This window comes from Bartonella sp. B10, from assembly GCF_053794435.1.
Window position 1 is genome coordinate 57,672 of record NZ_CP200030.1, and the last position, 57,671, is coordinate 115,342.

Genomic DNA, 57,671 nt, shown 5'->3' on the forward strand with positions numbered 1-57,671 from the left:
TTTGCAGTTGAAGCTATCGCTGTTAATCATTCGATTCCAGAATCTGTATCTTTAGCAATTACAACACCTTTAGGTACTGTCATTCATACTGGTGATTGGAAAATTGATCATGCACCTTCGCTTAAAGCTTTCACGGATGAAAAACGGTTTCGCGCTTTAGGAAATAAGGGTATTTTAGCATTACTTTGTGATTCTACTAATGCATGCCGAGATAGTACGCCATTATCGGAAGAAAAAATTCAAACAAATCTTTTTGAAATTATTTCGAAAGCTGAAGGACAAGTTATTATTGCAACTTTTGCATCTAATATTGGACGGATTCGTTCAATTACTCTTGCAGCTGAATCTGCTGGGCGAAAAGTTCTTATAGTTGGTCGCTCTCTTAAACGGAGTATTATGGTTGCACAAAATCTTGGTTATATGAGTGACTTAGCGCCATTTATTACAGAAGACGAATATGCTTCTATTCCGCGAAAAGATGTTGTTCTAATTGTAACTGGTAGTCAAGGCGAGCCACGTGCTACCTTAGCTAAACTTTCACGAAATGAAATAAAAAATATTTCACTCTCTGCAGGTGATGTCGTTATTTATTCTTCACGAAGTATTCCGGGAAATGAAAAAGCTATTATTGAGATGCAAAATCGTTTCATAGATTTAGGAATTCGAATAATTACGAACGAAGATGCTTTTGTTCATGTTTCAGGTCATCCTTATCGTTCAGAGCTTTTACAGATGTATGATTGGATAAAACCAGAGATACTTGTTCCTATTCATGGTGAAGCAATGCATCTTGCTGCTCAGGCGACTTTAGCACGTCAAGCTGGTATCAAAACTGTTGTTGAAATTAGAAATGGTAATATACTACGCCTTGCACCAGAACCAATAAAGGTTATTGATCATGCTCCAGTTGGTCGTCTTTATAAGGATGGTTGTCTTATTGGTAATGAAGATGAATTAGGAATTCGTGAGCGTCGCAAATTAAGTTATGCTGGTCACGTTGTTGTATCTCTTCATATGAATAGCAAAAAATATCTTTTTGATAACATTGGTTTAACTACACTTGGTTTACCTGAGAGGAGTAAAAAAGGTAAAATTTTAAAAGATATTCTTTTAGATGTTGTAGAAAATACTATTAATAATATTCCACATACTAAACGGAAAAATAACAAACTTATTCAGGAGGCAATACGGCGTGCAGTGAGAGCAGCTGTTAACGAGGTTTGGCAAAAAAAACCTGTTTGTACAGTTTTTCTGCACCAGTCAAAATAATAGTATTTTGACATTACGTTATTTCTTTTTACTTAAAGAAAGAAAATACTCTAATTATTTATATAAAATAAGTTTAATAAAAAAATATATAAATTTTAAACGATATGATCGTTATGTTTGCAAGAGATTAAAATGTAGCTATAGGTTAGCGTGTGATATGTTTTGTGTGGTTGGTTTGCTTAGGAGTTAATCAGTTCAATGCGTCTTTCTCAATATTTCCTTCCTATTTTAAAAGAGAATCCTAAAGAAGCAGAAATTATTTCCCATCGTCTTATGTTGCGAGCAAGTATGATTCGACAACAAACATCAGGAATTTATTCTTGGCTTCCGTTGGGTAAAAAAGTGCTTGATAAAGTTTGTAAGATTATTCGTGAAGAGCAAGAACGAGCTGGAGCTATAGAAATATTGATGCCTACAATTCAATCTTCTGATCTTTGGCGTGAAAGTAGTCGTTATGATGATTATGGTTTGGAAATGTTACGTATTAAAGATCGTCAAGAGCGTGATTTGCTTTATGGTCCAACTAATGAAGAAATGATCACAGATATTTTCCGTTCATATGTTCGTTCTTATAAAGATTTGCCACTTAATTTATATCAGATTCAGTGGAAATTTCGTGATGAAATTCGTCCACGTTTTGGTGTAATGCGTTCACGTGAATTTTTAATGAAGGATGCTTATTCTTTTGATTTTGATTATGAAAGTGCAAAAACATCTTATAATCGTATGTTTGTTGCTTATTTACGTACTTTTTCTCGCATTGGCTTAAAAGCAATTCCTATGCGTGCTGATACAGGGCCTATAGGAGGTGAGCTTAGTCATGAATTTATTATTTTGGCTGAAACAGGTGAAAGTACCATATTCTGTGATAAACAATTTCTTGAACTCACTGTTCCTCATAGTTCAATTGATTTTACTGATAAGAATGTGTTAGCTGATATCGTAAAACAATGGACATCTCTTTATGCCGCAACAGAGGAAATGCACGATGAAAAAGAGTGGACTATTGTTTCTAACAGTAATCGCCTTTCAGCTCGTGGTATTGAAGTAGGACATATTTTTCATTTTGGTACGAAATATTCTGCCCCTATGGGAGCAAAAATTATGGGGCAAGATGGAAAAGAGCATCTTGTATCTATGGGATCTTATGGCATTGGACCTTCGCGTCTTGTTGCCGCGGTTATTGAAGCTTCTCATGATCAAAATGGAATTATTTGGCCAAAATCGATAGCTCCATTTGATTTTGGTATTATCAATATGAAACCGAACGATGAAAAATGCACAAGTATTTGTGAAACTCTTTATCAAAGATTAAAATATGCCGGCTTTGACCCATTGTTAGATGACAAAAATGAACGTCCTGGATCAAAATTTGCAATAATGGATTTAATAGGTTTGCCTACACAAATAATTGTTGGTTCTAAGAGTATTACACAAGATGAAATCGAAATCAAAGATCGAAAAACGGGTACCAAAGAAATACTAACACTTGAAGCTGCAATCAACAAATTCTCTGTAACTCAATAGGCAATATAATATTATGAATAATTTGAGAAGTAAATGGTTTTTATCTTATGAATGGATAATCGCTTTTCGTTATATGATTCCTAATAAAAAACACATAGTTGCATCTGTTATTTCGATCATTTCTTTAATTGGAATTATGTTGGGGGTCTTTGCTCTTGTTGTGGTTATGGCGGTGATGAATGGCTTTCGAACAGAGCTTCTCAATAGCATTCTTGGTATGAATGGTCACCTTATTGTTCAAACAATTAACTCTGGCTTTCCTAATTATAATACCATTATTTCTTCTTTAGAATCAATGAATGATGTGAAGTTTGCTCTGCCTGTTGTTGAAGGTCAAGCGCTTGTTCAAGGTGAATTTGAAGGAGGATCTGGTGCTTTAATTCGTGGTATGCGTAAACAAGATTTGAAAAAGCTTAAAATAGTATCTGAAAACATTAAATTAGGTACACTTGCTCAATTTGATAAAGAGGAAGGTGTTGCAATTGGAAGTGGTTTGGCAGCAAAATTAGGACTTACAGTTGGAAAATATCTTCGCATCATTACAGCAAATGGTGACGCAACTCCTTTTGGAGTTATGCCACGTGTTAAAGCGTATAAGGTGACTGCTATTTTTGAAGTTGGCATGTCAGAATATGATTCAATATTCGTTTTTATGCCTCTTCATGAGGCACAAATGTTTTTTAATTTAGGAGATAACGTTCCATCTTTAGAATTATTTCTTCATAATCCTGATATTGTTGACCAAGTAAAATTGGGAATAGAAAAGGCTATTAACCAAAAAGTTTCTTTAATTGATTGGCGTGCACGTAATCAGGCTTTTTTTTCAGCTTTACAAATTGAACGAAACGTTATGTTTGTTATTCTTTCTTTAATTATTCTTGTTGCCGCGTTGAATATCATTTCCGGATTGATCATGCTTGTAAAAGATAAGAGCTATGATATTGCAATTTTGCGTACGATGGGTGCACATCAAATTGAGGTTATGCGTATATTTATTACTACCGGTATGATGATTGGATTTATTGGAACAGTATTAGGTTTAATTTTAGGTATTATAGCTACCATAAATATCAATAGCATTCAGAGTTTTATATCTTGGTTATTTAATGTAGATGTTTTTAATCCTCAACTTTATTTTTTAACAAAGTTGCCTGCACAAATAGATTGGGAACAAACAGTTATGGTTGCTGTTATGGCTTTATTTTTATCATTCCTTGCTGCACTCATTCCAGCATGGCAAGCTGCTAAGCTCGATCCTATACAAGCTTTGAGGTATGGATAATGGCAGCTGTTTTGGAACTTGTTGAGATTGAGAAACATTTTTTTGATAATAATAATCCATTAATTATTTTAGATAAAGCGAATTTTATTCTTAATCACGGAGAACTTGTTGCTCTTGTTGCACCATCTGGTGCTGGAAAATCTACACTTCTTCATATTGCAGGGTTATTGGATAAACCAACATCTGGTGACGTACTATTGCGTGGAATTTCTTGCGCAAAGCGCTCTGATAGTGAGCGAACAGCTATCAGACGAAATGATATAGGTTTTGTCTATCAATTTCATCATTTGCTTCCAGAGTTTACTGCTTTGGAAAATGTCATGATACCTCAAATGATAGCAGGATTTAAAAAATCCATTGCAGAAGATCGTGCATTTAAATTGTTAACATATTTGCGTGTTTCTCATCGCGCCAAACATCGTCCATTGGAATTATCAGGTGGTGAACAGCAGCGTGTTGCAATTGCACGTGCAGTAGCAAACGGTCCTTCAATTCTTTTGGCTGATGAACCTACAGGAAATCTAGATCCTGTAACTTCAGCCTATGTATTTCAAGCTTTATCTGCTCTTGTTCGTCAATCTGGTCTTTCTGCTCTTGTTGCGACGCACAATTATAGTTTAGCTAAACAAATGCATCGTCGAATTACACTTAAAGAAAAAAAGATCATCGAACTTCCATAGAGGTTAGGTGAAGAATTTATTCCAAAATTGAATATAATGATTTATATCACTTATCACTTATCACTTATCAAGGAGATTTTTATGACAAATTTGGTCATTGACGAAAATCAGTTGGATGTACGTCGTCGTAGATTGATTTTTCGTGCATGGCACCGTGGTATTCGTGAAATGGATTTAATTTTAGGGCGCTATGTGGATACTCATATTGTTGGAATGAGTGATAAAGATGTTTCTGATCTTGAATATATTATGTCTTTTGATGATCACGATTTACTAATGTGGATTATGAAAAAAAAATCACCACCATCCGAAGTTTATGGTTCACTTTTTTGTGATGTTGTGAATCATTATGTCAGCATGAATTCAGATTGATCCTGATGCCAATATTAAAAAAAATTATTATTCCTAAAAATATTTCTGCTCATACGATTTTTTCTGGAGTTACTGATGGGTTTGAAGCCTTTTCTCTTGCTAAATTGAGTTCAGAAATTGCACAAGATAAACCACTTATATATGTTGTTCGTGATGGAACAAAAATTACTCATTTACAGCAAGTTTTAAGTTTTATTGAGCCAAGCTTACCTGTTATTCAATTTCCTGCGTGGGATTGTTTGCCTTATGACCGTGTGTCACCTAGTATTACTGTTATGGCACGCCGATTATCCGCCCTAGCACATATATCAAGTTTGCATAAAAATCCACGTACTGCAATTATATTAACGACAGCAAATGCAATTATGCAAAAATTACCTCCTCGTGAAATAATCGAAGCTCAGATTTTTCACGCATGTGCTGGCCAGCGTATTAATATGGAGCATTTAATTCAATCTTTAGAATCAAATAGTTTTGAGCGTGTTACAGTTGTTCGCGATGTTGGTGAATTCGCTGTAAGAGGAGGAATGATTGACATTTTTTCCCCTATGAATTCAGAACCTTTTCGTCTTGATTTTTTTGGGGATATCCTAGAAACTATTCGCATATTTAACCCAGAAACACAAAGAACAACAGGATCAAAAACTGAGTTTTTCTTACAACCAATGAGTGAAGTTGTTCTTAATCCTGAGGTAATTAGTCAATTTAAAAGCAATTATATCCATGCATTCGGCATATTACAAAAAAATAATATGCTCTATGAAGCAATTTCTCAGGGACGGCGTTTTACCGGAATGGAACATTGGTTGCCATTTTTTTATGAGAATCTTGGTACTTTTTTTGATCATTGTGGAGATTTACCTATAGTTTTTGAGCATCTCATAGAGGAGGTACTTATTGAGCGTTATCGTCTTATTGAAGATTATTACTATGCTCGCAAGGAGCGTGAAAATGATAATCCTATTTCTTACTATCCGGTAAAACCTAGTCTTCTTTATCTAACACCTGAGTATGTTTTAGAACATGCTAAACAATTTGGACATCGTATTGATTTTTCGCCTTTTCATATTCCATCAACCTGTGAAAAAACTGTTATTTACGCGAATGTTGTATCTGGATACGATTTTGTAAAGGAGCGTAATGCACAAGAAAAAAATGTTTTTTCCAGTGTAGTTAATCATATTGCTTCGTTGCGTGCTGCTGGTAAGAAGGTTCTTTTAGCTTGTTGGAGCGAAGGGTCTCTCAATCGTTTGTTGCAAGTTCTCGATGAGTACGGGCTAAAAAAGATAGATATCGCAAAATCATTGCAAAGTGTTAGAGCAACACCGCGTGATCGTATATTAGCAGCTGTTTTAATGATTGAACATGGTTTTGAGAGTGAAGATTTTGCTATTATAGCAGAACAAGATATCCTTGGGGATCGATTAGTAAGACCTTCGAGACGGCGTAAACACAATACAAATTTTATTTCTGAAATTTCTTCTTTAAATTCTGGTGATATCGTTGTGCATATCGATCATGGCATTGGGCAATTTGTTGGTCTTAAAACCATAGCGACAACTGGAATTTTACGGGATTGTCTTGAAATTAATTATGCTGGAGGTGATCGACTTTTTTTACCTGTTGAAAATATTGAACTTCTTTCACGTTATGGATCGGAAGAAACAGATGTAACGTTGGACAAATTAGGTGGTGTTGCTTGGCAGACACGCAAAGCGCGGCTCAAAAAACATTTATTGGAGATAGCTGGCCAGTTAATTCGTATAGCTGCAGAACGTTCTATGCGTTCTGCACCTATTTTGGTTCCATTGACTGGGCTATTTGATGAATTTGTTGCATGTTTTCCCTATGAAGAAACAGAAGACCAAATAGATACGATTAATGCTGTTTTAGAAGATTTAGCATCAGGAAAACCAATGGATCGCTTGATATGCGGCGATGTTGGTTTTGGAAAAACAGAAGTTGCTATTCGAAGTGCTTTTGTTGCAGCATTAAATGGCTACCAAGTTGCTGTTGTTGTGCCAACCACTTTGCTTTCACGGCAACATTACAAGACTTTTATTTCTCGTTTTCAAGGATTGCCAGTTAAAATAGGGCATGTTTCAAGGCTTGTGAAAAGTAAAGAGCTTGCGCAAATTAAAAATGGTATATCAGATGGTACAATTGATATTGTTATTGGAACACATGTGTTACTAAGTGGTGCAGTTAATTTTTCGCGGTTAGGACTTCTTATCGTAGATGAAGAGCAGCATTTTGGTGTAAAACAAAAAGAGCGATTAAAAGAACTTAAAAGTGATATTCATGTTCTGACACTTTCAGCAACACCCATACCAAGAACTTTAGGATTGGCGTTATCGGGAGTACGCGAACTTTCATTGATAACAACTCCACCCATTGATAGAATGGCTGTACGTACTTTTATTTTACCTTTTGATGCGCTTGTTATACGTGAGACTCTACTCCGAGAATATTATCGTGGTGGTCAGAGTTTTTATGTTTGTCCTCGTATTTCCGATCTTTCTTTTGTAGAAGAATATCTTAAAACACATGTTCCAGAACTCAAATTTGTTATAGCTCATGGACAAATGCCAGCTGGACAACTTGATGATATTATGAATGCGTTCTATGATGGAAAATATGATATCCTTCTATCAACAACTATCATTGAGTCTGGTCTTGATATTCCGACGGCTAATACACTAATTGTACATCGATCTGAGATGTTTGGCCTTTCCGCTCTCTATCAATTACGTGGCAGAGTAGGGCGTTCAAAACAGCGTGCTTACGCACTCTTTACATTTCCTTCTGGCAAAGTTTTAACTGCTACTGCTAATCGACGTCTTAAAGTATTACAATCTCTTGACACATTAGGAGCTGGTTTTCAGTTGGCAAGCCATGATATGGACATTCGTGGTTCAGGAAACTTTTTAGGTGAAGAACAATCAGGGCATATTAAAGAGGTTGGGTTTGAATTATATCAAAAAATGCTCGAAGAGGCTATTACTGAATTAAAAGGTGGTGAACAAAGTGATGATAAGCAATGGTCACCTCAAATTTCACTTGCAACAACAGCAATGATACCAGAAAATTTTGTGCCTGATTTATCTTTACGTATGGGGCTTTATCGTCGTTTAACAGAGCTTGATGATGTAGAACAAATTAATGAATTTGGCGCTGAGTTAGTTGATCGTTTTGGTTCTTTACCACTCGAAGTTCAACATCTTCTTAAAGTATTTCATATTAAAATATTATGTCGAAAAGCGCATGTGGAAAAATTGGATGCTGGCCCTAAAGGTATTGTTATACAATTTCGCAATAATTATTTTAAAAATAGTGTTGCTCTTGTTCAGTGGATTGAAAAACAAGGTTCAATGGCAAAAATTCGACAAGATCAAAGTATTATCTTCATCCGTAATTGGAATACAGTAGATGAAAGACTTGCTGGAGCAACAACTCTTATGACACAGCTTGTAAAAATGGCAAAACAATGTTCCATGTAAAAATTTTTTCTATTAATTTAAAATTTTATGATTTGTTTTGTTGAATTTTCTGAAGAAATATTCATAATTCACAATCGATATTAGTTTTTAGCTATTGTAGTGGTAGCGACTTTCTAACACTATGATAATTAATGTATACAACAAAGTTACAATGCGTAAGCGGCTTTGTAAAGTTTGGAATATGCTACGGCTTTATCTAAAGTATTATGAATAATTTAAAAAAGATTAATAACTATTTTTTCTTTTTAAAAATTTTGTTCATCTATTTTTATAATAATTATAGCAGTTATTGTAAATAAAAATATAATATGTAAAAAATTATACTTACTAAAGTATGAATAATTTTATAAAAAATAAATAACATAAATATAAAATATGTTTTTAAGTAACTAATTAATATTTTACAATTATTTACATAAAACTTATACTAATTTTACAAAATTTTACTAATATAAATACTTTATAGATGAATCTTTATAAATATTATGTGATAAAAAGAGATGATATGCATGGACATAAAAAAGTTTAATCAGCTGTTTATAGATTTTTTTTCTAAATTTGACTTTTCTTTTTGTATTGAAGTAAAAAGTATCAAATCAGTTATTTAGTTTAATATGTTTGGTTTAAATTATGTTTAACATTCATAGTATTATGGTTATTATCTAAAGCGTGTTGAAAGGATTAACTTAATCATGTTGTGTAAAAATGTCTATTCTGCTGTTTTAGTATTAGCTGGGGTTATCTCTATTTTTTTTGGAATTCAGGCTCCAGCAAACGCCAAAACTTTATCTCAAGGTTGGTACAAAGTTTGTAGTAAGCAGCACGATGTTGATATTTGTAATACAATGAATACCATTGTATCAAATACTGGACAAACTTTGACAGCTTTTAATTTAGTTGAAATAAAAGGCAAGCAAAATGAAAAACGTATAGGTATTCAGGTACCTACTGGTCGTTTTTTACCAGAAGGAGTTCATATTCAAATTGGAGATAATTTCTCTAAAAAAGTTCCTTACATCATATGTAATGGATCTAGTTGTATTGCTAATGACGCTTTAGATGAGAAGTTAGTTGCCGCCATGAAAAGTGGTTCAAAAATGGTTGTAACTACAATTAATTTCCGAGGTTCAGCTAACCCTATTGAATTTTCTCTTAATGGTTTCACATCTGCATACACAGGTCCTGGCATGGATGAGAAAGATTTTCAGCAGGAACAAATAAAATTACAGCAGGCTATTCAGTCAAAACAAAAAGACATTGAAGATCGCATGCGAGCTGAGCAAGAAAAAGCTAAACAAAATTAGCAGATATACAAAACAGAAAAAATGTTGAAAAACTTGTTCTAACAAAATCGCCACAAAATGTTTTGTGGCGATTTTGTTATACTTAATCTTTAGAACTAATTTTTCGTTTCCACCAACCAATACGCCTAGTTTTTGGGGTGTCATCAGGTGTTGATAATATGATTGTCGGTCTATTATCTGTATTCTCAACATTAATCGGAGTTTGTGCAAAAACTTTTTCTACCGTCAATTCTTGTTCTGATGTTTCCTTTATTTGTATAGATTCTTTAGAAAGTGATTTCTTGTTTGTTTTGCGTGTTGATTTTTCTTTCTTCGTAGAAATTTCTTTTTCTACATCATTAGTTGATTTATTCACTTTCTTCGTTTTATGTATTGAAATAATTGTAGATTTTTCATCAAGAAACCCTGACCCTTTTATGATTTGATCCTTTTCAAGAGTTGGCTCACTTTTTGTTGTTTTGGAAGATGGTATCTTACGTTTTTTGTCTTTATCAAATGCCTTAACTTCTACTACTTCATCTTGCTGTATGGTTGAGTGTTTTTTACTACTTTTTGATTCCATAAATTCAACAGATTTATTAGATGAAATACGATGTTGACGATGTTCTGCTTTTATTTCTGCCAAGGCTTGCTTTGCAAAATTACCTACTGGTTCTGCGTAAGGAATGCGAGATTGGTAAAAATTATTGCCTTGATAACGGCGATTACCGCGACGTCGTCTTTGGTGAGAATCATCGTCATTGGAGATATCATCTTTTTTACGGATATTTGTAAGAGAACTATTATTAGTAACATCACCTTGATGTTTTTTACGTTGATATCGTCGATTAATTTCAACAGATTTTGCATCATTATTAAATGCTTTTTCTATTAAGACTGTATCTTTGCTTTCTTCTTTACTATCGTCTTCAAGCAATAATGAAGGATGAGCTGTTACCTCTGCTATTGTTCCTTTAGAAATAATGAGATGTTGTGTTCCAATGCTGTCGTCTGCTTCAATACTAATATTGAGCTTAAAACGTTCTTCTAGATTAATAAGAATATTACGTTTGTGGTTTAATATATAAAGTGCTGTTGCTACGGATGTACGCACAATAATGTTATATTGTGGATTATGAAGAAGATATTCTTCAATTGAGCGCATGACATGTAAAGCGATTGATGATTCAGAGCGTATATTTCCTGTTCCAGCACAATGCGGACATGGTTGCATCGTACTTTCTAAAACCGATACACGAATACGTTGACGACTCATTTCCAGAAGCCCGAAATGTGAAATATGACCGACTTGAATGCGGGCACGATCACTTTTCAAGCAATCTTTCAATTTTTTTTCAACCATCTTAACATTACGATCTTCAAGCATATCAATAAAATCAATAACAATTAAGCCTGCTAAATCACGTAAGCGTAATTGACGAGCTATTTCTTCTGCAGCTTCAAGATTTGTTTGTAACGCTGTTTTTTCAACAGAATGTTCTTTTGTAGATCGGCCAGAATTTACATCAATAGCAACTAGTGCTTCTGTTTGATTAATAACAAGATAACCGCCAGATTTTAAAGAAACTTGCGGATTTAATATTTTATCAAGTTGAGTTTCGATATTGTTGCGTGCGAAAATAGGGGTAAGATCACGATAAGGTTGAACAACTTTTGCATGACTTGGCATAAGCATGCGCATGAAGTCCTTTGCTTCACGATATCCCTGATCACCAGACACAAGAATTTCATTAATGTTTTTATTATAAAGATCACGTATGGAACGCTTTATGAGGTTACTTTCTTCATGGACAAGACATGGTGCAGTTGATTTGAGTGTCAAAGTGCGAATAGTATCCCATAACCGTGTAAGATATTCGTAATCACGTTTAATTTCAGCTTTTGTTCTATTTGCTCCTGCTGTTCGCAAAATAACTCCCATACCTTTTGGTACTGATAATTCTTTTACAATTTCTTTAAGACGCTTTCGATCTTGTAAATTAGTAATTTTTCGCGAAATGCCACCACCTCTCGCAGTGTTAGGCATTAAAACAGAATAACGACCTGCTAAAGATAAATAAGTTGTAAGAGCTGCACCCTTATTACCACGTTCTTCCTTAATGACCTGTACCAACAAAATTTGACGTCGTTTAATTACTTCTTGAATTTTATAATGACGTACTTGTTTCCGCTGATAGTTTGGCAATTCTTCGCGTACATCTCCTATACCAACCATTTCGATATCATTATCAGAAGAATCAAAAATAAAATTTTCTTCTGCGTCATCAATTTTAATTGATTCGGATGTAGTATTGTTTGCAACATATGTTGCTATATTCCTTCTGCTCTCGTCTTTTTTTGTTTTTTGAGAGCGGTTTTTATTTTCATTTATTTCTTCGATTAAATCATCTGTCTGATTGTCTCCAATAGCTATTTTTTCTTCTTCTTCAAGAAGAGCAAGGCGGTCAGCAATAGGAATTTGGTAATAATCAGGATGAATTTCTGAAAATGTCAAAAAACCATGGCGGTTACCACCATATTCTACAAAAGCGGCCTGAAGTGATGGTTCTACATGCGTAATGCGTGCTAAATAAATGTTTCCTTTTAGCTGCTTTTTATGTTCCGATTCAAAATCAAGTTCTTCAATTTTATTGCCGTGAATAACAACAACACGTGTTTCCTCCGGATGGGAGGCATCGATAAGCATTTTGTTTGACATAAGTTAAAATCCTGAAGGAGATATGCATAACTTTATTCAGACGAATAATGTCATCATTCGTAAATATAAAGAGTCGTTTTCCGTAAAAGGGGAGTGTTAGCATCACAGAACGGGTCACTACTTGTAAAGATATTACTGCATTTACAGTATTTACAATTATTATTTCCACCTGTTCTGTATAATCCATATTTTGTAAATCTCTGATAAAACAATTTTGAAAACAGTTCGGAAATTCCGAATTAGTGAATCTTAAATAACGCAATCTCAGCTTTTATATATTAAAGACTTCCTACCCATAAAAAGCCCAAATGCGTAATGCGCGATAAACCTTCTAAAGACAAATTAATATGAATTACAGATAATTCAAGTCAATACTAGATGGCTACTATATCGGCCAAGAGTCATAAATGTTCTTTTATGTTGATATCATGTTTTTGGCAAGTAACAATGTAAATATGTGCTATTATAATGTGTTTCCATTTCTTTTTTTTGATTTTTTTACTGTTTGTGGTTTAAAAAATAAAAATTTATTAAAAAATATCGCGTAAGCTCTGTGTATTTCTTTTATACAATAGAACTTATAAATATAGAGTGTTATCATTTATGATAGGAAGATTTTATACTAAAAAGCCGAAAATAACATATTCTACTGTTATTTTTCGCTTTGTGTACTGCTTGTTATTTTTTTTGATATTTCAAACACATATACAAGCTGCAAATGCTTTAAAACTTATCAGTTTGCGAACCATAGGTGATGATGCACGCACTCGCATTCTTGCAGTTTTTGACTCTAAACCGAATATTCGTTTACAGATTTTAGATAATCCAGCACGTTTGATTATAAATTTACCAACAGTTCATTTTCCAGAGCAAAATGCACCTGTGAATAAGAAAAACACATTATCAAATATGCTATCAGATGTGCGTTATAGTTTTTCTGATATAAGAACATCTCGTATTATTTTGACAAGCAAAATCACTTTTACTGTTGAGAAAAGTACAGTACAAAAATTAGATAATGGTTTGTGGCAGCTGGTGATCGATATTACTCAAAGCACACAAAAAAAATTTGATGAAATCCTAAGAAATCAACAAAAATCCAATATAGATATAAAAAAACAACTGAATCCAGTACGTAATTTTCGTGTTGTTCTTGACCCTGGTCATGGTGGGATTGATGGTGGTGCACAAGGTGTTACTGGAATTTTAGAAAAAAATATAACTTTAGCCTTTGCGCGTGCATTACGAGATGAATTTAAAAATGACACCCATATCACTGTTTCTTTAACAAGAGATTCTGATACTTTCTTGAAATTACATGAAAGAATTAAAAAAGCACAAGAATTTGGTGCTGACCTTTTTATATCTATTCATGCAGATAGCATTGATATGCCTTTTATTCGCGGTGCTACAGTATACACTATATCCGATAAAGCATCTGATGAAATAGCCAAATCTTTAGCTGAAAGTGAAAATAAGGTTGATTTACTTGATGGATTACCTACGGAAGAATCGATTGAAGTTGCAGATATTTTAATAGATCTTACTCGGCGTGAGACGCATACGTTTTCAGTTAATTTTGCCAATCGTATCGTCTTGAATTTATCAAAGAATAATGTTAACCTGATGAAAAATCCTCATCGGTACGCTGATTTTCGAGTTTTAAAAGCTCAAGACATACCTTCTGTTTTGATAGAGATAGGGTATTTATCTAATAAAGAGGATGAAAAATTATTAAACAATCCCAGATGGAGAAAAAAAGTGGCTGCTTCTGTTGCTGATTCTGTTCGTCAATTTGCAGAATATAGGCTTAAGGTCATGCAACTTCTTTAAATACACAATAAAATATTAGCGCTGATTTTTGGTGTAACATTATAGATAATAATAAGGTGGTAGAGTATTTATTTTTGCTTTAATTTAGTGATAAAAAGCATTCCATTGAAAATGAGATAACGTCTTTTTCTGTAATCAATTCTGAAGAAAGTGATAACCGTTCTTATGATGATTGTTTTGAGATATCTTGTGGGTTTCTTTGTTTCTATCAGTCTTTTAGGAGCAATAATTGTAGTAGGAATGATGAGTAGTTATGCGAGTGCTATTCCTGATTATGAAGTTTTGTCTCTATATGAACCACCTGTGATGACTCGTGTTCATGCCTCTGATGGTAGTCTTATGGCAGAGTTTGCAACAAAACATCGTCTTTATTTACCGATTCAATCAATACCAAAGCTTCTTAAAGATGCTTTTATTTCAGCTGAGGACAAGAATTTTTATCATCATTTTGGTTTAGATCCTGAAGGACTTTCTAGAGCTTTGCTTAATAATATCCGTAATATCGGTTCTGGCAAACGTCCAGAGGGGGCATCAACCATAACACAGCAAGTTGCAAAAAATTTCCTTTTAAATTCAGATGCAACATTAGAACGAAAATTAAAGGAAGCAATCCTTGCCATGCGCATTGAGAAAACCTATTCAAAAGATCATATTCTTGAATTGTATCTTAACGAAATTTATCTTGGTCGTAGCACTTACGGTATTGCAGCTGCTGCTTTGAATTATTTTAATAAATCTGTCAATGAACTTACTTTAGAGGAGTGTGCTTATTTAGCTGCTCTCCCAAAAGGACCGGCGAATTATGATCCATTCAAAAATGAACAGCGTGCTGTTGGTAGGCGTAATTGGGTCATAGATCGAATGGTTGCAAATGGATATGTAACGCTTGAACAAGGTGAGAAAGCTAAAGCAAAACCTTTAGGTACAGTGATACGTGGCAACGACAATTACGTTTTTGCTGCCGATTATTTTACCGAAGAAGTACGACGCCGTTTAATGCGTCGTTATGGAGCTAAAACACTTTATGAAGGTGGACTTTCAATTCGTACAACGCTTGATCCACATTTGCAGTTCATTGCTCGGCGTGCCTTGCAAAATGGATTAATTAAGTTTGATCATTCGCAAGGATGGCGTGGACCTTATAAACATATCGATAAAAAAAATGATTGGGGGGTAGAGCTTGCGAATATTTCTGGATTAAATGATGTTCCTGAATGGCGTCTAGCAATTGTTCTTTCAGTTAATCCAAATAAAGTAGAAATTGGTTTGCAGCCAAGACGTGATACTTCAGGTTTGTTATCAAAAAAACGAGAAATTGCCATTTTATCTGATATTGATTCAAAGTGGGCATTAAATATTTTTAGCAAAAATAGTCATAAAAAAACTGTCCAAGATTTATCACATATTCTGAAAGTTGGAGATGTTATTTTTGTTGAAAAAGTATCAGATTCAAAAAATACTTATTGCTTGCAACAAATTCCTAAAGCAGAGGGAGCAATAGTTGCTATGGAACCTCATACAGGTCGTGTTCTTGCTATGGTAGGAGGATTTTCTTTTTCTGTATCTGAATTTAACCGTGCGACACAAGCTTATCGTCAACCTGGGTCTGCTTTCAAGCCCTTTGTGTATGCGGCAGCATTAGATAATGGATACACACCGGCATCAGTCGTCTTAGATGGTCCTGTTGAGATTCGTCAAACAAATGGTGAAATGTGGCAACCTAAAAATTATGGTGGTACATTTGCAGGACCTTCAACGTTGCGTTATGGTATCGAATACTCTCGTAATCTTATGACTGTGCGGCTTGCCAATGATATGGGAATGCCTCTTGTAGCAGAATATGCTGAACGTTTTGGTATTACAGATAAATTACAGCCTTATCTTCCTATGGCTTTAGGAGCTGGTGAAACAACAGTTTTACGGATGGTTACAGCTTATTCAGTTATTGCTAATGGCGGTCGCTCTATTAAACCTTCACTGATCGATCGAATTCAGGATCGTTATGGAAAAACTATCTATCGTCATGATGATCGTTTGTGTAAAAATTGCAATTTTGAGTCATGGGATAATCAAAGTGAGCCAATATTGATTGATGAGAGAGATCAAGTTCTTGATCCTATGACAGCTTATCAAATTACATCAATGATGGAAGGAGTTGTTCAGCGTGGTACAGCAGCACGTTTGCATGATCTTAATCGACACATTGCTGCAAAAACAGGTACAACCAATGATTCTAAAGATGTATGGTTTATGGGATTTACGCCCGATCTTGTTGTTGGTATTTTTATAGGTTATGATCAACCAGAACCTTTGGGATACAGTAGAACTGGGAGCTCATTAGCAGCTCCCATTTTTAGTGAGTTTATGAAAACTGCGCTAAAGGGCAAGCCTAATATACCATTTAAAATGCCAAAAGGTATGATTTTAATGCCAATTAATCGAAAAACAGGACTATTAGCTGAAGAAGGAGACAACGATGTCATTCTAGAAGCCTTTAAACCAGGAACTGGACCTGCCGATATATATAAGGTAATTGGCAGTACTACCTCTTTTCAAGAAGGTGTTCCTTTAACAACTACTTCCCCACAAGTTAATAAAGCGCTCGAAAGTGGTACTGGTGGACTATATTAGTTAATTTTTTATATAGTGGATGAACATCGGTAATATTTACTTATTTTTATAAACTCAGTAAAGGAAAAAGATTGTATGGTATTTTTATGATATAATACCGTACTGATAGTAAAGTTTTGGCATCATATTTAGACAAAATATAATAAAGATTAGGGTATTAGATTATGCGGGCAGAAATAGAAACATTAGTTAATGAAATCCAGCAGGGAATTAAATTGCTAAGGAGGCATCTTTGACTGGGATCAATCATTAAAACGTCTTGAATATCTTAATCAAAAAATAGAAGATCCAACACTTTGGGATAATACGCAACAAGCACAAGATATGATGCGTGAGCGTCAGTATCTTGAAGATTCAGTAAACAGCATTCAATCGTTTACAACAATTCTTGAAGAGTGCATTGAATTAATCGCTATGGGTGAAGAAGAAAGCGATGCGGAAATTATCGATGATGCAGAAAAAATAATAAGAGATCTCAAGGTTAAAATAGAAAAAAGGCAAATTGATGCCCTTCTTTCCGGAGAAGCAGACCAGAATGATGCTTATTTAGAGGTGCATGCTGGTGCAGGTGGTACAGAAAGCCAAGATTGGGCTTCTATGCTTTTGCGCATGTATACACGCTGGGCTGAACAGCATAAAATGAAGGTTGAAGTATTAGAAATTCATGATGGAGAAGAGGCTGGAATAAAATCGGCTACTATTCTTGTAAAAGGGCATAATGCTTATGGTTTACTAAAAACAGAATCGGGAGTTCATCGCTTGGTACGTATTTCACCATATGATTCAAATGCAAAGCGTCATACTTCTTTCGCAAGTGTTTGGGTTTATCCAGTTATTGATGACAATATTGAAGTTGATGTTTCAGAGTCAGATGTTCGTATTGATACATACCGTGCATCAGGAGCTGGAGGGCAACATGTTAATACAACAGATTCTGCAGTGCGTATTACGCATATAAAAACAGGTATAGTTGTTCAATGTCAAACAGAGCGTTCTCAACATAAGAATCGAGCAACTGCTTGGTCTATGTTGCGTGCACGACTGTATGAAGAAGAACTCAAAAAAAGAGAAGAAGAAACGAATGCCATTGAATCTTCTAAAACAGAAATTGGATGGGGGCATCAAATTAGATCTTATATTCTTCAGCCTTACCAGCTTGTTAAAGATTTACGTACAAATGTTGAAAACACCGATCCACAGTCCGTACTTAATGGCGATTTAAATGCGTTCATAGAAGCAGCACTTGCTCGACGTATTCACGGAAAAAAACAAAATCAATAGAAGAAGACACTTTGGGCTTCTTCATAAAGCAACTAATTAATTAAATTTATTATCTATTATGAAATTGCTGAACAGCAGCTATTAAAACCTTTTTGGCATGCCCAGATACGCTGACTTTGCGCCATTCTTCTACTATTTTTCCGGTTGAATCAATCAAAAAAGTGCTTCGTTCAACACCCATATATTTACGCCCATACATGCTTTTTTCAATCCAAACACCGTAATCTTCAAGCGTAGTTTTTTCCTCATCTGAAACAAGGATGATATCAAGTCCATGTTTCATCTTAAATTTGTTATGTTTTTTAACATTGTCTGGAGATACCCCAATAATGACAACTCCGATCTCATCGAATTCTGTCTTTAATTTTGTAAAATCAAGTGCCTCACTTGTACATCCACTGGTATCATCCTTGGGATAAAAATATAAAACAATTGGTTTTCCTTGAAAATCAGAAAGGCGTAACTTTCCTCCACCATCGCGCGGCAAATCAAAATCAGGAGCATAGTTTCCTTTCATCGATTTTATCATTATTTTACCTTTCCTTTTTGTATAAGTATTAAGATTCTAATATTAGAATACACAGAAAAAATAATTACCAAACTTTCTAGAAGATAGTTTTTTTGAAAAATTTTTATCTATTATATGAAGCTTGTCATATCATAAAAATTTAGAAAACTAAGTTAGTGAGAAAAACATAAAAGTTGAGCATACAACTCAAAAAACAACATAATGAGGTTAGGAAGTTATAGATAGACTATGTTGGCCTAATTAAAACATGCTGTTTTTTACCAAAAGAAAGTTTTACTACTCCTGCAGGACTGACATCGTCTTCAATAATAAGGCGCGTCTCATCCTCAACAATTTTATCATTCACACGTACACCTCCACCTTGAATATGTCGGCGTGCTTCACCATTGGATTTAGCTAGCTCTGCTTGTACTAAAAGAGTTAGTAATCCAACACCTGTTTTTAATTTTGTAGCGTTAATTTCAATAATTGGAAGATTCTCTCCAAGTGTTTTTTCTTCGAAGGTTTTACGAGCAGTTTCCGCAGCTGCATCCGCAATGTTGCGTCCATGCAACATCGCCGTAACTTCAGTTGCAAGAATTTTTTTTGCCTCATTAATTTCGGTGTTTTTTAATGCAGAAAGTTTAAAGATTTCATCCATTGGTAATGTGGTATAAAGCTTTAAAAATCGTATTACATCAGCATCTTCTGTATTGCGCCAATATTGCCAAAATTGGTAAGGTGAAAGCATATCTGCATTGAGCCACATAGCACCATTCAATGATTTACCCATTTTTGCACCAGAAGAAGTTGTAAGCAGGGGGGAGGTCAGTGCATATAATTGAGGAATTCCTAAGCGATGCCCTAATTCAATTCCATTGATAATATTGCCCCATTGATCGGAGCCACCCATCTGCATACGTAGCCCATAACGTTTGTAAAGTTCAACAAAATCATAAGCTTGCATGATCATATAATTAAATTCTAAAAATGATAAAGAATGTTCACGTTCAAGTCTAAGTTTAACGGAATCAAACGATAACATACGATTTACTGAAAAATATTTTCCTACATCACGCAAAAATTCTAAATAATTTAAGTCACACAACCATTCGGCATTATTCACTATATATGCGTCGGTTACTTTATCACCAAATGTTAAATAATTAGAAAATACTTCCTTAATACCAACGATATTTTTAGCAACAGCATCTTGTGTTAAAAGACATCGTGCTTCATCTTTGAAGGAAGGATCACCGATCAACCCTGTACCTCCACCTATTAAAACAATGGGTCGGTGACCGGTTTTTTGTAACCAATGAAGCATCATAATTTGTAGAAGGCTTCCAGCGTGTAGACTTGATGCTGTAGGATCAAAACCAATGTAAGAAGTTACAACTTCCTTTAAAAAAAGATTATCTAAATCTCTATCATCTGAAATCTGGTGGATAAAACCACGTTCGTTCATAATATGTAAAAAATCAGATTTAAAGGCAACCACAGATTTCATTTCCCGATCAATATTGCAATTGTTTGTATAACAGAGTATTAACTCTTCATCTGTAGCATGAATAACAGGTGGTTCACAAGAGAGTGAGAGATGACACGGGCGCTATTTTCAAAGAATAAGAATCTTTTATTTGTATGAGGGAGCAAATTTTTTATTCTTAAAACGCAGTAAATACTAGAGTGAACAAAGGTTATCACAAAGTAGTAAGCTTTCTTTTTGTTATAGGGGTATTTTTTACTCATCCTGTGATAAACTTTCAGCCTTTTCAGGTAAGTGTAAGCATTTCATGTGGAGAAGATAACAAACCATCTATAGTATGCTTATCCAGATATTGTGAACATTTTTCAATGAGTTCCTCATTACGCCCACTAAAAAAGTGATTTGCACCTTCCAATATTTCTTGTGTAATAGTTATGCCTTTTTGCGTTTTTAATTTATCTACGAGACCTTGAACATCTTTTAAGGGAGCGACTTTATCGCTATCGCCATGAATTATAAGACCGGAGGAAGGACAGGGGGCAAGAAATGAAAAATCATAAATATTAGGTTGAGGGGCAATAGATATAAAACTCTCAATTTCTGGTCGACGCATCAAAAGCTGCATTCCGATCCAAGCACCAAATGAATATCCTGCTACCCAACAGTTTTTAGAATCGGGATGTTGTGTTTGTACCCAATCCAGCGCAGCAGCAGCATCTGAAAGTTCTCCTATTCCGTAATCAAATTCTCCTTGGCTTCGACCTATCCCACGAAAATTGAATCGTAGTGTAGTAAAGCCACGTTGTTGAAACATATAAAATAGGTCATAGACAATTTTATTGTTCATTGTTCCACCAAACTTTGGATGAGGATGCAAAATAATCGCAATCGGTGCATTCTTCTGTTGCGAAGGCTGATAACGTCCTTCAAGACGACCTGCAGGACCACTAAAAATAATTTCTGGCATTAAACGCTCCTTCAATTCTTCCGTTGACCTTAATTCGCTTTTAGCATAAATTTTAGCCTTATAATTATTTTACTTTACTAATCATTAGATATTCTGTTTTTGGTGCGTTTTTCAAGAAAATTGCAAAATTTTTTAAAAATCAAGTTATAAGGTTAATGATTGGAATCTAAAATGGTTATAAAACGCCGGTATTTTGATCATAATGCAACAACACCTCTTACAAAAACAGCCAAAACAGCTTTACTAGAATCTTTAGAAATATTTGGTAATCCATCATCTGTTCACGCAGAAGGGCGAGCTGCGAAGGCTTTATTGCAAAAATCTCGTCGGCAAATTGCTCATAAACTTAATACTGATCCAAATAATGTTGTGTTTACATCTGGTGCCAGTGAAGCAGCTATGACTCTATTAACACCTTTTTATTACATGGGACGCTCTGAAGTGCGATTTTCTCATCTTTACATTGGTGCTAGTGAACATCCGTCTATTGCAAAAGGTGGACGTTTTTCTAAAGAGCTAATCAGTGTAGTGGCTGTTGATAAAGATGGTTTAATTCAGCAAGATAAATTAAAATCTTTATTAAGTTCTCATGATAAAATAAAAGGATTGCCTCTTGTTGCTATACAAGCTGCAAATGGTGAAACTGGTGTTATTCAACGGACAAAAGAAATAGCTGCTATTGTTCGGGATTTTGGAGGTATCCTTATCGTTGATTTGGTACAATATATCGATAAAAATTTTATTGATATCAATCAATTAGGGGGTGATTTTTTTATACTATCAGCTCATAAAATTGGTGGGCCTAAGGGAATTGGTGCTTTTGTTTCATGTGGTGGACTTCTCATGCCTTGTCCCTTGATTGTCGCAGGTGGACAAGAAAAGGGCTTACGTGGTGGAACAGAAGCTTTGCCGCTTATTGCTTCTTTTGGAGCAGCAATAACTGATTGCTTTACTCATGAAGAGATAGAACGGTTAATTTATTTACGTAATAGATTAGAAAATGGGTTAAAACAAATCAGCAATGATGTTGAGATTTTTGGCAAAGGTGCTCAACGTTTGCCAAATACAACTTACTTTTCTGTACGAGATATAAAAGCTGAAACTATGCAAATTAGTTTTGATTTAGCAGGATTTTCTGTATCAGCAGGCTCCGCTTGTTTTTCAGGAAAAGTAAAACAAAGCAAAGTATTAAAGGCAATGGGATATCATATCCCTAATGGTGCAATCCGTGTTTCAACAGGAAGAGATACAACATCTGATGATATTGATGATTTTTTATTAGTTTTTTCCAAAATCGTGAAAAAAGATAAAAAATAAAATCTATCATTAAAAGATTTAGAATAGCTTAATTGAAATTATCTTATTTTACCTATAACCTAAGGAACAAATTGCTTGCTTTTAATTTTATGAAGAAAAAATTTGATTACCGGTTCTTACATGCCGAGAAAAGTGGAGAAGACTGATGCCAGCAGTGCAGGAAACAATACGTCAGGTTCGTGAGATAGACGTGGATCAGTATAAATATGGTTTTGAAACCAACATTGAAGTGGAGAAAGCTCCAAAAGGCTTGAATGAAGATATTATTCGATTCATTTCTTCTAAAAAATGTGAACCTGAATGGATGTTGGCATGGCGTTTGCAAGCTTTTCACCGTTGGTCTACAATGGAAGAACCTCATTGGGCACGTCTTAAATATCCCCAAATTGATTTTCAAGAACTCTATTATTATGCTGCTCCTAAAAATTATACAGCACCAAAGTCTTTAGATGAAGTTGATCCTCAGTTGTTAGCAACATATGAAAAACTTGGTATTCCTCTTAGAGAGCAAGAAATTTTAGCAGGAGTAAAAAGGCAAACAGATACTTCTGTTCTCAATAATGATACTTATACTTCAGGGCGAGTAGCCATTGATGCAGTTTTTGATTCTGTTTCTGTTGTAACAACATTTAAAGAAGAATTAGCACGTGTTGGTGTTATTTTTTGTTCCATCTCAGAAGCAATTATTAAACATTCTGATCTTATTAAACAATATTTAGGAGCAGTTGTACCTGCTAGTGATAATTATTATGCAGCCCTTAATGCGGCAGTCTTTACGGATGGTTCATTTGTTTATGTTCCTAAAGGTGTTCGCTGTCCAATGGAGCTTTCAACCTATTTTAGAATTAATGAGCGTAATACAGGACAATTTGAGAGAACATTAATTATTGCAGATGAAGATTCTTACGTTTCTTATCTTGAAGGTTGTACTGCACCTCAACGTGATGAAAATCAACTTCACGCGGCTGTCGTTGAGCTAATCGCTTTAAAAAATGCAGAAATTAAATATTCTACAGTACAAAATTGGTACCCTGGCGATAAAGACGGACAGGGGGGAATTTATAATTTTGTGACTAAGCGTGGAGATTGTCGAGGCGATAATTCTAAGATTTCTTGGACACAGGTCGAGACTGGGTCTGCAATTACTTGGAAATACCCATCTTGCTTACTCCGTGGCGATAATTCACGTGGAGAATTTTATTCCATTGCTGTTGCCAATGGTTATCAGCAAATTGATTCTGGCACCAAAATGATTCATTTAGGAAAAAATACCTCAAGTCGTATTATTTCTAAAGGTATTTCTGCTGGTTTTTCAAATAACACATATCGGGGGCAAGTTTCTGCACATCGAAAAGCACAAAATGCCCGTAATTTTACTCAATGTGATAGTTTGTTAATTGGAAATAATTGTGGTGCTCATACGGTTCCTTATATTGAAGCAAAAAATGCTACGGTTCAATTTGAACATGAGGCAACAACATCTAAAATATCTGATAATCAGCTGTTTTATGTTATGCAACGTGGAATTCCTGAAGAAGAAGCTATTGCTTTAATCGTTAATGGTTTTGTAAAAGAGGTTATTCAAAAACTTCCTATGGAATTTGCTGTTGAAGCACAAAAGCTTATTGGTATCAGCCTTGAAGGCAGTGTAGGTTAGCTTGTTGCGTTATAAAAATTGAACACATTGCACATAATCCAATAAAAACAGGATTCAATTATGTTAGAGATTAAAAATTTGTACGCTCGTATTACTGAAACCAATACAGAGATTATTCGCGGTTTAAACCTAACTGTTCGCGATGGTGAAATTGTTGCTATTATGGGACAAAATGGAGCTGGAAAATCTACGTTATCTTATTTACTTGCTGGTCATGATGACTATGAAATAACGGAAGGAGATATACTTTATAACGGACAATCACTTTTAGAAATGGATCCAGCAGAACGTGCTGCATTTGGTATTTTTCTTGCATTTCAATATCCTATGGAAATACCTGGTGTAGCAACAATGGAATTTTTAAAAGTTGCGATAAATTCCCAGAGAAAAGCCCGTGGTGATGTAGAACTTAAAATTCCAGAATTTATTAAATGTGTTAAAGAAGTTGCTTCTGAGCTTAAAATAGATATGGAAATGCTTAAACGTCCCTTAAACGTTGGTTTTTCTGGTGGGGAAAAAAAGCGCGCTGAGATTCTTCAAATGGCTCTTCTTCAACCTAAGCTTTGTATTTTAGATGAAACAGATTCTGGTTTGGATATTGATGCATTAAAAATTGTTGCAGATGGTGTTAATAAACTGCGGAATTTGAAGCGCTCATTTTTAGTTATTACGCATTATCAGCGCTTACTTGATTATATCATTCCAGATACGGTTCATGTTCTCTATAAGGGTCGTATTATTAAAAGCGGCGATAAGTCATTGGCACTTTATCTAGAAAAAAATGGGTATGCCGATATTATTGATGAAGCCACTTGAGGTTATAGAATATGAATATAAATTTACAACAAGAACTGATAGCGGTTGAAAAAGATATTCTTAATCATTTTAATCAACGTGTTGGTTGTTTACCTGGCAATAAGGAAGTACAAGAAGTTCGTAAGAAGGCTATTGAATTATTTAAAAAAAACTTGCTTCCTTCACGCAAAATTGAAAATTGGCATTATACAAATCTGCGTACTTTGTTAAAATCTATTAGTGATTTTTCAGAAATAAGTAATGGGCAATTAGTTGATCCATTATTTTCAGAAAGTGCTGTATTTTCTATTGAAAATGGTAAAACACTAAAGCAATCAAAAATAATAGGCATAACAGCAAAATGTTTAGTCGACGCATTAGAAAAAGAAAATTTCAAAAATATAGACCAAATTACTGCTGATGCAGATTTTATTGGGCAATTAAATACAGCTTTTGTGACTGATGGTTGGCTTATTCAGATTCCTGAAAATAGAAAATTAAACTCTCCAATTGAATTACAAAATATTCAGATGGGTGGACAATCGCATACTTTTTCAGATATTCAAGTTGGCAAAAATAGCCAAGCCATCATTATTGAACGTCAAATCGGTAATGATAAAAATACTTTAGTTAGCTCAATATTTTCATTAAATATTGCTGCTAATAGTGATGTTACATGGATCCTTATTCGAGATCGTGGATTCGATTCTACACAATTTGGTCGGTTGTGTGCTGTGCTTGGAGAAAATGCTAAATTATCACTTTATGTTATTAATATAGGTAGCCAGCTTAATCGTCAGGAAGTTGACGTAGAACTACAAGGGAAAGACTCTAATTTTCAATTACGGGTGATAAATTTATTGTCTGGGAAAACGCACAGTGATCTTACAATGACTGTTCGTCATACTGAAGAAAATGCAACTTCGACAGAGATTATACGTAATGTTGCTATAGATAAAGCACATGGTGTTTTTCAAGGAATAATACGTGTGGCACAAAAAGCGCAAAAAACAGATGCACGTATGGCTTGTAATACTCTTATCCTTTCAGATGATGCAGAATTTTGTGCAAAGCCTGAATTAGAAATTTTTGCTGATGATGTTGCTTGCGGTCATGGAGCAACAGTTACTAAAATTAATAGTGATCATCTTTTTTACCTAATGGCACGTGGTATACCTTTTAAAAGTGCCCAAGAGATTTTGATTAGAGGATTTGTTTCAGAATTAATTGAAGAAATTAAGCAGGATAATCTTCAAAGTTTGCTGAGTGATATTATTGTTCAATGGTTAGAAAAGAATGTTTAATGCAAAAAAAAGTGAAAAGTGTTGTAGAAACATTGAATTATGACGTTGAAGAAGTTCGACGTGACTTCCTTATTTTACAATGTGGTGTTCATGGTAAGCGGCTGGCTTATCTTGATAGTAGTGCATCTGCGCAAAAGCCTCAATCAGTGCTTCATGCTATGGATGATTTTTATAGATATCATTATGCAAATGTACATAGAGGAATACATTTTTTATCAAATGCAGCTACACAATTTTATGAAAACGCCCGCGAAACAATTCGTGCTTTCTTAAATGCCAGAACGGCAAAGGAAATTATTTTTACGAAAAATGCAACAGAGGCTATTAATACTGTTGCTTATGGTTGGGGAATGTCTCAATTGAATGAAGGTGATGAAATTGTTCTTACTATTATGGAGCATCACTCAAATATTATTCCTTGGCATTTTATTCGTAAACAAAAAGGTGTTAAACTCATTTTTGTACCAGTTGACGAAAATGGTATTTTACACATTGAAGATTTTCAGAAAGCTTTAAGTAACAAAACAAAACTTGTTGCTGTTACTCATATGTCCAATGTATTGGGAACTGTTCCTCCCGTTAAAGAAATAGTTAAGATTGCACATCAAAATGCTATTCCTGTTCTTGTGGATGGTTCTCAGGGGGTTGTACATTTAACAGTTGATGTACAAGATCTTGATTGTGATTGGTATGTTTTTACTGGTCATAAGCTTTATGGTCCGACAGGTATCGGTGTGCTTTATGGAAAAGACTATCGTCTAGAGGAAATGCATCCTTTTCAGGGCGGAGGAGAAATGATTGAGACTGTTACAATTGATAAGGTTTCTTATAATGCCCCTCCATATCGCTTTGAAGCAGGAACTCCACCCATAGCTGAAGCTATTGGATTATCTGCTGCTATAAATTATGTACAAAAAAAGAATAGAAACGCCATTCATGCTCATGAGACAGCACTTTTAGCTTATGCACAAGAAAGACTTCAAACAATTAAATCATTACGAATTTATGGGCGTTCTCCTCATAAAAGCGCTATTATATCCTTTGAAATAGAAGGAATTCACGCGCATGATATCGCTATGTTTATTGATAGACAAGGGGTTGCCATACGTGCAGGAACACATTGTGCACAGCCTTTACTACAACACTTTGGTTTAACATCTACTTGTCGTGTATCATTAGCTATGTACAGCAATTATGAAGATATCGATCAATTAGTGGAGGCATTAGAAAAAGCAAGAGTATTTTTTAATGGCTAAATCAATTAACGTAAGTGATCCCACTGAATCAAGTAATATACAAAATGAAAAAAAGAAATTTATATGTCAGCAATTCCTGAAGCCGAAATTGAGCGTATGACAAATGATATAATTTCCGCTCTTAAAACAGTCTATGATCCAGAAATTCCTGCAGATATTTATGAGCTAGGATTAATTTATCGTATAGATATTGAAGATGATCGTTCAGTAAAAATTGAAATGACACTAACTGCACCAGGATGCCCTGTTGCTGGTGAAATGCCAGGGTGGGTTGAAAATGCTGTGAGTGCAGTTGAAGGAGTTTCGCATATTGAAGTAATCATGACATTTGATCCACCATGGACACCAGATTGTATGTCAGAAGAGGCACAGGTCGCAGTTGGGTGGTACTAGTGTTGCAGCGCACTTTTTTGCCGATTATATAAAAAACGTCACACTCTATCTTACAATCTTAACATGTAGCAATGCAACATATATTGCTGTAATATATTGAATTATTAGAGAATTGAATAGGACTTCTTAAAATTTAATCATTCAATAATACCGCACGCCAAACGTGCACCTCCTCCACCTGATATTAGAGGATTATCTGATTGATTATCTCCTCCCAGATGAATTATTAATGAACGACCTTTAATTTTAGAGAGTTCTTTAATTCGTGGTGCAATAACACTCATTGTTGATCGACCTTGGTTATCGACGTAAAGTGAAGGTAAATCACCAAAGTGACCATTAATGTTGTAAGGCCCTAGATGTTTGTTGGTATTTTGTGGATCATAATGCCCTCCTGCAGCAGCACCAATTACACCATTTTGCGTATCACATGAAGGGTTTGTATGTATGTGAAAGCCATGTAAACCTTGTGGAAGAGAAAATAAATTTGGTGTAAAAATCAAACCGCGTGAATTTTCTTCAATATCTATCATACCTATAGTTTTTTTTACATTATTCTCTTCCAGTTTATAAATTTTTACTTGAACCGATGTCGCTAATGCTGTGGCATCAAAATTTAAAAATGTAAATGGAATTAACAAAATGAAAAAAAAATTATTCATGCATAACCTTTTACAATTATTTTAAATAAACAATGAAGACATAAAATGAATTTATGTTCTAGATAACTTTAAATATAAATTTAATAATAACATTTATACTACAAAATAGAAAACTTTATTACATAAAAATACTTAAAATATTTCAGAAATTAAAGTATTTATATTTGTAACAGCTCATAATTTATTTGAATAAGCTCTTGTATATTAAAATTAAAATCTCTCTAGTCTAATAACAAGATTCTTCTTCTAATTTTTAAAGATGTCTTCTTTATGATATAGATAAATTTTCCATAAAAATACAAAATATGCCAACAGCAATACCTATCATAGATCCTATCATTGTGCCGATTATTATACCAGTAGGAAGAGCTATTCCTATACCCATAGCTATAACTGGACCAAATCCGGGAAAAGCAATATAACCGTATGTCGAAAAAATTGCTGCAATTGCTCCTGATACGCAACCGTTTAGACTTCCAATTAATATAGGCTCTCTAAGAAAATAGTATATTTTTTTTAAAAAAAATTGTTCATGTTTTTTTGAATTGGCACTGCCGTAAAGTTTAAAATCAATCATATTCTTTTCTTCCATTTTGGATATTAATTATTCCAGAATAGTCAATAGATACGAGAAAATGACAATGATTAAATTTTACTAAAGCACGCCAAATACCTTGATCATCTAAGCGCAATCTTTTAACATTTTCAAAACCATTTTTCCTGAGACGATTTTTAATCTGCGAAGCAGTGAACGAATTTTGTCCTGGTTTAGTGATATCTTTGTTAAAAAAATACTCAAAGCTTTGACAATGAGGATTATAAAAAACTTCACTTACTGAATCTGTAACTATGGTTGAAATACATATCACAATTATAACAAAAGCACTTGATCTTAAAATTTTGCTTAATTTCATCTTGTCACCATTTACTTAAACAAAGATGCTTTTAAATATTTACATCTTAAGCAATAAATTAACTCTTATATAAGCAATAAGTTCCAAGAATTATTTTTTATCTCTATTTTTATGATTATCTTATAAGTAAAAATGACTATATCATTATTTTTAATATACTATGTTTTACAACGCTATGTACTATAAATTAACTTATATAAAAAAATATACTATAATAAAATTTAATATATACATTATTCTAATGCGGTTTATAATTTAAAAAAATTTTTTTGAGCTGTGGCTCATTGACACGTTTTATTGCTTCTAATGCTGTGACCCACTCATATGCACGACAATTTTGTTCTGGCCATTTTTTTTCTTGATACAAATGGAGAATAGAAAAAACGTAAACACAGAATTTTCTATTTTTTCCTATTTGTAGATTTGACTTTTTGTATTCATATGTGCCTATGGGAGTTTCGTTAATGATACCTCGTACTCCAGCTTCTTCAAAAGCTTCTTGTAATGCAGCTTGTGAAAAAGATTTTTTTGGAATTGGCCATCCTTTCGGTATAATCCATCGGCCAGATCCTCTACTGGTAATAAGCAAAAATTCAAGATTTTTATTTTTCACGCGGTAAATTAACGCACCAACTTGCAAAAAATATATATTGTTTAGCAAGATGCATTTATCGTAGGCGATATCAGTACCATTAATTGTTATCATATCAATGCAGCTGTTTAGATGACTTTGTTAAAAATGTTTGTATAATCTTTTTAAATCCATAATTAGGGTTCATTCCTTCTTTCATGAAGAAACTACGTAACGGTGAATAATTGCGTAATAACCCAAATCCAATGCTTCGTATGATATGAATTGGTAACATACTAGAAAGTAAAGCATTGTTGAGTGTATGAACAGATCCGCTTCGAATGAGTATATCAGATCTACGACATTGATTATAGTGTGTAATGATCGTTCTCAAATTAGAATCGGATATTTGATAGGGTAAAATATCAATTAAAGTTTGAACATCACGAAATCCCAAATTCAATCCCTGCGCTCCAATGGGAGGAAAAACATGAGCGGATTCACCTACTAAAATTGTTCGATTAGCCGCAAAATTACGAGCAATAAGTCCTGAAAGAGGCCATGCTTGAACTGATGTTTCTAGTGTTAGCTTTCCAAGCATTGATTGCATCTTATCTTCTATTAATTTTGCCATCATTTTTGGCTCTAGATTTAACAATTCTTTAGCGCGAGAAGAATCAACAACCCATACAAGACTAGATTTATTCCCTGGTAATGGCACCTGTGTAAATGGTCCATCTTCGGTATGAAACTCTGTAGATGTATTTTTATGGGAAATATCATGTGAAAAATTTAAAACTAGTGCTATTTGCGAATAGTTCCATCGCTTAACCTTTATGCCAGATGCCATCCGTGTAGGGGAATTGCGTCCATCAGCAGCAATAACAAGTGGTACCTGAAGAATTTTACCATCCGTAAGAGTAATTTCTACATGTTTTTTTTGATGATTAAAAGATCGTGCTGAAGAAAAAATTCTCATGATATTTTGCGTATGTATAATGCAATCAGTGAAAGCATTGTTTAAACTTACATTAGGTACGTTATAACCGAAAGCTTTTTCACCAATTTCCGTAGAACAAAAATTTACAGTAGGAGCACGTACAATTCTAGATGTTATATCAATAATTCTAATGGAAGATAAAGCTGCTGCATGAGGTTCAAGGATATCCCAAATATTTATTTTTTTGAGCATATCAATTGCTGGCATCATAAGAGCAGTTGTCCGTAACTCATCTGCATGAGTAGGCGGGCCAATAAGAAAAACAGAATACCCCTTATGTGCAAGGTACAGCGCTGTCAACATGCCCACTGATCCTGCACCAACGACAGCAATATCTTGATGCTTGTTTCGTTCAAATATCAAAATGATTTAACCCTTTTCAATTTTTATAAACTATATAAATAATCTCTTTTTATTATATGAAGTTTTTCTATTATATTATGTAATAAATAATGTGATATAAAAAATAACTTTTTTGGCTCTTTTATAAATGAAGTATACCATAGGGAAAAAAATGATATGTTGGTAAATGGGTAAAGATTTTAGAAACGAGGATAAAAAAACCTTGAAACGTAGATTAACAAAAAAAATTCAAACTAAAGCTGATGTATTACGTCATAAAAAAGTTACAATGCCACAAGCAAAGGCTTTTTCGGTTCATTTATTAACAGCCTCAGGTTCATTTTTAGCATTTCTTTCTCTTATATCCGCATCTGAAAAAGAATGGACATCCATGTTTTGCTGGCTTGGACTTGCACTTCTTGTTGATGGTATCGATGGACCAATTGCTCGAAAATTGGACGTTAAATATGTACTCCCAACATGGTCTGGAGAATTATTAGATAATATTATTGATTACGTAACTTATGTTTTAATCCCAGCTTTTGCACTTTACCAGAGTGGTTTTATGGGCTCAGGATTATCGTTTTTATTAAGCGCTATTATTGTCATTTCATCAGCAATTTATTATGCAGATACTGGAATGAAAACCAGGGAAAACTTTTTTAAAGGGTTTCCTGTAGTTTGGAATATGATGATTTTTACGCTTTTTATAGTAAGACCAGGGGAATGGGTTGCTTTTACCATTATTGTGTTATCAGCAATTATATCTTTTTTGCCAATTTACTTTATCCATCCAGTAAGAGTTATCCGCTTACGTATGCTAAATTTTCCAATTTTCCTTTTATGGTGTTTTTTTGGCACTATTGCGTTCTTTTACCAACTTAATGCCCCATATTGGGTTAAGATAGGAATATCAGTAACAGGCATTTATATGTACTGTATTGGTGCTATCATGCAATTATTTCCTCAATTAGGAAGTAGAAAAAATCATTAAAAACAATTAAATAGATGTTCTTAAGAAGGGAACAAAATGCAAATTGATTTTGGAGCAGGTGATGACATCTCTTTTATAAAAGAGGGATGTGCAGGTATCATAAGGCTTACACGTCCTTCTGCATTAAATGCTCTTAATCATAAAATGGTTTTTGCTTTAAAAAAAGCTCTCAGTACATGGGAAACGGATAATGATATTTCTTGCATTTTAATTGAAGGAGAGGGACGTGCTTTCTGTGCTGGTGGAGATGTTGTAGAAATATACAATATGGGAAATACAGCTTCTTCTTATCAGTATTTTAGCGATAAATATCTTTTAAATACATATATTCAAAGTTTTACGAAGCCTTATATTTCTTTTTTAAATGGTATCTGGATGGGGGGAGGAGTCGGCATTTCAATATATGGTTCACACCGAATTGTTACAGAAAATACGCTTTTTGCTATGCCAGAAAGTGCTATTGGATTTTTTCCAGATGTCGGTGCAAGCTTTTTCCTGCCACCACTTCCTAATTGTTTTGGTGTTTATCTTGCATTAACAGGTGCAAGCATAAAATGGGGAGATTGTTTAAATTTAGGACTGGCAACTCATGCAGTTCCTGAAATTGAACTCAATATGGTTAGAAAGGATATTATTGAACGAGGAGATCCTATGTTAGCTTTAAAAAAACGAGCTGTAACAGTGGATTATGAAACAAATAGTGAAACACGTTTAATTATAAATTCCTGTTTTAGTGCTTATACGTTGGAGGAATGTATGGAACGGCTTTGCAAAAAAAGCAATGAAGGGATTTTATTTGCTAAGGAATGCTACGATACCTTGCAATTACGTTCTCCAACAAGCTTAAAAATCATCTGGAGGCAACTGAAACAAAATCCTTTTAATACTCTGAAAGATTGTATAAAAATAGAAAATCGTATCGCACATCACATGATTAACTCACACGATTTCCGCGAAGGTGTGCGTGCAATACTGATCGAAAAGGATCAAAATCCTAAATGGAAACCAAGTAAACTATCAGATGTAACACTCGAGATGGTAGATGTCTATTTCCAACCTGTTGAACAAGAACTAGCGCTTTAATAAACAGCCCTTAACTAAAATTTTATCACTGTTATTGAATTGTGGATCTGCTTCAAGGAGTTACTACAAGAGAAATCATATTCTTGGGTCAGAATTCAAGAATTACTGACCCAAGCTTTGTCATTGAATTTTTTCAACTGAATAATACCCACCATAAATCCCACACACTATTTGCTTTCGTTGAAAATATCCATATCAATGATGCTAATGTTCCCCATAGTGCTGTTGCCATCATATATCCTTTCTATTTAAAAAGTTCCATAATATATATTATGCGATAATATGACATAAAAAAAACCTAACTTAATAGGAAAAACTTTTTAGACACATTAGTCACATTTTTGACTTATTTTTTTCTGCAATATAATTGTGTCAAAATTTTGATAATAATATTTTATTCTTAATAAAAAATATTATTTTTTGTGCTAAATTACTTCAATAATAATAATAATGATGCATAACACTTTGTGTAAACAAGATGTTTTAAAATAGCGTCACGCTCTTCTAGAGCAACCATTTCATTTTTTATTTTCTGAAGATATACAGATGTTTTATAAATCTTGCATTTATTAGAAAAAAAACTCAAATTAAATATCTATACAGTTTATATCTCTATCATTTATGTTTGTAATTACAATACTCTTTTTTAATCAATTATCATATGCTGATAACAATATTGCTAAAATAGAATATATGACCCCATACACAAGATATATATACATAAAAAACGTCACGTTTAATACAATATTACTAATTTTTATAATATAATATTCTTGCAAAAATAAAATGATGCTTAAAAATTTACCTTAGCATTTTAGGCAATTGGCGGTATTTCTGTTTCAAAAATAAATCCTTGATATGCTGGCCTAACGTATGCGGGAATATAGTTTACAACCTCATTGTAATCTAGTGATCTATCCATATGTGTAAGGATAGCTTGTTTTGGTTTTAGATATTTGATCCATTTTAATGCTTGATCAACTGAAAGATGGCTTGGATGAAATTCAAACTGAAGAGCCTCAATAATTAAAACATCCAAATTCATCAATTTTGGTAATGTTTTTTCCGGAAATTCACTAACATCTGTACAATAAGCGACATTTCCAATACGAAAACCTAAGGAATGGGTAGCGCCATGAAGCTGTAAATGCGTATTTATGGTTATTTCTCCACCCTGCCCATGAATTATAAATTCACTATCTTCATTGATAAGATTCGCTTTTAAAGTAGGTGAATAAAACGAACCCTTTGGTGCTTGAAAACAATAGCCAAAAGCATTTTTTAAATGCTCTAGTGTGAATGCATCTGCATAAATATCTATTAAACATTTTTGTGAAAGTGCATAGCTTCGTAAATCATCAATACCATGAATATGATCTGCGTGAGCATGTGTATAAAGCGCAGCATCAAGATGACTCACGTTCCTGTCGATCATTTGAGATCGAAAATCCGGACCAGTATCAATAACAATTGTTGTTTTTTTTCCTGATGTATTAACACGTTCAACCAATAAAGAACTTCTATAACGTTTATTCTTGGAATTATTCGGATCACAAGCTCCCCAATCACCATTAGGGCGCGGTACTCCTGGAGAAGAACCGCACCCTAATATCGTAAATCGATACCGATCAAACATATCTTTTGCCTTATTTCATTTTGTTAAATAAACGAAAAGCATTTTGCGTTGTTATCTGAGCTGTCTCTTCAGTACTTAAGCCAATGATTTCAGCTAAAATGGCTGCTGTATAGCTCACAAAAGATGGCTCATTTGTTTTACCTCGATGAGGAACAGGAGCTAAAAATGGCGCATCAGTTTCAACTAATAAACGATTATGAGGTATATTTTTTGCTATTTCACGGATTGCAAACGCATTTTTAAAAGTAAGGATACCTGAAAAAGATATATAACCGCCAAGTTCAATACCAACACGGGCAAGTTGCATTCCAGATGAATAACAATGAAGGACGAATGGAAAATCTCCTTCTTTTATTTGTTCGCGTAATATTTTCTCCATATCTGCATCAGCATTTCGTGAATGAATAACAATAGGAAGCTGCGTTTCTCGAGAAGCAATGATATGTTCTCGAAAACTTTTCTTTTGCTCTTGCGGTGAAGAATAATCATAATGATAATCAAGTCCAGCTTCTCCAAATGCAACAATTTTTGAATGCTTTGACAAATAAATAAGGTTTTCAGCCGTAACATTTTGTTCTTCATGTGCATAATTAGGATGCGTACCTACAGAGCAAAATACTTGATTATAGGAGTGCGTAATTGCTAAAATCTTATCTAATTCACGAACACGTGTTGAAATCGTTATCATACGTTCAACATTAGCATTTAAAGCCCGTTGGATAGTATCATCTAAATCCTGAGCAAAATCCTCAAAATCAAGATGACAATGTGTATCAACTATCATGATGAGTATCGTCTTTCTTAAGGATATAACGAGGAAAAATTGGTTCTGGTGGTGGAAGATTAATACCTTCTTGAATTCTTGAATTGCTTATATGATACAATAATCGATCTTCTTCAGCAACTGCAAGACTATCAAGAATCTTAGCTGCTGATTGCGGTATAAAAGGCAACAGCATAATACCTATTCGCCGTAAAACTTCTATAGTTATGTAAAGCACTGTAGAAAATCTTTCTGGATTATTTTTTCGTAAACTCCAAGGTTTTTCATTAGCAAAATAGCGATTAGCATTTGCTACAACAGAAAAAATAGCTGAAAGCGCTATATGAATGCCTTGAGATAACATAGCTTGGCGCATAATTTTAAATACTTGAAGGGATTGTTCCAAAATCTGCTTATCTTGAACTAACAATACTGTTGGCTTAGGAACTTTTGCATCGCAATTTTTAGCTATCATAGATAAAGAGCGCTGCACCAAATTTCCAAGATCATTAGCAAGATCTGCATTAATGCGATTTACAAAACTATCATGGTTATAGCTACCATCTTGCCCAAATGGGACTTCACGTAGAAAAAAATAACGTACTTGGTCAACGCCATAATGTTCAACCATTTCAAAAGGATCAATTACATTTCCAACAGACTTTGACATTTTTGTACCACTGTTGAGTAAAAACCCATGTGCAAAAATGCGTTTAGGTAATTCAATCCCAGCAGACATTAAAAACGCTGGCCAATAAATACCATGAAAACGAATAATATCTTTACCAATAATATGAACATTTGCAGGCCAAAAATTACGTTTTTTTGAATTTTCGTCAAAAAATCCTATTGCTGATAGATAATTTGTAAGTGCATCAACCCATACATACATTACGTGCTCTGAATTACTCGGAACACCAATCCCCCAGCTTAAATTTGCTCGTGAAATAGAAATATCTTTTAAACCAGATTTGATAAAACTTATAATTTCATTACGTCGTTCAACAGGAGCGACGAAATCAGGGTGTTTCTCATAATGCTCCAGAAGAGCTTCTTCATAACGGGATAGCCTAAAAAAATAACTCTCTTCTTCGTTCCACTCCACTGGAGATCCTAATTCTTTCTCACGACGAATTTTATCTTCTCCAACTTCAGTATCTTTTTCTTCATAATACGCCTCCTGACGTACCGAATACCAACCAGCATAACGGCCAAGATAAATATCGCCATTTTCTTCCATCTTTTTCCAAATTTTTTGACAAGTTTGATGATGTCGCTCTTCTGTAGTACGAATAAAGTCGTCATTGGAACAATTTAACACTGTAAGCATTTTTTGAAAGATAGCACTGTTGCGATCTGCGAGTTGCTTAGGTGTTATATCTAACGCTTCTGCTGTCTGTTGCATCTTTAAGCCATGCTCATCCGTACCAGATAAAAAAAATACATTTTTTCCATCTAATCGCTGAAAACGAGCAAAAACATCACTTGCAATCGCACTATAAGCATGTCCGATATGTGGATTACCATTAGGATAAAAAATTGGAATTGTTATGTAATATGTGTCGTGCATGTCATACTCATTATGAAAGGCAATAAAAGATACAATGACATAATATTTGTTAATTATCTTGTCACCAAAAAAGCTTACTCATCACGAATGATTTTATGAACGCTAAAAAGCAAATTAATAATGAACTGCTTTTTATTAAGATTTACTGATTGTATCTCTCTTATTTTTTGATGAGTCTCTTGCCACACTCCTGCACATTTTTTTGAAAGAGTAAAATTTCCTCTTTCAGCCGACATAGTAGCTTTTTTTTGAATTTTATCAAGAATTTCATCACAAAATTGTTGAAATTGTACCACTGAAGAAGATAATGAAAGTGTTTGCGCAAGAGCGTGCACAATATATGGATTACAAATAGACTGCTCCAAGAGATTATCAATAGTTTTCATAATTTTAACCCACCCTTGACATATGAGTAAAGCAGCTTTTCGAGGATTTCCCTTGGATTTTTGAATAATCATTTCAAGAGTTTCTTCATCATTTATTGTTTTATGAGGTAAAATATGCGTGACAACTTCCTTCATTTCATCATCCTGCAGTGGGTAAAAAGAAATCTGCTGGCACCGTGATCGAATCGTTGGTAACAATCTTCCAGAAGAATGCGCTATAATAATAAATAAAGTTTTTCTAGGAGGTTCTTCCAAAATTTTAAGAATTGCATTAGCTGCATTTTTATTCATATCATCCGCAGAATCGATAATGACGATACGCCATTCGTTATTTTGCGATGTCTGATTTAAAAAGCGTAAAATGTCGTGTATATCATCAATTAGTATACCTGTTTTGAATTTTTGCGCTTTGAAATCGAAGCGCCGTGAAATGTGCAAAAGATTAGGATGACTACCCTGCATAATTTGGCGCCATACAGTGGAATTATTATCTGGTTGTAGAAAAATACTCTTTTGAGAATTTAAAATGTTCCAAGCCAAATGAAACGCTAATGTTGCCTTTCCAATCCCACGTTCTCCTTTAAATAGTAACGCATGATGTAATAAACATTCTGCTTTACACATTTGAGTCAAAAAATGACGTACATTTTTGTGCCCAAAAATGACGCTATTTTGCGATGGTGACAAAACTGAAGCAATGTCATCATATTGGCGTAAAAAATTTATATCATTCATAAAAAATGATCCGGCATTACTCGATGACAAACACTTTTTATTTGGTTCGCGATAACTTCTACTGTATTTGTTGCATTAATCACTTGAAACCGATTAGGTTCCTGTTTTGCCAAATGAAGAAAAGCTTCACGTCTCTGTTCTTGAATCTCCAATCTATCTTTTTCAAAATAATCATTTTTTTCTACTTTTTTTCTCCGTAAATTTACACGCTCCATACCACACTTCGCGGGTATATCTAACAAGAACGTCAGATTTGGCATTACTCTATTCACAGCGATATATTCTAAAACAGAAAGAATATGAGAACTTACTTTGTTATTAAGACCCTGATAAACACGTGTAGAATCAATAAAACGATCACATAAAACGATTTTATTTTTTTGCAGAGAAGGTGCAATAACTTCGACAATATGATCAGCTCGAGCTGCTGTAAACAGAATTGCTTCAACAAATGGTCCATAATGCTGTGCTTGACCTGATAGTAAAATACGACGCATTATCTCCGCGCCTATCGTTCCTCCTGGTTCTCTCGTTGTAACAACGTCATAACCTTTACTACAAAAATACTGAGCGAGCAAAGAAATTTGTGTTGTTTTCCCTGCTCCCTCCCCTCCTTCAAATGTAATAAAATAACCTGACACGTGAAAACCTTAATTTCTGCTTATGTATTACCAATATTTTCGCAACCATCCAATTGTTATTTCATAAAATGCATCTTTGACTTTGGAAAAAAAGTTTCCTTCCTGAACATTAGCTCCAGCAAAAATGGGTTTTTCAAGAAGGATCTGTTTATTTTCTAAAATTTGAATAACGCCAACTTGTTGTCCGAGAACGATAGGAGCTTTTAATGGTCCATGATATTTAATTTTTGCTTTAATATTATTTCTTTTTTCATTCGAGAGCATACAGTTTACCTTCTCTTTAACAATGAGTGGAACAGAATTTTGCGATCCACCATAAACGGAAGCATAACCAATTATATCTTCTTTGACAAAAATAGTTTTAAGATCAAAAGCCGTCATCCCCCACTGAAGAATACGTTCTATTTCTTTTGTATTTTTTTTACCATCTTGCAAGCCATTTATTGCTAAAAAAAGACGTTTGTCATTTTTATAAACGGTAACAACCATTGAAAAACCTTCTTCTTCGCTGTAACCAAAGCCAAATCCTTCTACACCAATTTCTTTTGAAATGAGAGGATTTTTATTACGCTGAAAAATTTTATTCCAAGTAAAATCAGGCTCTCGGTAAAGAGCATAGTATTCAGGATATTCATGAGCGATATGGCGGGTTAATGTAATCATATCACGCAATGTTACAAATTGTCCTTCTTCAGGAAGCCCTGTTGAATTCACAAAATGACTATTTGATAATCCAAGCAATTTTGCTCTCTGATTCATCAATTTAACAAAATCAGATTCACTTCCTGATATTCCTTCAGCAAGAATGATAGCCGCGTCATTTCCATTAACAATAATTAAACCACGCAAAAGATCTAACACACTAACTTCTGTTTTTACTCCTGCAAACATGGTGGTTGTACCAGAAGGTGCTCCACCTTTACGCCACGCATTTTCACTCACCTTAAATGTTTGTGTACTGCTTAATTTCCCCTCTTTTAGCTGATGAAACACAACCTCAGCTGTCATCAATTTTGCTAACGAAGCAGGAGGAAAAGCAACATTACTCTGCTTTTCAAGAAGCATTGTATCTGTATAATCGTCTAACAGCAGTACTTGTGATGCAGAAATTTGAAAATTTTGTGCTCTTCCCACCTGATACGATATCAATACCCAAAAAGAGACAAAAACAACCCTTAATGCCGCATTCATAATTGATTCTCCCACAGTTAATGAATCAGCATAAAGAAACCATTTATACAAGAAAAGAGTTGCTTATTTTTATAAATAAAAAATCACTTACAAATACAACGACCTACATTAAAGGAATCTCTTCGTTTTACTTCAAATAACTAAACAAACCAACGCAATCATATATTTTGACTGTATAAAATCTATTATTTCAAAACACACAAAATTTCCTAACAGTAATTAAGAACCGCGTTATACTACAATCAGTATTTTTGTCTAAAAACATGTGCGGTTAACTCACTTTTATCTTTTTACTTGACTTAATTTACAGAAGCAACTTGATTAAATAACGTTGGTTTATCAAGCAAAACTGGGCCAATCTCTGGCAATTTTACCAAAATATCCTTAATCAATTGCTTTTTCTTAACTACTTCTTTAGGAAATTTTTCCTTATTATTAAAATTAAACTCCTTTAGCATAGCACTTCCCTTTTCTTCAGGAATACCCAACAATACCAATGAAGACGGAGCATATCCACCAGGTAAATAGGAAGCCATTAAGTAACTCCCATCATAATATCCAACGGGCGCTTCAGAAATATATTCTACTTTCACATTTGTTATACCAGCATTTGCGTAACCAAGTACCGCTGCAGCTTGTTTTGATAAATCAATAATTCTATTTTTCATGAAGGGCCCACGATCATTCACTCTTACAATCAGAGAGGCCCCATTTTCTAAATTAGTAACACGAGCATAACTAGGTAAAGGCATTGTAGGATGAGCTGCAGTTAAAAGATCCATGTCATAAACCTCACCATTTGCAGTTAAACGCCCATGAAAATCTGAACCATACCACGATGCTTGCCCAATACTTTTATAAGTTGGATCATTTTTGGGATAGTACCACTTTCCTTTTATTTGGTAGGGCTTACCTACAACGGCCCGTCCCTTTCCATGAATCTTTGTTTTTGATTTATCTTGTTCACTTAATTTTTTTGTAAGTAGAGAAACGTTCTTTGTATCAATCGTTTTATCAGAAGAATCTTGTACTGCAAGATGAGCCACCTTTTTTGCACCACAAGATACCAATAATTGGGAAACAGCTACAATAAAAGTAAGATAGAATGTTAGTTTAATAATGGGAATAAAACCCACTTTGCTATTTAAAAGCATCTATTAACCCGCTTAATTTTTGTTAAGAACTTATTGTAAATAACTGTACAGCATCCTTTAATATGCGGCGACATGCGGCGAAAAAATTCATACTTATAATTTTTTGCCCAACACATTACATGTGTATCACTAAAATTTAACACCTGGTCAGTATCTTAACACAATATTATTTTTTTTTGCTATACACTACAAGAAACAAATGCTAATGCGTTAAACATATAACACAATAAACCATAATAAAATCAGTATATTAGTAAATATATAACTCTATAATATAAATTGTGAATAAATTAAATATGCTTATATAAATAGAACTACGCTACTGTAATTTAGCATAGGGCAGTTACCAAATTTGCAAATCAAATATAATACTGGATTGGTGAGCGCGCAGGGATTCGAACCCTGGACCTACTGATTAAAAGTCAGTTGCTCTACCGGCTGAGCTACGCGCTCCCAAACAAGTCATTAACTTGTAGAAAACGTGATGGAACATAAGGTCGACTTTTTATTTGGTCAACACCTTTTTTGAAAAATATTACTCTTTGTTGTGGTTATCAATATTTTTCTAATTTTCTTTTCAAATTTTAAATACAAAACAATTTATTATATAGTAAAGATAATTTATTTAAGTTTGTTATATAAGTTTACAATAAAAAAATACTAATAATATATTAAATAATTATTTTTTTACTATATACATTATATTATATTAAAATAATAAATTATATGTATATTTTTTTAAATAAATAACTTATTATAATATTTAATAATATAAAATACTATATATAAATGAATACTTATATATAGTATTTTTAAATTTAAAAAATAAACAAAATATTTTTAATTAAGTTTATCAAAAAATTGCAAAACAATTATAAAATACATATGTTTTGTTTTTGATTTTTTGATTGGAATGTTGAATGCTAACATGTAAACAATATGAGCTACTCTTGTTCATTCAAAATCATATAAAAGAAACTGGTATTCCTCCTTCCTTTGATGAAATGAAAAATGCTTTGGATCTTTCTTCAAAGTCTGGTATTCATAGGCTTATCACAGCATTGGAAGAACGAGGATTTATACATCGTTTACCAAATCGAGCTCGTGCAGTAGAAGTCATTCGACTGCCTGATAAGATAACGTTTAATCTTTCTTCAGCTCGTAAAATTTTTCCAAGTACGACAGAAAAAAACAAAAGAAAAATAACAAAACGCTTTGGCAGTTTAGATAATTTTGATATAGAAGATAAAAAAAACGTTACCGTTCCTATTATGGGTCGCATTGCTGCTGGCGTACCTATTTCTGCTATACAGCAACAAACTAATACGCTTTTGTTATCGTCGGATATGATAAGTTTGGGTGAACATTATGCTTTAGAAGTAAAAGATGATTCTATGATTGAAGCCGGTATTCTCGATAGAGATACTGTAATTGTTAGACGTCAAAACACAGCCACATCAGGTGAAATTATTGTTGCCTTCATTGATAAGGAAGAGGCAACTCTAAGACGATATCGACGCAAAGGCTCCTATATTGCATTAGAAGCTGCAAATCCTCACTATGAAACACGTACATACAAACCTGAAAGAATTCAGATACAAGGAAAACTTATTGGACTTATCCGCAAGTATTAGTAATTATCTGATATGTTCCATATATTTTTCATGAAATATCATAAAAAATAGAATATCCACAATCTTCACTCTAAAATACTCTAGAGTTACGAAATTTATTTACTTGTATTTCTTAACTGCGTGATATTTATAACATTAAGTTTTTAAAATCGAAATTTTTTTTATCAAGCAAATGACTTGAGCGTACGTTTGTTAAGGCACGGATCATAGTATCTTTACGCCCTGGCATTTTTTTTTCGATATCTCTTAGCATTTCTTTCATTGCATTACGTTGTAAACCATCTTGACTACCACAAAGATTGCACGGAATGATGGGAAATTGCATGATTTGGGAAAATTTTTCTATGTCTTCCTCAGCGGCATATACAAGAGGACGCAAAACAAAAAGATCTCCCTCATCATTTATAAGCTTTCCAGGCATGGCTGCTAACCGACCACCATGAAATAAATTCATAAAAAATGTTTCCAAAACGTCATCACGATGATGTCCAAGTACTAATGCAGAGCACTTTTCTTCACGTGCTATACGGTACAAATTACCACGTCGCAACCGAGAACAAAGCGAACAATATGTTTGATTATGCATCAATTTATCTGTAACAATTGAATAAGTATCTTGGTATTCAATACGATATGGAATATGATAAGAATTTAAAAAATCCGGAAGAATATGTTTTGGAAATCCAGGCTGACCCTGATCAAGGTTACAAGCCAAAATTTCAACTGGCAAAAGACCACGCCACTTTAAATCAAGAAGAAGAGCCAGTAAGCTATAAGAATCTTTTCCTCCCGACAAAGCAACAAGCCATTTATTTCCTGAAGAGAGCATATGGAAATCATCAAATGCCTGCCGTACATGGCGCAAAAGTCGTTTGCGTAATTTATTAAATTCAACAGTTGAAGGAACCAATCGAAATATCGGATGACAATCCTGAGATTCTCTTGCTAGGGAATTGGTTTTATCAACATTTTCTTCCATTACCTGATATTTAACTGAAGTATTATCCATACCTATAATCCTGCAAAATATAACAGTTAATCTTGTAAATAGCAGCGTAGGAAACAACAGATGTAGCGCAGTTTTAATTTATGCTCATTTATAATTTATAATCTTAGACATATCATAAAAAATGGCGCCATATCAAATCACATTGTTATAAAACAACAATAAACCTGATATAACACCATTTACTAAAGCCACTTTTTAGCCTTCAATGACTATAATGCGACGAATCGCTTTAAACATGTAGAAATATCCCCACGAAAAGCTTAGCGAGAATAAAATTCAACAACCAAATTTGGTTCCATTTGCACAGCATAAGGAACGTCTGCAAAAGCAGGAATACGAGTAAATGTCGCTTTCATCTGATTGTGATCTGCTTCAATATACTCAGGCACATCACGTTCTACTAACTGTACAGATTCCAATACCAAAACAAGCTGTTTTGATTTTTCACGAACTTCAATCACATCACCTGGTTTACAGCGATATGATTGAATATTTGTGCGACGACCATTTACATTTATATGGCCATGATTGATGAATTGGCGAGAAGCAAAAATCGTAGGCACAAACTTTGCGCGATATACAACTGCATCTAAACGGGATTCCAGAAGGCCAATAAGGTTTTCACCAGTATCACCACGTCTACGAGCAGCTTCTTCATAAATTTTACGAAATTGCTTTTCTGAAATATCGCCGTAAAATCCTTTTAACTTTTGTTTAGCGCGCAATTGTACGCCATAATCAGAAAGTTTTCCTTTACGGCGTTGTCCATGCTGACCTGGACCATAATCACGGCGATTAACGGGAGACTTTGGACGACCCCAAATATTCTCCCCCATACGACGATCAATTTTATACTTTGTTGTTTCGCGTTTACTCATCGCATTTCCTTTTTAAAAAAACAGGATCAAACAATTTAGATCTCAAGGAAACGCACCCTCCTCTGCCTTTTAAAATATTAAAGACTGACAGAATATCTTAACACATACTTTGCTAAGTTATCCACGGGACACGTTAATTAGTGCCATTTTCCTGAAAGAAAAGACAAAGTAGGATTATTGATCTGATATGCTAAAGTCAACTCCTTTCATTATATTTAAGCCAAATTTTTTTAATAAACGCTCAGTTGAAAAAGTTATATTGTTTGATGTAAACAATGCAAAATCTTGATGCTCCTTTACATTTTTATAATGTACTTTTCCAATTAATAACGATTTTATATGTTTAGCGACGGCTTTTGCTGGATCGATCCATTCAACTGGCCACAAAGCTTGTTCACGAAATAAGCTAATCAAAAAAGGATAATGTGTGCAGGCTAAAACAATAATATCAGTATATTTACCATTTTTTTCGACAAAACACGGAAGAATTTCGTGACGTAATTCTTTATGATTAATAGGTTTTCCACGTAAATAATCTTCAGCAAATCCAGCAAGTTTTTCACTTCCAACAAGCTGAACATGACATTGATCAGCAAAAGAATTGATTAATTCATGTGTATATGCACGTTTAACCGTTTTAGGAGTAGCTAACACAGAAATAAATCCAGATTTTGTTTGCTGAGCTGCCAATTTAATTGCAGGAACCGTCCCTACAAAAAGAATATGGGGAAATTTTTTTCGTAAATCTGTCATCATCAATGTAGAAACGGTGTTGCAAGCAATCACACATAAGTGTGGATTATAAAGTGTTAGAAGATTTATAAAAATTTTTAAAATACGATTTTTTAAAATACTATCCTCCCAATTTCCATATGGAAATCCAGCATCATCAGCAACATAAATAAACTGAGCCTCAGGAACGAGAACCTGTACCTCCCTCAATATCGTTAAACCACCTATACCACTATCAAAAAAAAGGAGAGTACATTTATCCATTGGTATTCATACTTGTTTTAATTGTTTTACGGTCAAGATTTGTTGGTGCGCCACTACCTCGTGGAAATTTAGGTGAAAAATGATCTAATGAGGATATAATTCCCCGTAGCAAACAAACCTCAGATTCGCTAAAATTAGCGCGCGTAAAAACAGAACGCAGATTCGAAAGCATGACTTTTTTACGTTCTTTAGGTCTAAAATACCCACGAACATCTAGAGCATCTTCTAATTGAGATAAAAAACCGTGAAATGTTGCTTTATTAGCTGGTTCCATCTCGGCTGCACGAAAAGCCGTATCATTTACATCTTGCAAACCTGATTTCATCCATTCGTATGACATAAGCAAAACTGCTTGTGCAATATTAAGCGATGCGAAAGCAGAATTAACTGGAAAAGTTATGATTTCATCCACAAGACTGATTTCATCATTTTTTAATCCCCATCTTTCTCTCCCAAATACAATACCTGTCTTATGCCCGATATTTTCACGCTGACGTAATATATTTGCTGCTTCAACAGCACTTTTTACAGTTTTAAAACCACATCTTTCCCGTGCTGTTGTAGCAAAAACATAATGTAAATCTGCAATTGCTTCACTCAACGTATTAAAAATCATTGCACCATTAATTACGTGATCTGCTTTACTAGCTGCAGCTCTGGATTTGTCGTTTGGAAATGCCTCTCGAGGTTTGACTAACCGAAGCTTAAAAAGACCAAAATTTGCCATTGCTCTGGCTACCATACCAATATTTTCTGGCAACTGTGGCTCAACCAAAATAATAGTTGGACCATTTGTTAAATTTTTATATCTCTTATTTGTTCCAGCCATCAATCCTACCTAAATTTATCAATTTTGCTTCTATCAATAATTTTAAACTAAATTATATATTTTTATTCAATATTTTCTAGTTGAAGTAACAACTTCGATAAGTTATTAATAATGAATTGCAAAAGCAAAAATAAATTTCCAAATTTAAAGTGTTTATACTAACTATCGTAATTTTCTCTTGTATCAATATAGCCTTTTTAAAATATGCTATTATAGATTTATAATCTGAGTTGAATTATAAAATTATGTATTTTAAAAAATGAAATGCTGTTTATTCCCGAACTTGTTCCTGCAAAACTTATCCGTCGTTATAAACGTTTTCTGGCTGATGTTAAACGAGATGCTCAACATATCTTTACTGTCTCAGTTCCTAACACAGGATCTATGCTTGGATTAACAACTCCCAATTCTAATATTTGGCTTTCATATAACAACAATTCTAAGCGAAAATACCCATATCGATTAGAAATTGTTGAAGCAAATAACACCTTAGTGGGCATAAATACTACTTTACCCAACAAACTTGCACTAGAAGCAATTCAAAATGGATTATTACCAGAGTTAATTGGATATAAAACAATTTTAAAAGAACAATGCTATGGTACGCAATCACGTATTGATTTTCTTTTACGTGATGGCACCCTTCCTGACTGTTATTTAGAAGTTAAAAATGTTCATTTTATTCGCCAAAAAGAATTAGCAGAATTTCCTGATACTAAAACAGAGCGTGGCACACGTCATCTTGAAGAACTTATAAAAATTGTGCAACAAGGAAAACGAGCTGCTACACTCTATGTAATTCAACGAGAAGATTGTTCAGCTTTTTCTATCTGCCATGACCTTGATCCAACTTATGGACGTAAATTTGATTTAGCACTAAGGTTAGGGGTAGAATTTTATGCTGTAAAATGTCAAGTAAATGTAAAAGGTATTTTACCGACTCATCGAGTAAAAATAGAAAATAGAAAAAACAATGACTGATTATATTGAGTATAATAAAATACCCTTAAAATTAAACGGGAAAATCCGCATTTTTGATGATTATGCTTTTGCTAAAATGCGCAGAGTTGGCCGCATCGCTGCGGAATGTCTCGATGCACTTACCGACATAATAAAACCCGGCATAACTACACAAGAAATTGATGATTTTGTATTTACTTTTGGCGCTGAGAGAGGATCCCTTCCTGCTGACTTAAATTATCATGGTTATAGCCATTCATGCTGTACATCCATTAATCACGTTGTCTGCCATGGAATTCCAAATAAAAGGCTTTTACAAGAAGGCGATATTGTTAATGTTGATGTTACCTTTATTCTTGATGGTTGGCATGGAGACTCAAGTCGTATGTATCCTGTTGGAAAGATCAAACGTGCTGCAGAACGCTTATTAAAAGTAACACATGAAAGTCTTATGAAAGGAATCGCTGCAGTTAAACCTGGAGCTACTACAGGTGATATTGGTGCAGCTATTCAAGATTATGCAGAATCTGAGCGATGCTCAGTTGTAAGAGATTTTTGTGGTCATGGAATTGGTCAGCTTTTTCATGATGTACCTAATATTCTACATTATGGAAATCCTGGAAAAGGGATAGAACTTAGACAAGGTATGATGTTTACAATCGAACCCATGATTAATCTTGGCAAACCACAGGTCAAAATTTTATCTGATGGCTGGACTGCTGTTACACGTGATCGATCTCTTACTGCGCAATACGAGCATACAATTGGTGTAACAAATGAAGGATGTGAAATATTTACTGAATCTCCTAAAAATATTTTTTATGTTCCAAGTTCATGTGTATAAATAATATAGAAGTATCATGGCTAAAAAATTAAATAAAAAGGAAGACATTCAGAATGATCACTTTGCATTAACAGCAAGTCCTCAAATTGCCCAAGTACCAGAAACAAAAAGTAAAAAAATTCAGAAAAATTCGCAAATACATAATCATTACCAAGGACATCGAGAACGTCTTCGTCAACGCTATTTAAAAACAAAAGGCCATGCAATTGAAGATTATGAATATCTTGAATTGTTGCTTTTTCGCACTATTCCGCGAGCAAATACAAAACCAATAGCTAAAAGCTTGATAGCACGCTTTGGTTCATTAGCTGATGTTCTTGGTGCTGACATTCACCGACTTCAAGAAGTTCATGGATGTGGCCCAGCCACTGCAATTGATTTAAAAATTATTTCGGATATCGCTGGACGTCTGGCTCGTGCACAATTGTTTAAACGTGACATCTTTTCATCATGGGATAAGGTATTAGCTTATTGCAAAGCCGTCATGGCTCACGAAACACGTGAACAGTTTCGTGTTTTATTTCTTGATAAAAAAAATGGCCTACTTGCTGATGAAGTACAACAAATTGGAACTATTGATCATACCCCTGTCTATCCTCGTGAAGTTGTTTCTAGAGCTTTAGAACTGTCTGCTGCAGGACTTATCTTGGTTCACAACCACCCTTCTGGCGACGTTTCACCTTCTCAAGCAGATATATCTATGACACATAGACTAAAAGACGCCGCAAATGTATTTGGAATTATTATTCACGATCATCTTATCATTGGCCGTAATAGCCATACAAGTTTTAAAACATTAAAGCTCATATAAACTATATTAAATATAAAAGATGAACAATCTCTATTCAGTTATCCATCCTATATAACACTAACCTTCTAAATCAATATCTAATATTGCCATTGAGAAATTATATGAGACTCCATCTTCATCTTCATCTTGATAAATAACGCCTAAAAACTCATCCCCAATATAAACCTCACAGGAGTCATCTTTCTTAGGTCTTGCTTTCACCTGCAATGCTGCATTTTGGAATATACCTTTAAAATAACGATCAAGTTTCTTTATTTCATTAGAATTCATTATGCCCTCCTGTTTTTGAGATTAATTAGTTTAATTATAATCGGAAAATAAAATATTCTTCCCATTCTTAAAAATAGCAAAAAAATCTCATTTCCAATTTTCGTCACATACCCCATAATCAAAGCAGGACTATTTTCATACTTTACAAACATCCTTTACTAAAAGGTTTATTGTTTTGATATACTGACATGAACTTAAAAATAAAAATTGGTAGAAAACCGTAAGTTTTTAATATTTTTTTCTTTATCCCCCAAATTTTAATCCACTCCTATGCACAATTAGCACACTTCAATAAAAATTAAGCTCACCTGACTCAATATTCGCTCATTTTATTAAAATAACCAAGACACTATTTTCTATCTTTTTTATTACACTGGTTTTGTCTATAAAAATAATTCTATTTTAATAAGATACTGATATAATAGATGAAATATGTCATTCATATACGAAATGTAGCTAAAAGCTTTATTGCTATTTCTATCACTCCTATATGTAAATTTATACCACAACAGTACAAATCCTGAATAAGTCTTTTATCTTATCCAAGATAAAGACACCTCGACCTTTATATCTTTAAAAATTGTAAACAACTTTAATAAATAGGATAACGGGAAAGGAAATCGACAACACCTTTTTTATAGATTTTATCTCCTACGGCAAGCATGTGATCTCTGCCAGGAATTTGCAATGATTCACCATTGGGCAATAAAGTTACTAGAGGTTCTGCCTCACCACTAATCTCATCTAATGAACCAACTGCAACAAGTGCTGGTTGTTTTATTTGAGAAACTTCAAATGTTGTTAATTTTTGTTTCGATGTAATTATACAAGCAGCAAGTGCACGTTTATCACTTTTAGTTTGATCTGCAAATTTACGAAACATTAAGCCACGTGAATTGGTTATAGTTGAAACATCTTCCGCTAAAAGTGCTTCAGCAACAGGCTCCCAACTCCCTCCTCCTGTTACCATACTTATACCTAAACCACCAAAAATAACACTATGCACATATGTTGGATACAAAAGAGCCATAAATGCAGCAATTCTAGCGCCCATAGAATATCCCATAACATGAGCTTTAGATAATCCTAAATGCTGCAACAATTTAACAGAATCGCCAGCCATAGCTTGAGGTGTATAAAAAGAAGGATCATAAATTTTATCTGAATCACCATGTCCGCGATTATCAATAGCAATAACGCGATATCCTGCTTCAGTAAGAGTACGAAACCAATTTGTCGCATACCAATTTACCCTTGCAGAAGATCCAAAACCATGAATTAACAAAACAGGAAAACCATGACCATCTTCTCTATAAGCAAATCGCAAACCATCATGTTCAAAAAAATGAATACCTTCAGCTGTCATTTTCTATTCTAAACTCTCTACAAAATTCAAGATGAACAATACTGTCCTTTTTTATTTGTTTATCAGATTACCAAAAATTTAACAAAAAATAAGTATTAATGAAAAAATTGCAGATGTTTCTAATGAAATTACTTTTGTTGAAAGTGAAAAAGTTTTGTCAACAATTGAAACAATTATTCTTTACCACATACATAAGAAATTATTTTCCATATCTAATTATTTTCTAAAGATTATAAAATACATCTAACGGTATCATGGACAACTAGTACACTACATAAAGCCATATCTCAGCAAAGACATAATAGAAGCAATCTATATAGAAGCAATCTATGCTCCATGAAAGATTGCACCATCCTATGTTTATATTCCCTAAAGGAACTAGATGTGCATTAATTTTCAATGAAAGCAGTTGCTACAGCTACATTAACTTTTAATATGAAAAACAAAAATAGATAAAGTATCTATTAACAAAAAAAACTTAATGCGTAGAAAAAGGTCCCCCCACATCTGGATAAATCTCTGCTGTCATTAAACCTTTTTCTCCTTTACCAAAACGCACAAGAACAACCTGACCAGCACGAAGCTCAGCTATTCCAAAACGTCGTAAAGTTTCCATATGAATGAAGATATCTTCTGTTCCTTGCCCTCGGCTAAGAAAACCAAATCCTTTATCACGGTTAAACCATTTAACAATAGCACGCTCTAAACCACTTTCTGGGGTAACAATAACATGCGTACGAGCTGGAATCTCTGATGGATGAACAGCTGATGAACAATCTATTGATTTTACCTGCACACACTTTAATCCTCGCTCAGTTTTTTCCACGGCACAAATAACTCGAGCACCTTCCAAAGCCGTCTTAAAACCATCCCTTCGCATTACAGTTACATGCAATAATATATCGGAGAACCCAGGTAAATCAGGTAAAATAAACCCATACCCCTTGCTACCATCAAACCACTTAATGACACCACTAATTTCAATAATCTCACCACAAGCACCTAAACTGTCTTCTGAAAGGATACAATCCTTTAGTACATCCTTACTTGTCATAATGAAACGCGATCCTATAGATTTAAATTGCACAATACTGATTCTATAGTACGTAAGTAAACATCGCTCTCACCTTAACACGCAATACCCAAGATAAAGATTTCCCCATATTGTCACATCTCTTAATTACCAGTTTATAAATCTAGCTAGTTTACAAAAATATTTGATTGTACACTTTACGAGTTTTAAATAAAGGCAGAAAAAGATGCGTCTTTTACAAAGGGGCGGTAAAAGATATTTTTTTATGTGTGATTTGTATGATAAAGAAGTCCAAATATGATAAAGAAGTCCAAAATAAATGTTAAGAATCGCGACTCAGTTAAGAGGGGTGTACAATGCAATTAAAAAAAATTATTACCGTGATTGCTACAATGGTGGCAGCAATGGTGGTGTTCGTAGTAAGTGTCTTGGCAAATGAGCCTATTAAAATTGGTGTATACCTCCCTTTAAGTGGCCAGAACGCATTTGGAGGTCAACTTGAAATTGAAGGCATAAAGTTAGCACATAAAAAAGTTCCAGATATATTGGGACGTAAAATAGATCTCATTATCATTGATAATAAATCAGATAAAGTAGAAGCTGCTAATGCCGTTGTACGCTTAACTGCTGGTGAAAAAGTTAGTGGCATTATAGGAAGTTATGGTTCTTCATTATCGTTAGCTGGTGGAGAAGTATCTGAAAAAGCAAAAACCCCAACTATTGCAACTTCTTCAACGAGTCCGCTTGTTACACAGGGTAAAAAGTATTATTTCCGTGCTTGCTTCATTGACCCTTACCAGAGTATAGGAGCTGCAACTTACGCAATTCAAACTTTAAATGCAAAAAGGGCAGCTATTCTCAAAGATATATCAAGTGATTATGCAATTGGTCTTGCAAGTTATTTTGCTCGCTCTTTTCAAAAATTGGGGGGTAAAGTCATCTCAAATTTAAACTATAATTCTGGAGATCAAGATTTTTCGGCTCTTCTTACGCAGATTATAGCACAAAATCCTGATATCTTATTTATTCCGTCTTACTTTTCTGAAGGTGCTATCATCTTAAAACAGGCACATGAATTGGGTGCAAAATTTCGAATTATGGGTGGGGATGCTATGGATAATCCAGAAACCGTTACAATTGCAGGAAATGCTGCAGAAGGATTTTTACATACGACGCTACCTTACAGTGTTGATATGTCAAACATGTCGGAAGCTGCACAAGAATTTACTAATGAATGGAAAGAAACTTATCCTGACAAGGAGCCAAATATCAATTCTGTTTTGGGATACACAAGCTATATGATGTTTATGAAAGCTATCGAAAATGCTGGGAGTAGTGATCGTGAAAAGATCACTGTGGAACTTCAGAAATTAAAAGATTTTAAAACACCTTTTGGCAACGTATCTATGGATGAAAATCATAATCTTAAGATGCCTATCGGTATAATTGAAATAAAAGGGGGAAAGCGCGTCTACTTAGACGAAATTAAACCTGATCTTTAAAAAGATCAGGAATTTTAATTAGTTAAAGTGTAAAAATAAATTAGGAATTCCTCTTTACTAATTTATCCATAGGTTTCGTATTTCATCTTGGATGAATTAATAGAATGTGAAAGGATAAGAGATGAGCACTGAAATGTTCATCCAGTATTTTTTTAATGCATTGGCATTGGGATCACTCTATGGGCTGATTGCGATCGGTTATACCATGGTTTATGGTATCCTGAGGCTAATTAATTTTGCTCATGGCGATATCTTTATGCTTGGAGCATATTTTGTTTTCTTTTCTACAATTAGTTTTATGCCTGCTTGGATTGCTATTCTTTTTGTATTTCTGGCTGTTTTCATTTATTACTCAGTGTTTGTAGGATTTAAGAAACAACCAAAATTTTATTGGATTATTGTATTTTTTGTTCTTTCTCTAGGGTTTGTTTATTATCTCAAAATTGCTCCACAAGATTTTGCACCAATTTGGATTTTAGCTATCTGTTTTTCAGTTTTTATTACAAGTGCTGTGGGAATTCTTGTTGATCAGTTTGCTTATAAACCCCTACGCCATGCTCCACGCATTTCTGCACTTATCGGTGCAATAGGAGTTTCTTTTTTTATTGAAAATCTTGCAACGGTACTCTTTAGTGGTGTTCCAAAAGGTGTAAAACAACCAGAATTTCTTGTTAAGCCAATTTTGTGGCATTTAGGAGACAGCTCAAACAGTATCATTAGAATTGCTCCTATATCTCTGGTTGTTCCTGCTGTTTCTCTTATTCTCATTATCTCATTATTATGGATTATCAATAAAACAAAACCTGGTCTTGCTATGCGTGCAATTTCACACGATATAGAAACCACTCGCTTAATGGGCGTCTCTGTGAATAAAGTCATTGCGTTTACATTTGGTATAGGTTCAGCACTTGCTGCTATTGCAGGAATTATGTGGGCTTTGCGCTATCCTCAGATTCATCCCTATATGGGTGTTCTTCCTGGATTAAAAGCTTTTATTTCTGCCGTTATTGGAGGTATTGGGTCAATTCCAGGAGCAATGTTAGGGGGGATGTTACTCGGATTTATTGAAGTTATGATTGTTGCATTTTTCCCTTCTCTATCCGGATATCGAGATGCTTTTGCCTTTATATTACTTATTCTAATTTTATTGATCATGCCTACTGGTTTAATGGGTAAAAAAAATCAGGAGAAAATTTAATGGCAAAATCGACAAGAACTCTTCTATCATGTATGAGTATTTTAGCTCTTATCGGTTTTTTATTTTATGCTGATAATTATTTTAACGACTATACACTTCGTGTTATAAATCTTATTGCTATTAATGCGATATTAGCAGTCTCACTTAATTTGATTTACGGTTTTACAGGTATGTTTTCTCTTGGACATGCTGGCTTTATTGCTATTGGTGCTTACATATGTGCGATTTTACTTCTTTCTCCGGAACAGAAAGAAATGATGTGGATTCTTGAGCCTATAGCAGAACCACTACGATATCTACAATTACCATTTTTTATTGCTGTTGTTTTAGGTGGTCTAGGTGCAGCAATTATAGGCTTACTGATCGCTGTACCAGTGTTACGCCTTGGTGGTGATTATCTTGGAATTGCAACATTGGGATTTGCAGAAATTATTCGCATTATCATCACTAATACTACATCTTTAACAAATGGTTCGCTTGGAATTAAAGGAATACCGCAAAATGCTACATTATGGTGGAATTATGGTTGGTTAATATTCACGGTTACCTTCATTATTCTCTTACTACGAAGCAATACTGGTAATGTTCTGTGTGCTATTCGTGATGATGAAATTGCTGCAAAAACAATGGGTATTAATGCTTTTTTCTACCGTAGCGTTTCCTTTACTATTGGTGCATTTTTTGCAGGTATTGGAGGAGCATTGATGGCTGCCTTTATTTCAACAATTGATCCCAAAATGTTCAATTTCCTTCTAACCTTTAATATTTTGATGATTGTGGTCGCTGGTGGTCTTGGATCAATTACAGGAAGTATTATTGGCAGCATTATTATTACAATTATGCTTGAATGGCTTCGTATTATTGAAAGTCCATTTGACTTAGCTTTTATCCATGTTCCTGGAATACCAGGAATTCGTATGGTTATTTTCTCTCTTTTATTATTAGTTGTTATTTTATTTTGGAGACGAGGATTGTTGGGGCAACGTGAATTCTCATGGAATTGGATTTATTGCTTTTTTACACGCAAAAAGCTCTCTGATACTGAGGAAAAATTATGAATAATACCATCCTTTCACTTAATGATATCGTTATGCGCTTTGGTGGGTTAGTTGCTGTAAATAATATTAATATGACTATCAAAAAAGGGACAATTACTGGATTAATTGGTCCGAATGGTGCTGGAAAAACCACTGTTTTTAATATGATTTCAGGGTTTTATGCACCTACAAGTGGGACAATTTTTTTTAATGGACAAAAAGTTTCTGGATTTCCTCCTTATATTATTTGTAGACGCCATATTGCACGAACGTTTCAAAATATTCGCCTTTTTTCATATTTAACAGTCTTACAAAATGTTATGGTTGGAGCTCATCTTCGCCAAAAATATCCGTGGTTTGCTTCAACCCTATTATTACCAAAAGCAATTAAAGAGAAAAATGAAATTCATAAAAATTCTATGGAACTTCTTGAGAAACTACAGCTTGCCCATCTTGCCGATCAATTAGCAACAACATTACCCTATGGAGTGCAGAGACGTTTAGAAATTGCACGCGCTTTAGCAACAAAACCTAAGCTTCTCCTTCTTGATGAACCTGCTGCAGGAATGAACCCACAAGAAAGTGAAGATCTTAGAAAATTCATATCAAAAATACAAAAAGAGTTCGATCTGACAATTTTGCTTATCGAACATGATATGAAGGTTGTTATGGGACTTTGTCAATATATTTGGGTACTAGAATATGGCTCTTGTATTGCAAATGGTACACCAAATGAAATTAATAATAATCCTAGAGTTATTGAAGCTTATCTTGGCGGAGACGTATATGAATATTCTTAAAATTAACAATCTTCATGTGTATTATGGCGCCATTAAAGCTGTTCAGAATCTTTCCTTGCTTATAAAACAAGGAAGTATAGTGACTTTGATTGGTGCCAATGGCGCTGGGAAAAGTAGCACCGTTCGCTCCATCACAGGACTCAATCGATCCATTTGTGGAGAAATTGTGTATAAAGGCGAATCAATTATTAAAAAATCACCAGAAAAAATTTTACAATCAGGTATTTCTCTGAGTCCTGAGGGACGACGTATTATGCCTCATTTAACTGTTTTAGAAAATTTATATCTAGGTGCTTATATTCGTCATGATAAATCTGGTATTGCCCGTGATATTGAATGGATCTTTGATCTATTTCCACGCTTACGTGAAAGAGCTAAACAGTTAGGAGGAACAATGTCAGGTGGTGAGCAACAAATGCTTGCTGTAGGTCGTGCTCTTATGAGTAATCCTGACATGCTGATATTAGATGAACCATCTTTGGGTTTAGCACCGATTCTCGTACAGGAAATTTTTTCAATTATCAGAAAAATTAATGATATGGGAAAAACTGTTCTTCTAATTGAGCAAAATGCATTCGCAGCACTTTCGATTGCGGACTATGCCTATATTTTGGAGGCAGGACGCATTTTATTTCACGGCAAAGGAAAAGATATGCTTTCTGATACACGCGTCAAAGAAGCATATCTAGGTGGCTAAAAGTAGAATATCTAAAATAAAACGAAAACAAAATGATTCATCCCCCATAGTCTTCTTCTTTCCAATTATTTTTGTGCGCCAAGAAAGACGTTTTGTGGATCA

General features: G+C 34.0%; 49 protein-coding genes, 1 tRNA gene and 1 pseudogene (1 of these 51 only partly in view). 27 read left to right on the forward strand and 24 right to left on the reverse strand.

Going from position 1 to position 57,671, the window contains the following annotated elements; genetic code table 11:
• The 7 genes from V3565_RS00270 to V3565_RS00300 form a co-directional block, all read left to right on the forward strand.
• Positions 1–1,269 carry the 3' portion of a ribonuclease J gene (locus V3565_RS00270; RefSeq protein ID WP_455478353.1) on the forward strand. Its footprint begins 408 nt before the window's first position, so the window shows 1,269 of its 1,677 coding nt (coding positions 409–1,677); the start codon falls outside the window, past its left edge; it ends in the stop codon at positions 1,267–1,269.
• Between the two features lie 198 nt (positions 1,270–1,467).
• Entirely contained in the window at positions 1,468–2,796 is a 1,329-nt protein-coding gene (gene proS / locus V3565_RS00275) for a proline--tRNA ligase (RefSeq protein ID WP_455478354.1), read from the forward strand.
• A gap of 13 nt (positions 2,797–2,809) precedes the next feature.
• Complete coding sequence (locus V3565_RS00280; RefSeq protein ID WP_455478355.1) at positions 2,810–4,078, forward strand: lipoprotein-releasing ABC transporter permease subunit; 1,269 nt, start codon at positions 2,810–2,812, stop codon at positions 4,076–4,078.
• On the forward strand, positions 4,078–4,758 hold the full coding sequence (locus tag V3565_RS00285) for an ABC transporter ATP-binding protein (RefSeq protein WP_455478356.1): 681 nt from the start codon (positions 4,078–4,080) through the stop codon (positions 4,756–4,758). The genes V3565_RS00280 and V3565_RS00285 overlap by 1 nt, the downstream gene beginning before the upstream one ends.
• 81 nt (positions 4,759–4,839) lie before the next feature.
• Entirely contained in the window at positions 4,840–5,130 is a 291-nt protein-coding gene (locus V3565_RS00290) for an FAD assembly factor SdhE (protein WP_455478357.1), read from the forward strand.
• A 5-nt stretch (positions 5,131–5,135) separates the two neighbouring features.
• Positions 5,136–8,630 carry a transcription-repair coupling factor gene (gene mfd, locus V3565_RS00295; RefSeq protein ID WP_455478358.1) on the forward strand — a complete coding sequence of 1,165 codons (3,495 nt, stop codon included), beginning with the start codon at positions 5,136–5,138 and terminating at the stop codon, positions 8,628–8,630.
• 692 nt (positions 8,631–9,322) lie between these two features.
• A complete protein-coding gene (locus V3565_RS00300) occupies positions 9,323–9,934 on the forward strand; it encodes an invasion associated locus B family protein (RefSeq protein ID WP_455478359.1) in 612 nt (203 codons plus the stop codon).
• 82 nt (positions 9,935–10,016) lie between these two features.
• Here the strand turns inward: V3565_RS00300 and V3565_RS00305 are convergent, their stop codons facing one another.
• Positions 10,017–12,632, reverse strand: a complete 2,616-nt coding sequence (locus V3565_RS00305; RefSeq protein ID WP_455478360.1) for an Rne/Rng family ribonuclease — start codon at positions 12,630–12,632, stop codon at positions 10,017–10,019.
• A 603-nt stretch (positions 12,633–13,235) separates the two neighbouring features.
• Between V3565_RS00305 and V3565_RS00310 the strand changes: the two genes are divergently transcribed.
• From V3565_RS00310 to prfB, 3 genes are all read left to right on the forward strand, one after another.
• Positions 13,236–14,465, forward strand: coding sequence for an N-acetylmuramoyl-L-alanine amidase (locus V3565_RS00310; RefSeq protein WP_455478361.1), 1,230 nt, complete (start codon positions 13,236–13,238; stop codon positions 14,463–14,465).
• 165 nt (positions 14,466–14,630) lie between these two features.
• Entirely contained in the window at positions 14,631–17,096 is a 2,466-nt protein-coding gene (locus V3565_RS00315) for a penicillin-binding protein 1A (RefSeq protein WP_455478362.1), read from the forward strand.
• 164 nt (positions 17,097–17,260) lie between these two features.
• Positions 17,261–18,377 (forward strand): peptide chain release factor 2 gene (gene prfB / locus V3565_RS00320; protein WP_455478363.1). Its coding sequence is split into 2 segments (ribosomal slippage): positions 17,261–17,329 and positions 17,331–18,377, totalling 1,116 coding nucleotides; the frame shifts between segments, so codons are not numbered across the junction.
• Positions 18,378–18,426: 49 nt separating this feature from the next.
• Here prfB and V3565_RS00325 read toward each other — a convergent pair.
• From V3565_RS00325 to V3565_RS00335, 3 genes are all read right to left on the reverse strand, one after another.
• Complete coding sequence (locus V3565_RS00325) at positions 18,427–18,906, reverse strand: peroxiredoxin (protein WP_455478364.1); 480 nt, start codon at positions 18,904–18,906, stop codon at positions 18,427–18,429.
• A gap of 226 nt (positions 18,907–19,132) precedes the next feature.
• Entirely contained in the window at positions 19,133–20,386 is a 1,254-nt protein-coding gene (gene tyrS, locus V3565_RS00330) for a tyrosine--tRNA ligase (protein ID WP_455478889.1), read from the reverse strand.
• A gap of 274 nt (positions 20,387–20,660) precedes the next feature.
• Positions 20,661–21,341: an alpha/beta hydrolase gene (locus tag V3565_RS00335; RefSeq protein ID WP_455478365.1), complete on the reverse strand. Its 681-nt coding sequence runs from the start codon at positions 21,339–21,341 to the stop codon at positions 20,661–20,663.
• Between the two features lie 171 nt (positions 21,342–21,512).
• On the opposite strand from V3565_RS00335, the gene V3565_RS00340 reads away from it, so the two are divergent.
• From V3565_RS00340 to V3565_RS00365, 6 genes and pseudogenes are all read left to right on the forward strand, one after another.
• On the forward strand, positions 21,513–22,658 hold the full coding sequence (locus tag V3565_RS00340; protein ID WP_455478366.1) for a cysteine desulfurase family protein: 1,146 nt from the start codon (positions 21,513–21,515) through the stop codon (positions 22,656–22,658).
• A 145-nt stretch (positions 22,659–22,803) separates the two neighbouring features.
• Positions 22,804–24,315 (forward strand): Fe-S cluster assembly protein SufB, encoded by a 1,512-nt coding sequence (sufB, locus tag V3565_RS00345; protein ID WP_455478367.1) that lies wholly within the window; start codon positions 22,804–22,806, stop codon positions 24,313–24,315.
• A 60-nt stretch (positions 24,316–24,375) separates the two neighbouring features.
• Positions 24,376–25,131 (forward strand): Fe-S cluster assembly ATPase SufC, encoded by a 756-nt coding sequence (gene sufC / locus V3565_RS00350; protein ID WP_455478368.1) that lies wholly within the window; start codon positions 24,376–24,378, stop codon positions 25,129–25,131.
• Between the two features lie 11 nt (positions 25,132–25,142).
• Positions 25,143–26,414, forward strand: a complete 1,272-nt coding sequence (gene sufD, locus V3565_RS00355) for a Fe-S cluster assembly protein SufD (RefSeq protein ID WP_455478369.1) — start codon at positions 25,143–25,145, stop codon at positions 26,412–26,414.
• On the forward strand, positions 26,414–27,670 hold the full coding sequence (locus V3565_RS00360) for a cysteine desulfurase (protein WP_455478370.1): 1,257 nt from the start codon (positions 26,414–26,416) through the stop codon (positions 27,668–27,670). The genes sufD and V3565_RS00360 overlap by 1 nt, the downstream gene beginning before the upstream one ends.
• Positions 27,663–28,063 (forward strand): annotated as a pseudogene (locus V3565_RS00365) (SUF system Fe-S cluster assembly protein). Before V3565_RS00360 ends, V3565_RS00365 begins: the two are co-directional and overlap by 8 nt.
• A gap of 137 nt (positions 28,064–28,200) precedes the next feature.
• Here V3565_RS00365 and sodC read toward each other — a convergent pair.
• From sodC to V3565_RS00390, 5 genes are all read right to left on the reverse strand, one after another.
• Positions 28,201–28,725: a superoxide dismutase [Cu-Zn] SodC gene (gene sodC / locus V3565_RS00370; protein WP_455478371.1), complete on the reverse strand. Its 525-nt coding sequence runs from the start codon at positions 28,723–28,725 to the stop codon at positions 28,201–28,203.
• A gap of 268 nt (positions 28,726–28,993) precedes the next feature.
• Positions 28,994–29,302, reverse strand: a complete 309-nt coding sequence (locus tag V3565_RS00375) for a hypothetical protein (protein ID WP_455478372.1) — start codon at positions 29,300–29,302, stop codon at positions 28,994–28,996.
• Positions 29,295–29,639: a hypothetical protein gene (locus V3565_RS00380; RefSeq protein WP_455478373.1), complete on the reverse strand. Its 345-nt coding sequence runs from the start codon at positions 29,637–29,639 to the stop codon at positions 29,295–29,297. Before V3565_RS00380 ends, V3565_RS00375 begins: the two co-directional genes overlap by 8 nt.
• A gap of 238 nt (positions 29,640–29,877) precedes the next feature.
• The gene (locus V3565_RS00385) at positions 29,878–30,345 is read right to left on the reverse strand and encodes an NUDIX hydrolase (protein ID WP_455478374.1); all 468 of its coding nucleotides are present in this window, start codon (positions 30,343–30,345) and stop codon (positions 29,878–29,880) included.
• A 1-nt stretch (position 30,346) separates the two neighbouring features.
• Positions 30,347–31,573 carry a UbiH/UbiF family hydroxylase gene (locus tag V3565_RS00390; RefSeq protein ID WP_455478375.1) on the reverse strand — a complete coding sequence of 409 codons (1,227 nt, stop codon included), beginning with the start codon at positions 31,571–31,573 and terminating at the stop codon, positions 30,347–30,349.
• Between the two features lie 166 nt (positions 31,574–31,739).
• Between V3565_RS00390 and pcsA the strand changes: the two genes are divergently transcribed.
• Both pcsA and V3565_RS00400 read left to right on the forward strand, forming a co-directional pair.
• Positions 31,740–32,546: a phosphatidylcholine synthase gene (gene pcsA, locus V3565_RS00395; RefSeq protein ID WP_455478376.1), complete on the forward strand. Its 807-nt coding sequence runs from the start codon at positions 31,740–31,742 to the stop codon at positions 32,544–32,546.
• Between the two features lie 36 nt (positions 32,547–32,582).
• On the forward strand, positions 32,583–33,629 hold the full coding sequence (locus V3565_RS00400) for an enoyl-CoA hydratase/isomerase family protein (RefSeq protein ID WP_455478377.1): 1,047 nt from the start codon (positions 32,583–32,585) through the stop codon (positions 33,627–33,629).
• An 814-nt stretch (positions 33,630–34,443) separates the two neighbouring features.
• Here the strand turns inward: V3565_RS00400 and V3565_RS00405 are convergent.
• The 8 genes from V3565_RS00405 to V3565_RS00440 form a co-directional block, all read right to left on the reverse strand.
• Positions 34,444–35,265 (reverse strand): MBL fold metallo-hydrolase, encoded by an 822-nt coding sequence (locus tag V3565_RS00405; RefSeq protein ID WP_455478378.1) that lies wholly within the window; start codon positions 35,263–35,265, stop codon positions 34,444–34,446.
• Between the two features lie 10 nt (positions 35,266–35,275).
• The gene (locus tag V3565_RS00410) at positions 35,276–36,049 is read right to left on the reverse strand and encodes a TatD family hydrolase (RefSeq protein WP_455478379.1); all 774 of its coding nucleotides are present in this window, start codon (positions 36,047–36,049) and stop codon (positions 35,276–35,278) included.
• Complete coding sequence (gene metG, locus V3565_RS00415) at positions 36,039–37,598, reverse strand: methionine--tRNA ligase (RefSeq protein ID WP_455478380.1); 1,560 nt, start codon at positions 37,596–37,598, stop codon at positions 36,039–36,041. The genes V3565_RS00410 and metG overlap by 11 nt, the downstream gene beginning before the upstream one ends.
• 74 nt (positions 37,599–37,672) lie before the next feature.
• Positions 37,673–38,719, reverse strand: a complete 1,047-nt coding sequence (locus tag V3565_RS00420) for a DNA polymerase III subunit delta' (protein ID WP_455478381.1) — start codon at positions 38,717–38,719, stop codon at positions 37,673–37,675.
• Positions 38,716–39,360 carry a dTMP kinase gene (tmk, locus tag V3565_RS00425; protein WP_455478382.1) on the reverse strand — a complete coding sequence of 215 codons (645 nt, stop codon included), beginning with the start codon at positions 39,358–39,360 and terminating at the stop codon, positions 38,716–38,718. The genes V3565_RS00420 and tmk overlap by 4 nt, the downstream gene beginning before the upstream one ends.
• A 27-nt stretch (positions 39,361–39,387) precedes the next feature.
• The gene (locus V3565_RS00430) at positions 39,388–40,551 is read right to left on the reverse strand and encodes a D-alanyl-D-alanine carboxypeptidase family protein (RefSeq protein WP_455478383.1); all 1,164 of its coding nucleotides are present in this window, start codon (positions 40,549–40,551) and stop codon (positions 39,388–39,390) included.
• Positions 40,552–40,850: 299 nt separating this feature from the next.
• The gene (locus tag V3565_RS00435) at positions 40,851–41,705 is read right to left on the reverse strand and encodes a septal ring lytic transglycosylase RlpA family protein (protein ID WP_455478384.1); all 855 of its coding nucleotides are present in this window, start codon (positions 41,703–41,705) and stop codon (positions 40,851–40,853) included.
• Between the two features lie 377 nt (positions 41,706–42,082).
• A tRNA-Lys gene (locus tag V3565_RS00440) sits at positions 42,083–42,158 on the reverse strand.
• Positions 42,159–42,625: 467 nt separating this feature from the next.
• Between V3565_RS00440 and lexA the strand changes: the two genes are divergently transcribed.
• On the forward strand, positions 42,626–43,339 hold the full coding sequence (lexA, locus tag V3565_RS00445; protein WP_455478385.1) for a transcriptional repressor LexA: 714 nt from the start codon (positions 42,626–42,628) through the stop codon (positions 43,337–43,339).
• Between the two features lie 127 nt (positions 43,340–43,466).
• Here the strand turns inward: lexA and ttcA are convergent, their stop codons facing one another.
• From ttcA to V3565_RS00465, 4 genes are all read right to left on the reverse strand, one after another.
• On the reverse strand, positions 43,467–44,348 hold the full coding sequence (gene ttcA, locus V3565_RS00450; RefSeq protein WP_455478386.1) for a tRNA 2-thiocytidine(32) synthetase TtcA: 882 nt from the start codon (positions 44,346–44,348) through the stop codon (positions 43,467–43,469).
• 260 nt (positions 44,349–44,608) lie between these two features.
• A complete protein-coding gene (gene rpsD / locus V3565_RS00455; RefSeq protein WP_455478387.1) occupies positions 44,609–45,226 on the reverse strand; it encodes a 30S ribosomal protein S4 in 618 nt (205 codons plus the stop codon).
• A 174-nt stretch (positions 45,227–45,400) separates the two neighbouring features.
• Positions 45,401–46,222, reverse strand: a complete 822-nt coding sequence (gene murI, locus V3565_RS00460) for a glutamate racemase (RefSeq protein ID WP_455478388.1) — start codon at positions 46,220–46,222, stop codon at positions 45,401–45,403.
• The gene (locus V3565_RS00465) at positions 46,215–47,051 is read right to left on the reverse strand and encodes an RNA methyltransferase (RefSeq protein ID WP_455478389.1); all 837 of its coding nucleotides are present in this window, start codon (positions 47,049–47,051) and stop codon (positions 46,215–46,217) included. The genes murI and V3565_RS00465 overlap by 8 nt, the downstream gene beginning before the upstream one ends.
• A 264-nt stretch (positions 47,052–47,315) precedes the next feature.
• Here V3565_RS00465 and sfsA point away from each other — a divergent pair, with 264 nt between their 5' ends.
• The 3 genes from sfsA to radC are packed head-to-tail and all read left to right on the forward strand — an operon-like array spanning position 47,316 to position 49,666.
• Complete coding sequence (gene sfsA, locus V3565_RS00470) at positions 47,316–48,032, forward strand: DNA/RNA nuclease SfsA (protein WP_455478390.1); 717 nt, start codon at positions 47,316–47,318, stop codon at positions 48,030–48,032.
• Complete coding sequence (gene map / locus V3565_RS00475; protein ID WP_455478391.1) at positions 48,025–48,855, forward strand: type I methionyl aminopeptidase; 831 nt, start codon at positions 48,025–48,027, stop codon at positions 48,853–48,855. The genes sfsA and map overlap by 8 nt, the downstream gene beginning before the upstream one ends.
• Before the next feature lie 16 nt (positions 48,856–48,871).
• Positions 48,872–49,666 (forward strand): RadC family protein, encoded by a 795-nt coding sequence (gene radC, locus V3565_RS00480; protein ID WP_455478392.1) that lies wholly within the window; start codon positions 48,872–48,874, stop codon positions 49,664–49,666.
• 57 nt (positions 49,667–49,723) lie between these two features.
• Here radC and V3565_RS00485 read toward each other — a convergent pair whose 3' ends face one another.
• The 3 genes from V3565_RS00485 to V3565_RS00495 form a co-directional block, all read right to left on the reverse strand.
• Positions 49,724–49,936, reverse strand: coding sequence for a DUF3126 family protein (locus V3565_RS00485; RefSeq protein WP_455478393.1), 213 nt, complete (start codon positions 49,934–49,936; stop codon positions 49,724–49,726).
• 592 nt (positions 49,937–50,528) lie between these two features.
• Positions 50,529–51,302 carry an alpha/beta fold hydrolase gene (locus V3565_RS00490; RefSeq protein ID WP_455478394.1) on the reverse strand — a complete coding sequence of 258 codons (774 nt, stop codon included), beginning with the start codon at positions 51,300–51,302 and terminating at the stop codon, positions 50,529–50,531.
• 478 nt (positions 51,303–51,780) lie between these two features.
• Complete coding sequence (locus V3565_RS00495) at positions 51,781–52,356, reverse strand: cold-shock protein (RefSeq protein ID WP_455478395.1); 576 nt, start codon at positions 52,354–52,356, stop codon at positions 51,781–51,783.
• A 335-nt stretch (positions 52,357–52,691) separates the two neighbouring features.
• Between V3565_RS00495 and V3565_RS00500 the strand changes: the two genes are divergently transcribed.
• From V3565_RS00500 to V3565_RS00520, 5 genes are all read left to right on the forward strand, one after another.
• Positions 52,692–53,837, forward strand: a complete 1,146-nt coding sequence (locus tag V3565_RS00500) for an ABC transporter substrate-binding protein (protein WP_455478396.1) — start codon at positions 52,692–52,694, stop codon at positions 53,835–53,837.
• Between the two features lie 121 nt (positions 53,838–53,958).
• Positions 53,959–55,035 (forward strand): branched-chain amino acid ABC transporter permease, encoded by a 1,077-nt coding sequence (locus V3565_RS00505; RefSeq protein WP_455478397.1) that lies wholly within the window; start codon positions 53,959–53,961, stop codon positions 55,033–55,035.
• Positions 55,035–56,093: a branched-chain amino acid ABC transporter permease gene (locus V3565_RS00510; protein ID WP_455478398.1), complete on the forward strand. Its 1,059-nt coding sequence runs from the start codon at positions 55,035–55,037 to the stop codon at positions 56,091–56,093. The genes V3565_RS00505 and V3565_RS00510 overlap by 1 nt, the downstream gene beginning before the upstream one ends.
• Entirely contained in the window at positions 56,090–56,872 is a 783-nt protein-coding gene (locus V3565_RS00515; protein ID WP_455478399.1) for an ABC transporter ATP-binding protein, read from the forward strand. The genes V3565_RS00510 and V3565_RS00515 overlap by 4 nt, the downstream gene beginning before the upstream one ends.
• Entirely contained in the window at positions 56,859–57,569 is a 711-nt protein-coding gene (locus tag V3565_RS00520) for an ABC transporter ATP-binding protein (RefSeq protein WP_455478400.1), read from the forward strand. Before V3565_RS00515 ends, V3565_RS00520 begins: the two co-directional genes overlap by 14 nt.
• The last annotated feature ends 102 nt before the right edge of the window (positions 57,570–57,671 follow it).

Bases quoted from the DNA above. Each gene is read 5' to 3' on its own strand.
- V3565_RS00285 (WP_455478356.1), top strand. From the start codon at position 4,078: ATGGCAGCTGTTTTGGAACTTGTTGAGATTGAGAAACATTTTTTTGAT.
- V3565_RS00410 (WP_455478379.1), bottom strand. From the start codon at position 36,049: ATGATAGTTGATACACATTGTCATCTTGATTTTGAGGATTTTGCTCAG.
- murI (WP_455478388.1), bottom strand. From the start codon at position 46,222: ATGGATAAATGTACTCTCCTTTTTTTTGATAGTGGTATAGGTGGTTTA.
- sfsA (WP_455478390.1), top strand. From the start codon at position 47,316: ATGCTGTTTATTCCCGAACTTGTTCCTGCAAAACTTATCCGTCGTTAT.
- V3565_RS00490 (WP_455478394.1), bottom strand. From the start codon at position 51,302: ATGACAGCTGAAGGTATTCATTTTTTTGAACATGATGGTTTGCGATTT.
- mfd (WP_455478358.1), top strand. From the start codon at position 5,136: ATGCCAATATTAAAAAAAATTATTATTCCTAAAAATATTTCTGCTCAT.
- V3565_RS00305 (WP_455478360.1), bottom strand. From the start codon at position 12,632: ATGTCAAACAAAATGCTTATCGATGCCTCCCATCCGGAGGAAACACGT.
- V3565_RS00420 (WP_455478381.1), bottom strand. From the start codon at position 38,719: ATGAATGATATAAATTTTTTACGCCAATATGATGACATTGCTTCAGTT.
- sodC (WP_455478371.1), bottom strand. From the start codon at position 28,725: ATGAATAATTTTTTTTTCATTTTGTTAATTCCATTTACATTTTTAAAT.
- V3565_RS00505 (WP_455478397.1), top strand. From the start codon at position 53,959: ATGAGCACTGAAATGTTCATCCAGTATTTTTTTAATGCATTGGCATTG.
- V3565_RS00325 (WP_455478364.1), bottom strand. From the start codon at position 18,906: ATGATAAAATCGATGAAAGGAAACTATGCTCCTGATTTTGATTTGCCG.
- V3565_RS00360 (WP_455478370.1), top strand. From the start codon at position 26,414: ATGCAAAAAAAAGTGAAAAGTGTTGTAGAAACATTGAATTATGACGTT.
- V3565_RS00430 (WP_455478383.1), bottom strand. From the start codon at position 40,551: ATGAATGCGGCATTAAGGGTTGTTTTTGTCTCTTTTTGGGTATTGATA.
- map (WP_455478391.1), top strand. From the start codon at position 48,025: ATGACTGATTATATTGAGTATAATAAAATACCCTTAAAATTAAACGGG.
- V3565_RS00290 (WP_455478357.1), top strand. From the start codon at position 4,840: ATGACAAATTTGGTCATTGACGAAAATCAGTTGGATGTACGTCGTCGT.
- rpsD (WP_455478387.1), bottom strand. From the start codon at position 45,226: ATGAGTAAACGCGAAACAACAAAGTATAAAATTGATCGTCGTATGGGG.
- V3565_RS00400 (WP_455478377.1), top strand. From the start codon at position 32,583: ATGCAAATTGATTTTGGAGCAGGTGATGACATCTCTTTTATAAAAGAG.
- V3565_RS00465 (WP_455478389.1), bottom strand. From the start codon at position 47,051: ATGGCTGGAACAAATAAGAGATATAAAAATTTAACAAATGGTCCAACT.
- radC (WP_455478392.1), top strand. From the start codon at position 48,872: ATGGCTAAAAAATTAAATAAAAAGGAAGACATTCAGAATGATCACTTT.
- V3565_RS00310 (WP_455478361.1), top strand. From the start codon at position 13,236: ATGATAGGAAGATTTTATACTAAAAAGCCGAAAATAACATATTCTACT.
- V3565_RS00315 (WP_455478362.1), top strand. From the start codon at position 14,631: ATGATGATTGTTTTGAGATATCTTGTGGGTTTCTTTGTTTCTATCAGT.
- V3565_RS00520 (WP_455478400.1), top strand. From the start codon at position 56,859: ATGAATATTCTTAAAATTAACAATCTTCATGTGTATTATGGCGCCATT.
- V3565_RS00375 (WP_455478372.1), bottom strand. From the start codon at position 29,302: ATGATTGATTTTAAACTTTACGGCAGTGCCAATTCAAAAAAACATGAA.
- V3565_RS00510 (WP_455478398.1), top strand. From the start codon at position 55,035: ATGGCAAAATCGACAAGAACTCTTCTATCATGTATGAGTATTTTAGCT.
- V3565_RS00485 (WP_455478393.1), bottom strand. From the start codon at position 49,936: ATGAATTCTAATGAAATAAAGAAACTTGATCGTTATTTTAAAGGTATA.
- V3565_RS00405 (WP_455478378.1), bottom strand. From the start codon at position 35,265: ATGTTTGATCGGTATCGATTTACGATATTAGGGTGCGGTTCTTCTCCA.
- V3565_RS00380 (WP_455478373.1), bottom strand. From the start codon at position 29,639: ATGAAATTAAGCAAAATTTTAAGATCAAGTGCTTTTGTTATAATTGTG.
- V3565_RS00385 (WP_455478374.1), bottom strand. From the start codon at position 30,345: ATGATAACAATTAATGGTACTGATATCGCCTACGATAAATGCATCTTG.
- V3565_RS00495 (WP_455478395.1), bottom strand. From the start codon at position 52,356: ATGACAAGTAAGGATGTACTAAAGGATTGTATCCTTTCAGAAGACAGT.
- sufB (WP_455478367.1), top strand. From the start codon at position 22,804: ATGCCAGCAGTGCAGGAAACAATACGTCAGGTTCGTGAGATAGACGTG.
- sufC (WP_455478368.1), top strand. From the start codon at position 24,376: ATGTTAGAGATTAAAAATTTGTACGCTCGTATTACTGAAACCAATACA.
- V3565_RS00500 (WP_455478396.1), top strand. From the start codon at position 52,692: ATGCAATTAAAAAAAATTATTACCGTGATTGCTACAATGGTGGCAGCA.
- metG (WP_455478380.1), bottom strand. From the start codon at position 37,598: ATGCACGACACATATTACATAACAATTCCAATTTTTTATCCTAATGGT.
- V3565_RS00280 (WP_455478355.1), top strand. From the start codon at position 2,810: ATGAATAATTTGAGAAGTAAATGGTTTTTATCTTATGAATGGATAATC.
- lexA (WP_455478385.1), top strand. From the start codon at position 42,626: ATGCTAACATGTAAACAATATGAGCTACTCTTGTTCATTCAAAATCAT.
- V3565_RS00340 (WP_455478366.1), top strand. From the start codon at position 21,513: ATGGTTATAAAACGCCGGTATTTTGATCATAATGCAACAACACCTCTT.
- ttcA (WP_455478386.1), bottom strand. From the start codon at position 44,348: ATGGATAATACTTCAGTTAAATATCAGGTAATGGAAGAAAATGTTGAT.
- V3565_RS00515 (WP_455478399.1), top strand. From the start codon at position 56,090: ATGAATAATACCATCCTTTCACTTAATGATATCGTTATGCGCTTTGGT.
- sufD (WP_455478369.1), top strand. From the start codon at position 25,143: ATGAATATAAATTTACAACAAGAACTGATAGCGGTTGAAAAAGATATT.
- pcsA (WP_455478376.1), top strand. From the start codon at position 31,740: ATGGGTAAAGATTTTAGAAACGAGGATAAAAAAACCTTGAAACGTAGA.
- V3565_RS00335 (WP_455478365.1), bottom strand. From the start codon at position 21,341: ATGCCAGAAATTATTTTTAGTGGTCCTGCAGGTCGTCTTGAAGGACGT.
- V3565_RS00300 (WP_455478359.1), top strand. From the start codon at position 9,323: ATGTTGTGTAAAAATGTCTATTCTGCTGTTTTAGTATTAGCTGGGGTT.
- V3565_RS00435 (WP_455478384.1), bottom strand. From the start codon at position 41,705: ATGCTTTTAAATAGCAAAGTGGGTTTTATTCCCATTATTAAACTAACA.
- proS (WP_455478354.1), top strand. From the start codon at position 1,468: ATGCGTCTTTCTCAATATTTCCTTCCTATTTTAAAAGAGAATCCTAAA.